This window comes from Photobacterium sp. AWH4_225, assembly GCF_056158405.1.
This window is the reverse complement of sequence record NZ_JBSWTF010000001.1, coordinates 2,363,091-2,420,761: the sequence shown is the minus strand read 5'-3', so window position 1 is coordinate 2,420,761 and position 57,671 is coordinate 2,363,091. Positions and strand designations below refer to the sequence as shown.

The following is a 57,671-nucleotide window of genomic DNA, read 5'->3' as shown; positions in this document are numbered from 1 at the left end:
CAGTACTTGGGCCATAAGTGCAATGTGCCAGCTGTGTTCAGCACTGTTTTCCTGGCGGTTGTTATCAGGCTTGACCATGGTTTTGCGGTATACCGCTTTCAGGCGATCCAGTTCATTGATAAAGGCCAGCTGTTTTTCGAGATTAAGCATACATTCCTCTTATTGCTTTTTATTTTTGAGCGACGGACAAGCGACGTACTAGGGTAGGGACAAACATCCGGGTACATGTCTTGTTCTCATCACCTTTGGCGAGAGAGAGCGAAAGGTTCGCCGCTTGCTCTGCCATGATGTTGATCGGGTAGCGCACCGTGGTCAATTTCGGGCTCAAATACTTGGCGATGATACCATCATCAAAACCGATCAGAGAGATATCTTGTGGTGGAGTAATACCATTTTCTTCTAGTACAGATAAGCAACCAGCAGCCATGTTGTCGTTGTAGGCGGCAATGGCAGTAATTGGTAAGTTTTTTGATAACAGGTTCATCATCGCATGCTCGCCACCGGCTTCATCTGGCGAACTGTATTCGATGTAGTTGTCATCGGCTGGCAGGTTATAAGCGCGCAGCGCATCGAGGTATCCGGCTCGGCGCTGTTCGGTATCTTCAATGTCGTGGTTCGAGCACACATAACCGATATGCTGGTGGCCGTTTTTGATCAGGTACTCTGTAGCCAGGTAGGAGCCCTTGTGGTTATCGAGTGCAATACAGCGATGGGCTATTTCAGGAATGTAGCGGTTAATGACCACCATTCCCGGAACTTCATTGGCAAAATCAATCAGCTCTTGGTTACTCAACCCTTTACTGTGGATGATTAAAGATTCACAGCGGCTGTTAATCAATAGCTCTATGGCTTCTTTTTCCGTAACAGCATTGTGATAGCCATTGCCGATAAGAATCTGTTTGCCATTCTGTCTAGCGATCTGATCTATCGCTTTGAGCATTGAACCAAAGAAAGGGTCAGAAACATCGCCGACAACGACGCCGATAGTGTTGGTTGATTGACTAACCAGTGCTCTGGCATTCGCGTTGGGGCGGTAGCCAAGCTCTTTCATCGCCTGCGTGACAGACGAAATCGATGCTTTACTGGCTTTAGGGGATTTGTTGATTACACGTGATACCGTCGCAACGGAAACACCGGCCAGTTTGGCCACATCCTTAATCGTAGCCATGGCTACACATCCTAGCTCAAATCATACTTGGCGCTTATTAAACACTGCCTGTGTAACAGGTGCAATAATAATGCCGTAAAAATATCTGAGCGATTGCACATAATCAATAAAATCAATAGGAAAGGGAAGTGTAACCGTTACCAAAGAACATGAGGTATTTGTCCGGCTTTACTTACATTTTTTGTCATGATTGGAAGGCAGTAATTATCAGCCTTGAGGCAAGTTTATGCTAAGGGGATTCTATACTTACTATCAGTCTGCCAAGAGCCAACAAAACAATAATATGGCTTGCTGTATGGCTATAAGTTCAAACGATGGAAATATATCCAGGGAAAAGAGTTGGTTATAGGTAACTCTATGAGAAGTCTTAACTTGCTTTCTTTAGCAATTGGATTGTCCCTAGCAGTCACAGGGTGTGGTGGTGACTCAAGTTCATCAGATGGTGGCAGTGATATTGTCCAAAGCTCACCATTAGCACGAACAATAGGTACGGTAGATTCGGTTTCATATCCAGATGAGACCTTCACGATTAATAAGCATCAACTTGATGGCTCACAGGCAGTTATTAGCTACGATGACAGCAGCTACAGCTTTGATGAGCTTGAGCAAGGGATGCAGGTTGAAGTGGAATATCAGGATAACCAAGCCCAACTAGTGTACTTGCAACCTGCAGCAACTGGGCAGGTAACTGCCGTTTCCGACAGCAGCCTCTCGATAAATGGTATTAGTTATGACTACCCTGGTACTGGTTTTAATATTGGCGACTGGGTGATGTTGTATGGTTTGGTCGAACCCGATGATAGCTGGAAAGTGACCGTTGTTACTGTGGTTGATCCACAAACAACGGCGGAAATTGAAGGAGCAATATCAGGGCTCGATTCTTCGCAAAGTGTGTTTACGATAGCCACTGTTCAGGTTGATTACTCCAATGCGGCTGTCGAAGATAGCAGGACGTTAGCTGATGGACTATGGGTTGAAGTTTACGGCCAGTTTGACGGCAGTCAGTTTGTCGCTTCAATCATTGATATCCGGGATAACGATGATGTGCGTAACACTGAACTTGAAGGGATTATCACGTGGGTAAGCCCAGATCTCACGAGCTTCGATATCGGTGGGAATGTTCGTGTCCATACCAATGGCAATACATCCTTTGATGACGGAACTCGGTCAAACCTGGAAATTGGTGCAATTGTCGAAGTTGATTTGATTGAACTGGAGAACAAGCTTTTTGCTACTCGGGTTGATTTCCAAGATCAGGTGAGTGTACCGGATAATTTGGAGTTCAATGTTGAGGGCGAGGCGAGCTATGACGGTGCGACATTGAGTATTAACGGCATTGTCTTCATTGTTGATGTGAATACAGAATATGATGATGGTATCAACCTATCAAACGTCAACGGCCAGTGGGTGGAACTCGACGGTAAAGCCAATAACGGTAATTATGTGAAACGGGTTAGGCCTGAGAGGAAAGACAATGAAATCAGCCTAGAAGGCCCGGTTGAGAACGGTATTATGTGGGGGTATTCTGCCACAGACAGTTCGCTTCAGCAGTTCAATGGCCAATGGGTTGATATTGAGTGTCAGCGTGCATCTGATAACGCACTTTCGCTTTGCCGATTAGATCCAAATTGATTTCCCATTCTCGCTACATTTAAAGCCCTGAACAATGCTAACGGCATCAAGTTCAGGGCTTTCATAGATTTCAAAATTAACAGTGAAGATGGTGAAGACTTAACGCCAGTATTATTGCTGCAAAGGAAAACTCAAATTAATGGATAAACAATCAGCTGACTAATTAATGATGAGGCGAGATATCGCATTGGTGGGAAAAGGATTAGTAATAGTGATTTAGAAGCGTTGTTTTCATGAGCGAAATTCAATCAACTTCATAGGTTAAAGGAGGAGTGAGAAGACCGTGATATTAGTATTGAGGAGTTGATGGGTGAAAAGAACTCCAAAATTTAACAGCGTTCAAATTGGTGCGATCTAGTAATTAAAATAAATTACCAGTTTAAGTGTCTGATAAGTATGAAATTTAATTAATATTCCAAAAAGTTATATAGGTCTGCATAAAAAGCAAAAAATCGCATTACTCATTACACCTCATATGGTATATCATTCTGTTTGATTTTATAGCGTACCAAGTACTAAAAGTGATTGGTACGCTGTAAGCTTTATTAAATAATTGAAATCGAATAGGTAAAATCATGAAGAAGTTAGCTATCGCGGCTCTAGCAGCACTAGCTATGTCTGGATGTAGCCAGCGGGTTGCTGATTTGACAGTGGCATCAACCTTAAATGTAGACATGAACTCACAGGGCTTTGTTGAAGGGAAGCGTGTTGAGGGTAGTGATACAAAAATTGCAGTTATTTTCCCTCTCGGTATTCCAAATGTTGAAACTGCAGTTGATGATGCAATTAAAGATGATAAGTGTGTTGTCGGTCTTGCTGATGCAGTTGTTGAGCATTCATGGTTCTATTTATATCTTGGGTTCTTCTCTTATGATGTAGAGGGAACGCAGATTATTGACACAGAAAAACCTGGTTGTGAAAATCGTGTGTAACACATTATTTGATATTTCTTAAGGAGCCATCGGCTCCTTTTTTCTTTGAAATTAATATCCAGCTTTTATGGTTGCTCTACTCAATACCAGCTACTTAGCTTGTTTAGTTCCGCTATTAAAAAGTCCTCTTTGAATCTAAACTTTTTGGCGATAGATAAAGTTAGTCTTTTGAAAATTGAGCAGTACAGTGTAATTAGTATTCTGTAAAGGCCTTCATATGAGTATTGACGGATAGAGTTTTAACTAGGATGTTAAATTTTAATATTCTGATAATTGTAAAAAGGGGAGTTGCCATAAGCAACTCCCCTTTGTTTATTTCTGCTAGTGAGAATTAACTCACTTCAATCGGACCACCGAATGACGTTACTGGCGGTACCGTGCCAGTGAACTTTTCGAACTCAACCAGGCAGGTGTTGGCACTGGTTGCCTGAGCCAGTTCAGAAGACGGAATATCCTGAGTCAGGGTGTTTGGATCGCCGTAGGTATCCATCGCGCCTTCTTTCTCGCTTAGAGGACCATACCAAGCACCTTCTTCGATACGAACCACGCCCGGTGCGTAGCTGTCAGTCAGCACAGCGCCAGCCAGTAGTTGGCCACGGTCGTTGTAAACACGAACCAAATCACCGTTCTGGATGCCCTTGGCAGCAGCATCTTTCGGGTTGATATAGATCGGCTCACGGCCTTGTACTGCATAGGTGGCACGGAAATCTTCCGATTCACACATTTGCGAGTGCAGGCGTTTGTCTGGGTGGCAAGACTGCAGCCAGTATGGGTGCCTGTCTGAGCCTGGGCCACCATGCGAACGTTCACTCTTCTCGAACCACATTGGGTGGCCCTGACAGTGCTCGTAGCCAAAGCGATCAATCTTGCGACTGGTGATTTCGATAAAGCCTGATGGCGTACCCAATGGGTTGATCTCAGGATCTTCACGGAAGTCGGCATGGCGAACCCAAGGCTTACCTGTACCGGCATCGAAATAACCCTGTGCCCAGAACTCATCGAACTCTGGCATATCGAATTTGGCTTTGTTGGCATCACGGCATTCGCTGTAAAGCTGGCGAACCCATTCCATCTCGTCCATACCACGGGTGTATTCTTTGTGGCGACCGAAACGACGAGCCACTTCTGTCATGATTTCGAAGTCTGTTTTTGACTGGAAAAGTGGGTCAACCAGCTTTTGCATCGCAATCAGGCCACGGCCACTGTAAGAGCCGTAAACATCGATATCATTACGTTCCCACTGGGTACATGCCGGTAGCACGATATCCGAGAAGCGACAGCTCGCTGTCCAGGCAAAATCAATGGTGACAACCGTTTGAAGCGCCTTGAAGGCTTTCTTCATCTTGTTGCGATCTTGGTGGTGGTGCCAAGGGTTACAGCCACTGATCACCATCATCTTGTAATCAGGCAGGGTCACTTTAGAGCCGTTATAGCGGATCTGCTTGCCTGGCTCGAGCAGGCAGTCAATCCAGCGCGCGACCGGAATAGTACTACTGTAGCCGTTGAAATCTTTGTTATCCCATTTTGGCTTTTGGCCTTCATCTGGGTTACGCGGGAAGCCGCCCGGCGCCGCAAAGCCCGTTGAAGGTACACCGATTGAGCTGTAGTGGTGACCGTATGAGATACCACCGCCTGGCAGGCCAATTTGACCTACCATCGCAGCGATAACCGCCCCCATCCAGTACGGCTGCTCACCGTGCTCCTGACGCTGGATACACCAGCCAAATAGCATCTGGGTACGACCGTTAACCAGCATGCGGGCAAACTCGCGGATCTTATCGGCAGACACGCCACAGATCTCTGCTGCCCATTCTGGATTTTTCTCGATCTTGTCTTTGGTTTCACCCATCACATACTGGATGAAGTCATCAAAGCCCAAACAGTACATCTTGATGAAGTCTTTGTCGTAAAGCTCTTCGGTGTAAAGGGTATGCGCGACACCCAACATGAACGCCACATCTGTTTGTGGGTTGATGTACATATGATCGTTGTTGAGGTAACGCTGAGTTTTGTTCTTCACCGGGTCAACGGAAAGCACATTGATTTCGCCGTTGGCGACTTTTTCTTTCAGCTTTTCGAGGTATGCGAAGGACTCGTGGGTTTCACAGTTCCAGCCAACCTGCAGGTTTTTCACCGGATCGTTAGCCCAAAGAACGATGTTGTCACTGTTCTCTAAGATTTCAGACCAAGAGGTACCCTGAGCATACACCTCAGTGGAACCTAATACGTATGGCAAGATAGTCTGGCCGGCACCGGTCGAGTAGTCACCGACTTTCTTGATGTAGTTACCGTGCATACCGACAACACGCTGCATGTGGTTACCACAGCTGTGGAACTGGCCGGTTTGACGCCAACCGGTTTGCCCGGCGTGTAGCGCCCAAGGACCGTAATCTTTCTGGATACGCTCTAATTCGCGGTAGAACAGGTCAATCGCTTCATCCCAGGTAACGCGGACAAAACGGTTGTTACCGCGGGTCTCGGCACTGTATTTGTGCTTCTTCAGCCAGTCGAGGCGAACCATCGGGTAGCGTACACGCGATGGGCTGTAAAGAATCCCCTTGATGCCGTTAAGCATCTCGGTTGGGTGTTTATCCAGCTCTAGCGGTTTGATTTCTTGTAGTTTGCCGCCGTAGATATGGGCGCGGAATGCCCCCCAGTGAGAGCCGGATACTTTCCAGGTGCCTACCGTTTCAGCAGCCATGGCCTTTGTACCCAGTAGGCTAGGGCCAATCACTGATGCGGCGCTGGTTGCTACCATACCTTGTAGGAAACGTCTTCTGCTTACAGACATAGTCAATTACTCCATCAATCGCTTAGTGGTGGCCATCTGCAAAGTCAGATGAGTGTTTCTGTAGGTACTTCAGCACCAAGGCTTTACTATCGGTATCGAAGTTAACGAATGCCATCATGCCGTTGAACATGCCTGGCCAAGTGTTGGCATCGAAGTGTGCTTCATCCGGTTGGGTGTGACACACAGAACAGTTGGTGTTGTAAGACTGTTTGGCTTTCTCCCAGATAGGCTGAACGTCGGCCATCAAGGCTTCTTTTTTCATCCACACTTTGGCAGTCACACGCTGCCAAGGCAGGCCGGTGAGGTCATCTTCTTTGCGCTCGAACTTCTCAACAACCTGATCATTGGTTGCAGACTCTTTCAGCAGGGAAGCCACGGCGATGTTCATGCCGAAATCTTCCTGGATAACACGGCCAAAGCCTTTGTCTTTGCGCCAGCCAGAGACTTCGACTTCGATGGCATCTGCAGTTTGGTCGATGACTTTAACTGATGATGCTGGGTTCAGCAGGCCAGCTTCTGTGGTTAGGTCTTTTTCTTCATACAGCGGCAGATGGCGTACGCTGACATATTCTTGGCCTGTTTCGAACTTGGTGCTTGAAGCTAGCTGCTCAAGTTCACCGATCATGCCACCAGAGCTGTCCATGTTTTTCGGCAGGTTGTGGGCAATACCTTTGTGGCAATCTACACAGCTTTGGTCACGCTCAGCCGCTTGCTTCATTTGGATGCGAGCTGTTGGGCGCATGTTGTCGAAATCCATGCTGTCGTAGTTGTGGCAGTTTTTACATTCCAACGACTTATTGGCAGAGAATCGATCCCATTCGTGCTGGGCTAGGGCAACGCGGCGTTCTTCGAATTTTTCTTTGGTGTCTAAATCACCGAATACTTGGGCGAACACTTCTTTGCTGGCTTGCATTTTACGGGCGATCTTGTCCGTCCAATTGTGCGGAACGTGACAGTCAGGGCAGGTTGCACGAACACCGGATGTGTTTTTCCAGTGCACGGTTTCTTGTAGTTCTTGGTATACGTTGTTTTCCATGGTGTGGCAGCCAATACAGAATTCTTCGGTATTGGTCACCTCCAGCGCGGTGTTGAAACCACCCCAGAAAATAACCCCTGCGATAAAGCCGCCAAGGGTTAAAACCCCGAGGCTGATATGGACACTTGGCCGAGAGAAAGTCTGCCAAGCTTTAATTAGAAATGCTTTCATGTTGTGTACTCAATGTGTGGTTATTAATTGTTGTTATGCCGGCGTTATCCCATGTGGCCTGGAGGCCCCAAGAAGAAGACCTGCATCATCCAAACGAAAAAGCCGTAGCCACCGACGGCGGCAACACTGAGGATGGGAAAGAGAAAAACTGTGATGAAAAAGAAAGCACGCCACTCACGCTGCTTTTCATCCTTAGCAGCTGTGCTGATTCCATTATTCATATATCTACCCGTTCTACTTTGTTAATTGAGCTAAAAGAAAAAGTGTTAACAAATGTTTTAAAGGGATCTTAAGATATATTTTCGTAGTGATTCAATTGGGCAAAAGCTATTGGTTTTACCTTATTAATTCTTTTTTGATCTGTAACGGAAAGATGAATGGGATGCGATTTTATATAACTATTTATGGGTAGTTGTGAAAGATTGTTAATGGCGGTTCGTGTTTCTATTTTGTTAAATTGGTTTCTTGTTGGTTTGTTTTTTGATCTTGATAATGCGGGGAAAAGGCGTTTTTGCTTGATTTGCTGATATGTTGATCGAATAAAAATGTGATCGAGATCTATATGAATATTAACCATGTAAACCAAAGGGTAATTCTGTACACATCCAATAGTTAGATTTATGGTGATAAAACACATATCAAAACTGTTTCAGTGCGGATTTGATTTGAAATGAATTATTACAGATATGAGTTTTGAGGAATGAAAAAGCTGGTGTTAGCCAGCTTTTTAAGTATCAAGTTGTGGTGAGTATGAGCGACTTATCTTATCTAGCCATCTCGAATGCGAGTGCTTTTTTCTCAACTTGACGGAATATCAAGGTCAGCACACCATTAACAGTTAGGTAGAAAGCCCCCGCAACACTGAAGACCATTAAGGTATCGTAAGTTTGGGCGTTGATCCGTTGTGCGTAGCCCATGATATCCATAATGGTGATGGTACTGGCCAGCGAGGTGCCCTTGAAAACCAAAATCACTTCGTTGGAATAGGCTGGGATCGCCCGGCGGATCGCATACGGAAGTAATACACCCAAGGTCGTTTTGGTATTCATTCCCAAGGCTTTGCATGCATGCCATTGGCCCGAAGGGATGGCATTGAATGCGCCCTTGAACAGCTGGGTGCTGTATGCCGCGGTATTGAGTGCCAGGGCAAGCATGGCACAAAACCAAGGTTGGCTTAGCCAGTTCCATAAAATACTTTCCCGTACCCACTCAAATTGCCCCGGTCCGTAGTAAATCAAAAAGATCTGTACTAACAAGGGTGTACCGGTAAACAAAGTGATGAGGCCGCGGCTTAGCCAGTGCAGGCCCGGTGTTTTTAGAATCAGCGTCAATGTCATCAATAACGCCAAGGTACAGCCAACCAATAAGGAGACCGCGGTCAGTTCAAGGCTAACAACTAAGCCATCGAGAAGTTGCCAAACGTGTTGCTCATTCATGCGCTAGCTCCTTCCAATGCATTTGCTTTAGTCACTTTTGCTTTAGCTGATTTGCCCGATGTTGAGTGGCCATCCTGCAAGCTGTATTTTTTGTCCAGCTGCTTGACGACCCGCTGGGTGATCAAGGTGATGACCAAATACACAGCCGCCGCGCAGGCATACCAGGTAAAGCTTTCGTGGGTGGCTGCTGCGGTTAGCTGAGCTTGCTTGAGCAAGTCCGTCACTCCAATCAAGGACACTAAAGCGGTATCTTTCAGCAGCACCAGCCATTGGTTAGTTAGGCCGGGTAGCGCGTGGCGCACTGCTTGTGGTAGAACAATCTTGAAGAATGCCCGCGACTTGCTGATCCCCAATGCACTTGCTGCCTCCCGCTGTCCGTTGGGTACGGCTTTGAGGGCGCCTCGTAGGGTTTGTGAGGCGTAAGCAGCAAAGATAAGAGACAGGGCAATTACCCCTGACAAAAACGGGCTGACTTCAATGAAATCTCCGGTTAACAAGAACAGTACTTGCGTAGAGCCGAAGAAAATAAACAGTACAACCAATATTTCAGGTAAGCCCCGAAGCACGGTGACCAGCGCCGTTGTCGGCCAAGCAAGGGCACGAAAGCGCGACATCTCACCACTGGCAAAGAGAACTGCCAAGACCAATCCTACAGAGACGCTGGCCAGGCTTAGCTGGATGGTGACCCAGCTAGCCTCAAGTAGCGTCAGAGCATAACCTGATAACGCCATAAATTACTCACCGAAGTACTTGTTGAAGATTTCGTCGTACTGGCCGTTCGCTTTAACCGTTTTCAGTGCAGTGTTTAGCTTATCCAGTAGCTCTTGGTTGTCTTTGTTGATGGCGATACCAAAACCGTTACCGAAGTATTTGGCATTGGTCACCTGCTCACCAACATAAACAAGGTTATCGTTCTTTTTGAACCACTCTGCAACTACGGCAGTATCACCGAATACCGAATCAATACGGCCATTTTGCATATCGATGAACGCATCTTGGTAGCTGGCGTATGGTACAGCGGTCACACCGTCAAGTTGCTCGGTTAGGTAGCTTTGGTGGGTTGAACCGTTCTGAACACCAACACGCTTGCCTTTAAGCGCAGCTTGATCTGCCACTTTACCATCCAGGGCAACGAAAGCGGCTGAGTTGTCGTAGTATGCGTCGGTAAAGTTGACCACTTGCTGGCGCTGTTCAGTAATATCAATACCCGAGATAGCTGCATCGTAACGACGGAATTTCAACGCAGGGATCAGGCTATCAAAAGGCTGGTTGTGAAAAGAACACTTGGCTTCAATCACGTCACAAAGTGCATTGGCGAGATCAACATCAAAGCCCTGAATTTCGTTATTCTCATCAACGTATTCGAATGGGGCGTAAGTTGCTTCCATCGCAAACTTAATTTCTTCCTGAGCGGCAGCATTTGCTGAAGCCAAACCAATCAATGTTGCCAATACAATCTTTTTCATCGCGATACTCCGTGCGTCGTTAACTGCAGCATCACGAGAGGCATGATGCTGAAAAATGGTGTCTATACCTAAGTTTGAATAGGTAATTAAATTAGTGCGTGAGGTACTCAGCAAACTCCGGGGTGGCCGGGGTTGTGAAGGCCTCTTTGGTGCCGTGCTCCACCATGCGGCCTTTTTCAAGGTACAGCACGTGGCTGGCGATTTTCTTAGCAAAGTCCACTTCGTGGGTGACCACAACTTGTGTAATGCCGGTTTCACTCAGGTCATTAATAATTTTGACAACCTGATTGGTAATTTCAGGGTCGAGTGCCGCCGTTGGCTCGTCAAACAGCAGCACTTCAGGTTTCATCATCAGTGCGCGGGCAATGGCAACACGTTGCTGCTGGCCGCCAGAGAGTTGCAGCGGCCAAGCCTCAGCTTTGTCTGCTAGTTGCAAGCGAGTGAGAAGAGCCATGGCTTCGTCAGTGGCTTGCTGTTTAGAGACACCAGCAACTTTAATTGGTGCTTCAATCAGGTTTTCCATTACCGTGAGGTGAGGCCATAGGTTGTATTGCTGGAAAACCATACCGACTTTGCGTCTTAGTTTCAGCGCCTCTTTTTCGCAGATAGTTTTTGCGAAGTCATAGGCTTCGCTGGCAACCTGAAGCTGACCGCTGCTAGCGTTCTCCAGCAAGTTAAGCACCCTTAGCAAAGAGCTTTTACCAGCGCCACTTGGGCCAAGCAATACCAAGGTTTCCCCTTTACCACAGGTGAATTCAACATCATGAAGAACCTGGGTATCACCGTAGAATTTATTAACACTCTTTACTTGAATACTCATGCTGACTTGCTGCATTAATCGTCATTTGAGGTTTATATTACCCAGAGTGAGATCTTATGCAAGAAAAATGTATAAAAAATTCCAAAGGTTGCATTTTTGTTTGATTTTTGTTCTAAGATTTGCCTTTTAATCCATTTAAACCACTGTATTTATGTGATTTGAGCGATAGATGTGAAAATGGCAAAAAAATGCGTATTTGTGGTGTGGAATATTTAAGCGTTTTTGAGGGGCGAGATTGATATGACCCCCGTAAAGTAGATGCGGGAGGGCTCTGATAATGAAAAAGGCCACTTCGAGAGTGACCTTTTGGATGCTTTAAACTTTAGCGCAGTATGGAATTATGCTGTCTGGGCAAGTGCCGCTGTTTCTTCGCGACGAGCTTTAACCACAAACGCGTAACCGATGAGTGCGACAAAACCTGTGATGAACATTGCTGTTGTTACAGTCATCAAGCCGTGCATTGCAAAGGCTGATACCAAACCACTTGCTGCGAAACATACCATTGTTTGCAGGAAGTTAAGTAGGCCAGCAGCTGTTGCACTACAGTTTTTAAAATCTTCCAACGCTTTGCTGATAATAAGCGGGTAGATAGCACCGTTCGCCACCGCTAAGAAGCAGAATGGTACTAGGATCGGCCAGATAGTGGTTGGTTCAGTCTGTAAAGAGATCATGAACATCACAGTAACGCTGGCAAAGAACAACTTTAGGATCCAAGGAAGTAGTTGCTGGCTGTCGTATTTGTTTAGCAAGGTACGGCAACCGTAACCACCAATAATGAAAGCAACAGTCTGTGGTGCATAGCTCAGGCCGATATCTGCACCAGAGTAACCCATTGCTGCCATCACAAATGGTGAACCCGTAAGGTATGCGAAGAACGCAGCTGAACAGGCAGCAAAGATAATCATGTTACCAATGAATTTTTTTGAACTAAGGATCTGGGCATAATCTCGGCGCAATTGCACAGAGACTTTTTCTTGTTTTTTGTCCAAATTGGCACTTTCAGTTTCTTTTAGTGTCATGATGGACAAAACAGCACCAAAACCGACTAGGGCAACAAAGATACTGCGCCAGCCGAACTGGTGCTCAAGCATTGCGCCAGCCAGTGGAGCCAAAGCCGGGGACAAGGCAACTAACGGCATAATGGTAGCAAAAACGCGCTCTGAGACTTTGCCTTCGTAACGGTCAACCACAACTGCCTGCCAGATAACCGTTGCACTACATGCGCCCAGCGCCTGTGCAAAACGGGCAACTAGCATCAATTCAACGTTTGGTGCAAAGGCACAGAAAACAGAAGCGATACTGAATAGTGTCATACCACCCATTAGCACTTTGATACGGCCAATACGATCAGACAGCGGACCATAAATTAGCTGGCCAAGTGCCATACCTAACAAGAAGATACTCAGTGTTAGACCGATAAGTGATTGTGATGTATCAAAATCCTCTCGAATAACTTCGAAAGCAGGGAGGTACATGTCTGTTGCCAGGAAGCCAAGCATACTTAAACATGCAAACCACAGGATGGTCATTTTTGAAGGTTGATTTGTCATAGCTTTTATTTCTTTAACTGTTTTGTACTTTGCGGCAAGTCTATACATGGTTTTTCATGCTGTGAAACGGTAAAATTTAAACATTGCTTTCAAAAAATTTGATTTGATTGATTTCTCACCACTATCATGGCTTTATCTGCAGTGCACTGTGTGAGGTTGAATATCATTCACATGGTGTGAATTAAGAGCAACTTGTTGCAATATTGCTGTGAAAACCAGCTGTTTGAGCTGGGATAGGCGCTAGCCTTAAACGGTCAAAAGGAAGAGCCTTATGTTTTCTTTTAATGATTTACAAGTGATAGATGTGGTTGCAAGGCGAGGAAGTTTTTCTGCAGCTGCTGAAGAATTGCACAAAGTACCCAGTGCAATTAGCTATACCGTTAGGGTGATCGAAGAGCGCTTGGCGGTTGATTTGTTTGTTAGGCTCCATCGCCAGGTACAACTTACCCCTGCTGGAGAGTTCTTTGTTGAAGAGGCTAGAGCGTTACTTAAGCAAATGGAGTTGCTAAAAATGCAAACCCAGCGAGTTGCCAATGGCTGGTCACAGAGTGTATCGGTGGCATTGGATACGGTTGTACGTGAGAGCAGGGTAAATACCTTAGTGCGTGACTTCTATCGTCAGTTTCCTGATATGGAACTGCATTTGACGATGGAAGTGTTCAACGGGGTATGGGATGCCTTGTCTGATGGCCGAGCTGATATTGCCATCGGGGCAACGGCGGCCGTGCCTGTCAGTGGCCACTTTGATTATCGTGACATGGGTGTATTGGAATGGCGTTTTGTTGTTAGCCCCGATCATCCTCTCGCTGCGATTGATTATCCGCTGGAGGCGGAAGAGCTTATTGAATATCCGGCCATTTGCCTTGAAGATACGTCACGGGTGCTGCCCAAGCGGGTGACGTGGCTGATGGATAACCAACGACGGATTATGGTACCGAACTGGCACAGTGCGATGTCTTGTTTGAAGTCGGGACTGGGGATTTGTGTTGTGCCAGAGCATAAGGCGTTACCGCTTATCGAAAGCGGCGAACTGGTAGAAAAGCAGCTAGCGGTTAAACCGCCGGTGAGCCCGTGTTGCTTAGCGTGGAATAAAGAGAGCCAGAATCCGGCGATTGAATGGCTGCTCGATTATCTGGGTGATAGCGAGCAGCTCCATCGCGAATGGATGCGGTGAGCATATTGTCGATGGTAAGGGATTATTCTGCCGATTTAGTGGCTTCAGTGCTGTCAGCTGTTTTCACATCTTGTGCTTGTTCAGCTTGCGTTGATTGCTCAGCCTGCTGAGCTTCAGCTTCCATCTTGGCACGCTCAGCTTTGGAGATGTAGCGTGGCTTGTTGCTACGGTGCAACTTGGCGTTTGCTTTTTTCTGCTTTTTCTTCAGCGCTTCGTTAATTTTCTTCTTGCGGTTCATGTTTACATACCAAATCGAAATTGGCTGGCAATTCTAGGGGGAATCGCAGGAGAAGTGAAGGGGTAGTGGTTTTATATTTTGACAATAGTGAAGTGCCGGGAGGCCCCGGCACAAAAGTGAAGAGTTGAAGTAATGGATTTATTCCTCTTCTTCCGGCTCAACTGGTTCTACGGGGCATCCTTCTGGTGCGATGCCGGTTGGTACTGGTTCTTCTTCAGAGAAAAAACCCACGCCAACTTTTGCTGTTTGAGCTTTCTTCAAGCTTATTACAACTCTATCGCCAGGCTGTACATCGGGAACAAACTCATTGTTATCAGTTCGTAGAACGATACCTGTCCCACCGCACAAATTGGCTTCAGGATCATCAATCGACTCTTCCCAAGCTACGTCTTCTGCGGTGAATTTAAACATTTGTCCTTCTGCGAATACTTTAATGATAAAAGGGGTATTTAAAGCACATGAAGTTATATTGACCCCTTCATCATCAAAAGTTTCACAAGTCGTTTGATCAACCAGATCAGTTAAATCTCCATTTGGTTTGCTGTTGTACTGGTCGTTAATGTTTATCCCTCCTATTTCAATGATCAGACGCTTATCGCCGTCGTCATCATGTCTAATAAGAGCTTCGAAGTCCCACCACAAATTTGCTTCTGTAGCGTAATTTTTCGGGGTTACATCTGCAAAATATCTAGTGTCGCCTGCCGTTGCTGTGAATGAAAGAGTTGATAGTAGTACCGCGGTCGTTGCTGCCAACTTGAAGTTAGAAGACATAGTTTTCTCCATGAAATGTAGTTTCTTTTATTGATTGGCAACTAAAGACTAATTCGGCCTGTACTGGCGTATTTCTGACTATTGAGAAAAAGTGATGTGGTTAAATGCGTACATAAAAGTATGGCTTTTGTGTGAATTTTCGCAGCTTGTTACTTATTGAGACGGTCTCAAGATACGCTTGTGGAAAAGTGCAAAATAGTGCTAGTGAGAATAAATAAGTTACAACAAATTTCTAATTTGATGTTAATTACAGTTTTTTGCATGTACTTGATGGCCGACTTTTTTAGACATCAAGTCCCATAAGGGAAGTTGGTTTTGCTATATCATTAGGTGGGTGGTTTTAGGCATTATTGAGGCGTGAAAAAGCCAAACATTTTTGTCTGGCTCTTATTGTTAGGATGCTTGTTTTGTCGATTAGATAAGGTTACAGCGGTGCGACACCTACTGATAAACGACGCACCAATGTGGGGTTATACAATCTTGCCTGATTGGTATTTTTATTTTCGCTTGCCAGTTGCAAAGAGAGCTTTGCTGCTTGTTCTGCCATCACTTGGATCGGATAGCGTATCGTAGTGAGCTTTGGATGAACGTATCGAGCAATGTCGCCATCATCAAAACCGATAACTGAAATATCCTCAGGAATACGCAAATTATTCTCATGCAGAACGGACAAGCAACCTGCAGCCATGTAGTCGTTATAAGTAGCTACAGCCGTGACAGGTAGGTTCTTCGACAACAGGTTTGTCATGGCGTATTCACCGCCAAGCTCATCCGGCTCACCGTATTCGATATATTCTTCGTTAGCTTCCAAACCATGGTCTTTCAATGCTTCGAGGTAGCCGGCCTTACGATCTCTGGCATCTTCTATATCATGGCTTGAGCACAAGTAGCCGATGTGTTTATGTCCATGTCGGATCAGGTACTCTGTAGCTAGGTAGGAGCCTTTGCGGTTGTCGAGTGAAATACAACGCGAGGCGATTTCCGGTACGATGCGGTTGATAACCACAAGCCCCGGGATTTCGTTGGCTAAATCGATGAGTTCCTGATCGTCCAGTCCTTTACTGTGAATGACCAAAGATTCACAGCGGCTGTTGATCAGAAGGTTGATGGCATTTCGCTCTTTTACCGGATCATGGTAGCCACTGCCGATAAGAAGCTGCTTTTCATTTTGATTGGCGATGGTATCGATGGCTTTGACCATGGTACCGAAGAAGGGGGCAGATACATCATTGACCAAAACGCCAATGGTGTTGGTCGATTTGCTCACGAGTGCCCTTGCATTAGCATTTGGCCGATAGCCGAGTTTTGCCATTGCGGCCTTCACGGCTTTGATTGCCGTTTCACTGGTGTGTGGTGCGTTATTAATCACCCGTGAAGTCGTGGCGACGGAAACGCCCGCTTCTTTCGCGACATCCTTGATGGTAGCCATAGAGCCCTCTTTCTTTACTGCTGGCTCATTAAACAATGGTTGGAGGGATAAAACAAACCCCGTCAGTGTTTTTTCAAGGGATGAATTAATTATTGCAACCTGAATCACCCTACTCAGCTGTGAGCAGGGTGAAAAGTAAACGACGGGCCTTTATTTACTGATTCAATGGCAGCTTTCACTTAATTAGCTTCCATCTTGGAATTTAGCTGGCTTTGTCACTGAAGCTAAGAGTCAGTATTATTTTACGCTGTATTTAGCGTTGGTGCGGATGTACAGTGTCACCTCCTTATCGCCAATATTTGAAAAACTGTGGGTAAACTTATCTATAGATTCGATATAGCTACCAGCTCCTAAAACCATGGCAGTATCTAGGTCTTTCGAGTTGTAGCTAATCTCTCCTCCAATCACAACTGCACGGAACTCACTGGCCTCTGTCGATATGTTGCCTTCAAAACCAGGTGGTAGTTTTACCATTGAACCACCCATTGCAGAGGTACTTCCCCATACATAGGTAGACAAGACACCATCTGCCTCAATCTCGTGTAGGTCGTTATTGGTTAACCATACAATGTTATCTCTGTGTAGGTTCAAAGGGCGTTCGCCATTGTCGAACTTCTCTTTTGATGGCTTTACTAGGTAAGGACCGGCATCAATCTCAAGATAGATAAGGTTGGTCTCGCCATTAGCGGCAGTTGTGTGGTCTTCACCTGCAGGTTGCGTCCAGAATGAGCCAGCTGGCATCCACATTTTTTCAGCCGTTGGGTCATCATTGTGCATCAGGCCATCAATTACCACGCCACGGTAGGTAATGTTGTGGATATGCGGTGGTGACTCAAACCCTTTCCGAAAGCGCACCAACATACCGGTAGCAGTATTTTTTGTTCGATCACCCCATAGGTCTGCCGCTCCTGGGCTTAAAGCGCCGCGCAATGGGTTTAGATATCCCCATTCAATGTCATCGGCGGCAACAACTGTAGACGTGGGTTCGGCGGCGTAAGCCTGTAAAGAGAGTAACGCTGCTGCCGTGGTAATAGCAGACTTTTTAAAATCTAACTTCATAACTTATCCAGTTATCATCGTATTGTTTTGATTAGATAAACTATAACAATGCCTAGTAAATGGTATTAGAAGCCATACTGTGAAAACAGTATTAACAAGAAACACTATAATCAGATTCTATATTTTAGCAGGGATTGGAATAACCCAGGATTGCTCCTATGACACCAGTAAAACTCAATAAATATCAAGCAGTGATGAATCAACAATTAGTAAAAGCGATACCTTTGCTAAAACGGGAACTGGCCAGTTGTTAGGGGAATGTTTTTGTGTGGGAGAGGAGATTAGTGGCAGTGGACGAACTGTTCTGGAATCTATCAATAAATCAAGTCGCTCTTGATGAGCAATCCCCCTCCAAATGGAGGGGGAATTTATTGTAACTTAAGCTGATTTTTTACGAGATGCCTTAGTTTGGTCAATCTCGGTAAATAGGCCTCGCATCAAGCTCACACAGCCTAGGATCAGAATGAACGTAAAGGGTAGTGCCGCAATAATCGTAATCGATTGAAGGGCCTGAATAGAGTCAGTACCACCAATCCACAGCATCACCATCGCAATGGTTGCAGAGATAACCGCCCAAATAACTTTTTGTCTGATCGGAAGCTCCAACTTGCCACCTGCCGTCATGCTATCAACAACAATCGAGCCTGAATCAAGGGTTGTTACAAAGAAGACAATGATTAGTGCAACGGCTATTAGAGAAAGGATATTGCCGATTGAATACGCATCTAGCATGTAGAACAAGCTGAGCGATACGTCGGTGATGCCTTGCTCTGCGCCGAGTAGGCCGACTTTATCAATGATCTGTTCAATAGCTATGCCGCCAAAGAAAGACATCCATGCTGTTGTAACCAGTGTCGGGACAACCAGCACACAGACCAAAAATTCGCGGATTGTCCGGCCTTTTGAAATACGGGCAACAAACATACCAAAGAAAGGCGCGTAGGCGACCCACCAAGCCCAGTAAAATACGGTCCAACCGTGTAGCCAGGTTGTATCTTCACGGCCAGAGCTTTGGCTTAGTGGAATAATGTTTTTCACATAACCGGTGACAGCGGTAAACAGCGAGTCGAATGTTGTGGTGAAATTTAAAACAACGAGAAAGCCCATGAACAGGAAGGCGATAATCATATTGAGGTTACTCAACACCTTCACCCCAGCATCCATGCCTCGGACTACAGAAACAATAGCCAGTCCCATTATGACTAAGATAATCAATAATTGGAGGAATAGGCTATTTTCAAGGCCGAATACGTGGCTGATGCCACTTGCTGCTTGGGAGCCTCCCAGCCCCAATGAGGTTGCGAGGCCGAACAAAATAACTAATACGGCCATTACGTCAATCACGTCACCAATTCTTCCCCACACTCTGTCGCCAAGTAGTGGGTAAAAAACGGAGCGCATCGAAAGTGGCAACCCTTTGTTGTATACAAAGTACGCTAATGAGAGTGCAGTCATGCCATAAATGGCCCAGGCGTGGAAGCCCCAGTGGAAGACCGCAGAGCCCAGTGCCAGTTCTCTTGCTTCGGCAGTATATGGCTCGACATTTAGTGGTGTGCCAAACCAATTAGTGAAAAATGCTGTTGGTTCTGCGACCCCCCAGAAAATAAGCCCGATGCCCATACCTGCAGCAAAAAGCATGGAGATCCATGACAGGGTCGAAAAGTCAGTTGTGGCGTCATCGCCACCCAGGCGGATTTTGCCTAAAGGTGAGAAAGCAATAACAATGGCAAACAGTAGCAGTATGTTTGCACCCCACATGAAGATGAAGTCGAACTTCGAGAGGGCGGCTGCCTTGACGGCATCAATCGCTGCTTTGGAATCTGCTGGTGAAAGAATTAAGAGTGTAACAATAAAAAGAATGGATAAGCCCGCTGATGCGGTAAAAACGGTGTTGTGGACATCCATACCCCATTTGGTTACGTTGTCCTGACCTACTTGGTAATCTGTTGAATCTATACTGTATTTATTTGATTTAAAACCCATAATTAAGAGGCTTGTACATTCGAACCCCGAATGTAATGACCAACTCCATGTCTATTAATCGACTGATTAGTATGCAAATATTCTTCGAGTGGCGGGTCTTTTCCATGACCTTTTCTGGGCCCTCTTCGATGTATCTACACCTAATCCCAAGCCAACTAACATAACACACAATGAGGGACTTTTGTGATTTAGCGCTCCTTTTTGTATTTCAAAATAATTGAAAAACCTATCAAAGTGCAATTAATACAAAGACTTAGGAGGGGTAAGCGACCATTGAGCATTTCACCGCAGAGGTATTACCTCATCGATCCGTGGCGGGTGAGAAATGGGAAAACATGCAAATCGATGTGAAGACGAGAATATATTTACTTAAGTGCTATCTGCCCCTTAGCGAAAAACGACATGCTGCACTTTGTTTACTTCATGAGTGACAGTAATAATACCCGATTGCTTTAGAGGGACTGATACCCAGCTGGTGATATTGTTAGGAGTGGATATGATACTTTGCCCAAGAAGAAGGTTAAATATTAACGAAGTTTATATTTTAGAAGTTGGTGTTACTTATTTGCTTGTAACTTTACCTTCTTATTATTTAGCACTTTATAGATTTATTTGTATCAAGTTTCGACAAATTTAAATTAATAATCGTGACAGGGGGCAAGCGAGAAATTTTGCAGTGTTGTTTTGTCAGTTGATATTCTTGCTTATCATAGTTCCACACTCAAAGTATAAATAATGCGAAGTATAGGTAATGCAGGTTTCTTTATGAAAAAAATATTGTGTTTAATTTCGAGTGCTACTTTGTTAGTAGGGTGTGTTAATGCTGATGCTGTGCGGTCTATTACCGTTGATGATGCTAAAGATAGTGAAATTATAAATGGAGCGACTGTTAGTTGCTCCGGTTTAGGGATTACCCGCGATTGTAACCTTACTCAAGGAGCTACAAGAGTTATTTCTGTTGAAGGCAGAAGTATGCGTGTTGCATCTAATGATTCTGGCACAGCTATACTGATGATGTTTGATAATGAGGTGTGTGGCATAACACAAACTGAATGCATGACAAAAGAAAGTAATAGTAATTATCTGTCTTTGAAAGATTTCTATGTCAATAGAAGTATAAATATTGAGTCTGTTCAACCTGTCGCTGCAAGCGATTTTATTGCTGGCTATTATTTTAGCCTAAGCCAAGATGGTTACTCATATTTCTAATGATTAAAATTTTAACTACTAATTATTTTAAAATATCGTTCAAATTTTTATAAATTAGCCTTTGATTTGATCACCTTTTGAACTGGGATAACATATAAGCTACCAGCCTTACCAAGGTAAGGCTGGTTTTGATGGTTAGGCCTCTACAGACTTAATTACCAAGCTGTAGGTATATTGCTTGTCTGTCAGTTTGAACTCTTCATGGACACTCGGGCTCCATGAATCATCACCGCCAACCCCCATATGCTGGTGGTCTACCCGCAGGTAGATTTGCTGCTCGGCTTCAAGCTCGTTGGTGTGTTTCGCTGCCGCCAATTGCTGCTGGCTGTAACGGCTGGTGCTGAACTGGAACTCACCTGAGATATTCAAGCTACCGATAGACAGCGAGTTACAGCCACAACGCAGACCATTATCTGTAGGGAAGATGTATGGGGTGTGCATGCCGCTCAGTGTTTCGGTGTACTGGCCAAAGCGTGCACCCGACAGCCTGTCTGGGTAGTTTTCGAATGGACCCAGTCCGCGCCATTCGATGTGCTGCTGCTCTTGCTGTAGCGGTAAGGCTAGCTCTAGGCCAATGCGAGGCATAGGTGGTAGCTCATCAGCCAGTTTAACCGAGATATCTACCTTGGTTTGGCCTTGGCTGTCCAAGGTGTAAGTCCAAACGGTGATCGCTTGTACATTACCATTGAAGGTATACACAAACGTTGAAGTAATAGCGACGTGGTGGCTAAGGGTATTCACCTGGCAATCTACGCACTCGCGATTCCATTTGCCGATACCTGCGGCATCCCAGCGGCATACCCAGGCATTCGGGTCAACGAAATCGACTTCACTCACACCTATGTCGTTATCCAGCGGGGCACGGAAGAAGTTATCTGCTGGTGAAGCTATAAGCTGTGGCTTGCCTTCGACTGTCCATTGCTCCAGCAGGCCGCTGCCTTTGTTCCAGCACCAATTATGCTTGCCGTCGTCACTGCTGACCAAAATGTTTTGATCGTTTTCAGTCGCAACAGGGGCTTGGCTGCGGCTGAAGGCAGGGTAGGCCAGGGAGTTGCGGTTAGTGACTGCAAACTGTTCGCTGGCAACAATGTGGCCAGCTTCTGCCCACTGTGTTGTTTCGCGTAGCTCGATATCGGTATTGAGGTGGTAAACCGCACCGGCACGGGGCTTGAAGTCAATATCGATGCAGAGGGTCTTCTGGCTATCTGCCGGAATATCCAGTGGCTGCTCGCCAGTTGCAATAATACGGCCATCTTCAAGCAGAGACCATTTCATGCGCTCGTTGTCGGTAGCACGGAACAAGTTCTCGTTGGTCACCGTCAGGGTATATGCGACACAGTTGGCCAATAGCTCTTCGCTATCGAGCTGGACGGTGATCATGCGCTGGCAGTGTTTGGCTTCTTCCAGAGTCGGGTGCGGGGTTCTGTCTGGGAAAACCAGCCCGTTAATGCAGAATTGGCGGTCATTGATGGTATCGCCAAAGTCACCGCCGTAGGCCCAGAACTGATCGCCTTTGTCATCAAACTTGCTGATCCCTTGGTCAACCCAATCCCAGATAAAGCCACCTTGCAGGCGAGGGTAGTCTCGGAAAGCGTCCCAGTATTCATTGAAGCTGCCTAGGCTGTTACCCATGGCATGGGCATATTCACACAAGATCAATGGGCGGTTCTCATTAGGTAAAGACACCCACTTCTTGATTGACCATTTTGGTACGGCTTCATCTGCAATCGTGGTGTTAACACGGGCATACATAGGGGCAATGATATCAGTTGCGGTCGTATCGGAGCCGCCGCCCTCATACTGTACCGGGCGAGATGGGTCGAAGTTCTTCGACCAAGCATACATGGCGTTGTGGTTGCTACCATGACCGGATTCATTGCCCAATGACCAAATGATAATCGAAGGGTGGTTCTTGTCACGCTGAACCATTTGGGTATAGCGGCTCATGTAAGCGTGTGCCCACATCGGGTCGGCAGACAGGCGGTTCATCGGCTCCATGCCGTGGGTTTCGATGTTGGCTTCGTCACACACATACAAACCGTATTCGTCACACAGTTCGTACCAACGAGGGTGGTTAGGGTAGTGGGCAGTACGCACCGCATTGAAGTTATATTGCTTCATCAGGCAGATATCTTTGATCATATCTGCTTCTGTCATAACATGACCAAGGTCTGGGTGGTGCTCGTGGCGGTTGACGCCCCGGATCAGCAGAGGCTTGCCGTTGAGGCAAAGCTGACCGCCGATGGTTTCGACTTTACGGAAACCAACTTGATAAGCTTCACTTTCGATATGGTTGCCATCGGCATCAAGCAAAGAGACCACACAGCGGTATAGATTTGGTGTTTCGGCACTCCACTTGTTCGGCTCACGTACCGACAGCGTTTGGAATACTACATCGTTGTAGCTACCGCGCTCGTCGATACGACGGTTGTTCGGGCGGTCAATAACTGGCTCGGTGATTGCCTGCTCACCATCAAACAGTTGGATCTGTACCTGATGTTCAGCAGTGGCATTGATATGGGTAACAACAGACAAGCTGCCATCACGGTAGCAAGCATCAAGATCTGGTGTGATAAAGACATCTTCAATGCACTGTGAAGGTTTGGCCAGTAGGGTAACATCACGGAAGATGCCGCTTAGCCACCACATATCCTGATCTTCTAGGTAGCTGCCGTCACTCCAGCGGATCACCATCACTGCAAGGGTATTTTCACCAGCCACAAGGTATTGTGAAAGATCGAATTCTGCCGGCAGGCGGCTATCTTGGCTGTAACCGACCCAATGGCCGTTACACCACAAATGAAAAGCAGAGTTAACACCATCGAAGATAATACGACGGGTTTCTGGTAGCTGGCTTTCTTCTACCGTAAAGCTGGTACGGTAACAGCCTGTTGGGTTGTCTTTCGGGACGAAAGGCGGGTTTACTTCAAACGGGTATTTGACGTTGGCATAGATTGGCTTGTCATAGCCTTGCAACTGCCAGTTAGACGGTACCGGAATACTGTCCCACGCCTGATCATTGAAGCTAGGAGTCACGAACTCGCCGTTTACTTGCTCCGGGGCATCGAAAAGCTTGAATTTCCATTCGCCGTTCAATGACTGGCGCTGGGCATTTTTTGCATCCCGTGCACTTTCAATGTCACGGAAGCTGGCCAGTGGGCTGTGCGCAGACAAACAATGGATGTTCACTGACTGAGGATTCTCCCAGTCTCGGCGCTGAATAATGTTAGAAAATGCCGTCATCGTTATCCTACTTATATTGATCTTACGTAATTTTGAAAATTTTAGTCGCTGTGCCGCACGGTGATCGTTTGCTGCCATACGGCTATATATTCTGGGGTATCTGTTATTGGGCCAAGGTATCCAACAGGTAATCTTTGGCCTGTTCATGGCCTGCTGACTCGGCTTTGTTTGCCCAGTCAACGGCTTGTTTGAGCTTTCCGCGGCTCATGGCTTCATCAATTTGTTGTTTGAAATAGTGCCAGTCCTGTGTGTCAACGGATGCAGTCTGTTTAGGTGTTGTTGATATAGGTTCTGATACAGTAGCCGGTGCAGTATTTGATACGGCTGCAGTCGAGGCCTCTTTCGCCGTTAGGCTTGAAAGTAGGTCTACCACAGGATTTCCGAAGTGCTGCTGTGTGGTCATTTCAACAACGCCGACAGGCGACAATGTCGCAAGAAGTGGAAGACGTTTATTGCCGATAATGTTCTGTGACTCGGCAAATTCCTGTTCTGGGTGTATACGTTCCAGCTGGTTGCCAATTTGCTCAGGATCGTGCTGGATCACCAGGTAAGCCATGTTGTTAAGCTGAGTGCTAAGGATAAATTTACCTTCAATGCGCTCGAGACCGCCTAGGCTACTGGTAAAGTAATGGAAATCTTCTGTGGTGTACTGCTCGACCAAGTGCCATTGATTGTCATAAATGGCTATAGCCGGGGCGATGACTTGGTTGTTTTTAATCGGCGCACTGACTGTCAGCATGAAAGGAGAGGCCGTTTTCGGCAAACTATAAGCTTTGGCAGGTGTGCGTTTTGGACCCTCATTGCCAACATGGGCGAGAGGGAGAGTCTGACCATTTCCATCGAGAATCACATACTGTTGGCTATCTAATGCCAACGGTTGGATTGATAGCGCAGCAATAGATTCACAGCATGCCGATTGGTTAAGATCGGCATTGAGTGCCGTGTCTGGAATACTGCTGCAAGCGGTTAGGCTCAGGCCAAGCAAAATGATCGCCAACTGATTCTTCTTCATGCTTTTTCCTTAGGGTACAGGCCCTAAAAGGCCCGTACCATTTTTAGTCAAGTTTGTGCGAACGGGTGATTACCACCAAGTCTCGACGTTGAAACCGAAGGTCACTTCGTCAACGCTGTCCTTGCCGCTGGCGTTACGCATAGCTGTGCCGTAGGTATCGCCACCACGGTTCCACTCGTCGTTCTTCTCGGAGTAGGTTGCGAAAATACGCAGCGAAGGGCGAGCCCATACGCCTTTACCGGCCTGGAACATCTGGGCAACAGTAACCTTGTACATGTCATTGGTACCTACGCCGTTTTGTGCTTCGACAGTTTCATAGCCGACTTCCAAAGCTGTTGCCATGTAATCTGTCCAGCTGTACTGAGGGCGGGCACCGACACTGAACCACTTCTCACCATCGTTGTTATCTAGGTTTTTATCCTGATAGGCGATGGAGTACATAACTTGGAAATCTTCGTTGACGTTCAGATCGCCAGAGTTAAAGATTCGCCAGCTATAACCGTCATGTTCAACACCTGTGCTGTACTTGCGGTTAGAGCCGCCTTCAGCACTCATCAAACCACCGGCAAGGGCATCGGTACCATATTGAAGGGCTAGGGTATTCGAACCGTAATCCCAAGCTTGGCGGTAAAGGGCTGATAGCATGGCGCCAGATGTGGTGATATCTGAATCTTCGTAGCTAGAGTTTTGGGTGAAAATGTAGTTCAAGCCAAAGGTCAGGTCAGCAGTGTCGCTGATAGCAATGTCACTGATACGGGCATCGATGTTATGCAGGCTGCGGCCATCAGCACTGGAGTTCGGGGCCATCCAGGCAATGTGGCCGTTACCAAAACCTAGATCCCAATCTTCGATACCAATACCTGTGCTTGATGTATCCCAGTACTTAATATCAATCATGTGGACTTCGTGGCGGCGGTAGAAGCGCTCACCAGCCCACACTTTGGCATTTGGCTGTGAGGCAAACAGGCCATGACCGGCTGACCACATCTGGATGATACTGACATCACCCCAACTCTCGCCGCTACCTAGGTAGAGGGTCGTATCGAAGTAAGCATCGCCGTTTTGCCACACATCGGCTTTTAGGCCTGCTTCCCACCAGTTCAGCTCGTTACCCAAACGGTAGTTACCATAACCTTCGCTGGCGCGGATCACGTCGTTACGCTCACCTTTGCCATCATTGTGGTCATCATTGTCAGTGTAGATATTTCCCCATTTGGCATAGCCAAAATATTGAATATTCTCTACGGCTGCTTGGCTGGCTAGTGGGGCCATTATCAGTGCTATGCCGACTGCTTTTGCTAGCATCTTCTGTTTCATGAAACGTCTCCATCATTTTGTTTTTTTATGTATGGGTCCTAACTCAAGAGCGATCCTAGCATTGCTCTGGAAACGTTTACAGTGAGGCGTGGCGTGTTTTATTGAATAAAGGCAAAACAATTAATGAAATTGTAATTTAGCTCACATTAACGGCGTATTTTGACTGTTTTTGATGAGAAAATGCACAGTGTGTGGTTTTTAAGGTCCGGAAACGATTACATGGGAGGGGTGCGTATAAGAGTAGGGAAATAAAAAGCCCAACAAAACAATGGGTTGGGCTTTCTTGATCAATGGAAACAAACTTCTCTCCCAAGCAGTACTGATTGCTCGGTAAGCCAAGTAAAGAAGCTATCTATGAGTGTTTTGAGTTAGGAACCCAAGGATAACGTTTCACTTTGAATCACAATAGTCACAGAATACGTCAGCTAATAGTGTGAATTCAAGTAATATGTGAAACTCCTTGAATGGAATCAAAACCCAAAACACCGCATTTTTACTGGAGTGGTATCGATTTCACTACTATCAGTTACTTGTCGAAAGTACGAGCACGGGTTCGCTCTAAGCGCTTGAGGATTCGGTCCAGGCGGTCAGGATGAACCATGAACTCCTGGAATGCTTTCATTCCTTCCTGTGCCATCGCCGGATCAGTATCGCGGTCGTAGAACTGTGACGTACCGGATGCGCTGTTTAGCATGGCAATCCCTTTGTTGAGGAACACATCGTCAGTGACCGTAGACTTATTATTGGTCGGGATCTGCAGCAGTGCCTCGTTCATCTTGGTTTGGTTCTCAGCGCGTGCAATGAATGCTAGGAACTTTCGAGCGTTGTCTTTGTTTTTCGCCTTGCTTGGGATGTGGATAGTATCAATCGGAGCTTCTTCGGCCATCGCAATCTCAGGATCAATGGCTGGGAATTGCATAAAGCCCATTTTACCTTCTAGCTCCTCAGGGAAGTTAGGGGTGATGAAATTACCAATCAAGTACATGGCTGCTTCGCCGCGGTACAAGAACGGCTGGGCTTCCTGCCAAGAGTAACCTGCATGGTTTTCCAGGAAGTAGCCTTTGTCGATCAGCTCTCGCCAAGTATTAAAGGTATTGCGAACCCGCTTATCGGTGTAAGGGATTTTGCCATCCATCAGATCGAGGTGGAAGTCCAGCCCATTGACGCGCAGGTTGATATAGTCAAACCAGCCAGCCGCCGTCCAGAGGTATTTTGTCCCGATGGCGATAGGGGCGATGTTGTTTTGTTTCAGCGTTTCCGACGCGGCTAGGAACTCTTCCCAGGTTTTAGGTTCGCTGATGTCGTATTTGTCGAAGATATCTTTTCGGTAGTAAATGCCCCACTGGTAGTAGGTAAACGGTACGCCCCATTGCTTATCATCAACTGTCATAGCAGGGATGGTACTGGTGAAATCTTCATACATGTTGTTAGCTTGCCACACGTCACTGACATCTTCCAGCAAACCGCGGTCGACAAAAGTCTTCATCCGGTTACCAGCATGCCAGAATACGACATCGGGTGGAGAGGTGACCAACCAGTTACGCAGTGTTGTCTTATAGGCTTCTTTGTCATACAGGTTGTATTTAACGGTAATATCCGGATTTTCCTGCTTGAACTGGGCAACCATATTGTCAAAGACGGCCTTTGGTGCCGGATCGGCTTGATCTGAGTTGATAATCAGCTCCGAGGCGAAAGCAGTCGATGCTATGCTCATCGCCAGCGTGGTAGCGGTGATGATTTTATGTAGTTTTTTCATCATTTATCCTTATTAGTAGGGTAGTTGTATTTCCGTTTAACCTTTGGTCGCGCCTAGGGTTAACCCAGCAATGAAGTGTTTCTGCATCGCAAAGAACAAAGCGACAGGCGGAAGCGCAGCCAGTACGGCGCCAGCGGAGATCAGGTTCCAAGACGCCAGCCATTGGCCACGCAATGCGCTGATCCCTGCGGTAACAGGGCGTACCTCTTCGCTTTGTACCAATACCAGTGCCCAGAAGTAGTCGTTCCAGATGAAGGTAAAGACCAGTACCGATAGCGCTGCCAAGGCAGGTCGGACTAATGGCAAGATGATGTACCAGAAAATCTTGAACTCGCTGACGCCTTCAACGCGCGCTGCCTCAAGTAATTCATTGGGAAGGCTGACGATGAAGTTGCGCATAAACAAGGTGCAGAAACCCGTCTGGAAAGCGACATGGAAAATAATTAACCCAAGGTGGGTGTCATATAAGCCTGCACTGATAGTGAGATCGCGAACAGGGATCATCAATATTTGAAACGGGACAAAGTTACCGGCAATAAAGATGGCAAGTAACCAAATATTGCCTTTGAATTTGTATTTTGCCAATGCAAAACCAGCAAGCGTCGAAAGGGCAACGGCACCGGCTACAGCTGGCAGTGTAATAATCAACGAGCTAAGAAGATATTGCCCCATGTCGGTAGTTTGGAAAACCATTTGATAGTTTTCGATTAAATTAAAGCTGGTGGGCCAGCCCCAATAGTTTCCTTGGTTGATATCTTCTATAGAGCGTACCGAAGTTAGCAATATAGCCAGAAGTGGTAGTAGCCATAAAATAATTGAAAAAGGCAATGCTACCCGATAGGCAATATTGATCGTCCGGGATGATTTATTAATAGGTGTCGGAAACATTATTTCTCACTCCTTAACATGCGAGTTAAGAAAAAGGCGATATAGATAGCCATGATCAGGAAGAGCACAACAGCAATAGCGGCTCCGTAACCCATTCGGTAGTTGAAAATTGACTGCTCGTACATCATGTAAGCCAGCACTGTTGAGCTTCCCCAAGGACCGCCTGCTGTCATGGTGGCAACCAAGTCGAATGAGCGCAGGGCGCCAATTACCGTCACGACTACAGCGATGAATGTCGCAGGTGAAAGCTGGGGCAAAATAATGTGTCTGAGGAGCTTGAAACCTTTAGCGTTATCGAGTCGTGCAGCTTCAATCAGTTCAGGGTTAAGGTTGTTGAGCCCGGTGAGGTAGAGAATCATGCAATAGGCAATTTGCGGCCATAGCCCCGCAGCAATAATGCCATAGGTGACGTATTGATCGCTCGATAACAGCGCAATAGGCTCTGCACCGAAAAAAGCCAGAATACTATTTAACAGGCCCAAACTAGGGTCATAAAACCAAGTAAAGACTAAGCCGACAATGACTTGCGATATAACAAACGGGAAGAAGAACAGCGCTTTAATCAAGCGTATTCCTTTCACTTCTTGATTCAAAAATAATGCGATAGCTAGACCAATTGGCGGGGCAAGCATAAACATAACCAGCCACAACAAGTTATTGGTCAGTGCGGTATAGAAGGTTTCTGAATCAAATAACTCTATGTAGTTTTCAAAACCCACCCAGACTTTTTCGCCCATACCATCCCACTGGTACAAACTGAGGTTGAAACTATTAATAATGGGGTAAAGGACATAAATAGAAAATAGCACCAATGCCGGGGCGAGAAAGACCCAAGGTACTAAAGAAATAGGAATAATCCGCTTCCTTTTTTGTTTAGCATCACTGCTTCTATTCAATGTCGCTTCTGCTGAAGAAGAATGAATCATACTAGGCTCCGATTCCATGTATGCAGAGATCTCGGTTCATTGGCAAGCGTACTTACCAACTTGTTTTGTATGTTCTAGGTGTTGTTTTGATAGCTGTTTGATGACGCAAAGTGATTTGCGTGGTTACGATATCGATAATGGTGTTAATAAAACGTGATCAAGGAAACGTTTCCATAAATGGTGGTGATATTACTCACAATGTGTGACATGGATCTGGATGATATAGGCGATTTAAAGCTAGGCATATCTCTCGCCTATAAGGCTAAAACATAGATATTTCAATCTAATACATTGTTTGTATTGAGTGAATTGTGTTATCAATCACTATTATTCGATGCGAAGGCTACAAGGTGTACTCAGCTCACACTATGTTAAAAAGATGAGGGTTATTGCTCTGGAAACGTTTACTGCAGCATTACAATCGGGTAGCGTAAATAACGTTCTAGTTGTTTGATAAGTAGCCTTGCTGACGTCCCGTAATCTCAGAGGATGAAATTATATGGCTGGTATATCCCTAAATCGCGCAGTGAAACGATTTGGAAAAGTACAAACTATTCACGGTATTGATCTGACTATCGAAGATGGCGAGTTCACTGTTTTCGTTGGTCCGTCGGGTTGTGGTAAATCTACCCTTCTCAGGCTCATTGCTGGCTTGGAAGACATTACTGAAGGCGATATCTGCATTGGCGGGGTCAACATGAATGACGTTGAGCCCTCAGAGCGTGGTGTCGCAATGGTGTTTCAGTCGTATGCGTTATATCCACATATGACAGTGGAAGAAAACATGGGCTTTGGTCTCAAGATGGTGGGAGATAAACCGGAGGTGATCAAGCAGCGGGTGAAACATGCCAGCGATATTCTCCAGCTAGAAGCATTGCTCAAGCGCAAGCCGAAGGAGTTATCGGGCGGGCAAAGGCAGCGTGTAGCTATTGGTCGTGCGATTGTTCGCGATCCGGAAGTTTTCTTGTTCGATGAGCCTCTGTCCAACTTGGACGCAGAGCTGCGGGTTGAAATGCGAATCCAAATTGCGAGGCTGCACAAACAGCTGGGAAATACCATGGTGTATGTCACCCATGATCAGGTCGAGGCCATGACACTAGCCGACAAGATAGTGGTATTGCGCGATGGCAGGGTAGAGCAGGTAGGTTCACCTTTGCAGCTGTATTATCAGCCAGCCAATGAGTTTGTTGCCGGTTTTATCGGCTCGCCGAAAATGAATTTTATCCCGGCTATGATAGCGAAAAAAGAGCCACAATCATTGACGCTTACCTTGCCCGATGGCCAGTCTGTCTCTATAGCAGCCCATACAGACGGTGTTGAAATTGGCCAGGCGGTTAAGGTGGGGATCCGTCCTGAACACATCTTCCTCAAACCACAAAGTAGTGAGGAAAATACTATTGGTATTACGTTCCAATCTGATGTGGTTGAAAGGTTGGGTAACAGTACCTATTTGTTTGGCCAATATGCAGGTGTTGATGGCTTCAAGATTCATCTACCGACCGATGAACCGGTCGTTACCGGCAATAAGGTAAAGGTGTATATGGATAACCACAACCTGCATCTGTTCAACGAAAATGGCCTTTCTATCCGTCAGTACAGTGATGCTGACGTACCTACTCAAATTTGTGCGTAGAACACTTACCTAAGTCCCCTACAATTACCGTTCCCGCATAATAAAAAAGCCGCTCAAATGAGCGGCTTGTACTAGACGAAAAACCTTAGTTTGTTTCTGGGGGTAATAGGAACACACCGTTTGGGTTAATCGTTAGGTACGCATGGTCGGTAAAGCTGGTATCAAATTGTGCGGAGTTTAACTGCAACAGAAGCTCATGCCCTTGCCACTCCACCACGACTTCATACATAGAGCCCATATATGCAGCACTGATGACTTGGCATTGCTGACAAGGCTCCCCATGTTCGGCCAGTAAAATGGCTTCAGGACGGACGCCAATCTGGTAGTCACCTGGGCCAATACCTGAAACATTGCCCCTAGCTGCTGGCAGGCGGTAGCCGTGAATGTCTATGGTTTCTCCGTTAAAGTGACCCTCGAACATGTTGGCTTCACCCATGAAATTCGCCATAAACATAGAAGCTGGGTGTTTGTACAAATCTGTCGGGCTACCTTGCTGCATGATGTCGCCATCTTTCATGACGATAACGGTATCAGAAACCGCAAAGGCTTCGGATTGGTCATGGGTAACGTACAGCGACGTGATATTGAAGCGTTGCTGCAAATCGCGAATGGTCTCACGCATATTTCTGCGTAAATTCGCATCGAGGTTACTCAACGGCTCATCAAACAGCAGTACCTTGGGCTTAAGCACGAGTGCCCGCGCCAGTGCAACGCGCTGTTGCTGCCCGCCGGAGATTTGGTCGACGAAGCGCTCGCCAAAACCTTCTAGATCAACAAGTTTGAGCGCATCATCGACCCGCTTTTTGATTTCAGCTTTATCAAGTCCGAGCATCTTCAAGCCATATCCGACGTTTTCGTGCAGGGACATATGGGGAAACAGGGCATAAGACTGGAATACCATACAGATATCACGATGCTGGATAGAGGTATTGGTGACATCCTCGCCGTCAATGAAAATCTGGCCGCTGCTGGGTTTTTCCAGCCCTGCGACAAGGCGGAGCACTGTGGTTTTGCCGCAGCCCGATGGGCCTAGCAAGGTGACAAGGCTGCCTTTTTTGATCTCTAAATTGAGGTTGCCGATAACGGTTTTGTCGCCAAAGCGCTTACAGACGTTTTTGAGCACTACAAAGTTTTCAGTTGCCATGAATTTATTCTCCAGTTAGGACGCGTCGTTTTTGGCTTTGGAACGCGAAATGCGCGCTTCACCGACAAGGAAATCAAAAATAAGGATGATGCTGAGCATCACAACAATCAGGATGGAGCCGTAGGCAATAGCGATACCGTATTCACCGTCCTCTACTCGGTTGAGGATGTAAGAGGTTGCCACCCGGGTTTCTGGGGTTACCAGGAAGATAATGGCGCTCACTGTGGTCATTGCACGCACGAAGCTGTATACCAGCGTAGATAGAATCGCTGGACGCAGTAGTGGTAGTAAAATATGGGTGATGGTTTTCAGCGAGTTGGCTCGCAGGCTCAACGAGGCTTCGTCCAATGATTTGTCCAACTGGCCGAGACCTGCGACTCCGGAGCGGATCCCTACCGGAACGTTTCGCATCACCATGGAAATAACTACGATGGCGGCAGTACCGGTTAGGTACACAGGTGCATCGTTAAACGCAAGGATATAGGAGACACCGGCAACGGTTCCCGGTACCGCGAAGCACAGCATAGTGGCAAATTCGATCACCTTTTTGCCGTGGAACTGCTGGCGCACGACGATGTAAGCAATCAATAGTCCGAATAGCGCTGTTAGCGGTGCGGCAATACCGGCATACGTCATGGTGGTGATAAGTGATGGCCAGGCCCCTTCGCTCATACCCATACCAAACAAGTTGATGTAGTTGGCGAAGGTCAGGCTGTAATCAACCCCCCAGTTGACTGTAAAGCTGCCGTAGATAATGCTGCCGTAGAGCAAAATGTTGAATGCCATCCAGAAGTACAACAGGCCAGAAACGCTGTGCTTCAATGTCGCAGGCAGTGGCTGGACATCACCCCGGTAAGACTTACCGGAGATGGTGACGTAAGAGCGTTTTCCTATCCAAATATACTGCACGACGAAAATAGCCAGTGAGAATAGAAGCAATACTGCGCCAAGGGTACTGGCAGAGGCGTAATCTAGCTGAGCGCCAGCAATGTAGAAGTAGATCTGGGTGGCCAGTACGTCAAAGCTGCCACCGAGCACCAGTGGGTTACTGAAGTCTGCCAGAGACTGGACGAAGATGATCAAAAAACTGTTCGCCAATGCCGGTTTGAGCAGCGGCATAACAATTTTAAAGAAGGTCTGGTAGCGATTGGCCCGCAAGGTGAAAGACGCTTCTTCCAGTGATGGATGCAGTGATTTCATCGCGCCATCAAGGATCATGAATGACATCGGCGCGAATGCCAGTACCTGTGCCATCCATATGCCGGTAAAGCCATACAGCCAGTTGGTTTGGGTAAGGCCAAACCAATCCACCATCAATTCAGTGAGATAGCCAGAGCGCCCCAGCATCAGTGTGACACCTAAGCCGACTACAAATGGCGGGGTGACGATAGGTAAAATAGAGAAGATTCGGGCAATAAAAGCACTGCGCTTGGCGATACGGGTGGTGTAGATAGCAAAGACCAAACCGAAGAAGGTTGCGCCGATGCCGACAGATGTACCCAGCATAACGGAGTTCATGATGATCTGGATGATTTGGGCACGGCCAAGAATATCTAGGAACTGCCAGGCGACAAAATTTCCCATGTCATCTTTGAACATTGGAACAAAGATGGCGATGCTCGGGAAAATAATAAAGGTGGTGATCAGCAACACGATTGCGATGAGCGAGCCAATAACAAAGGTATCGCCGCCAAGGTATTCAAGCCTCGAGAAAGCCAAGGTCATGACTGCGCCAAGGACAATAAACAGGGCGATGGTTGCGTAACCCATTCCTTGCGCGGTATACCAAGAAGAGAACACTACAAACAACATGCAGAAAGCACTGTAGCCGATGTCGAAGTAGTGTCGGTTTTTGGCGTATTTATCCTGCACTTGGGCAGGGCGGAACAATAAAACAGCAGGGAGGGCGAACCATAGCCATGAAATATTCATGCTACTCCAGCCCATCGCTGCTCTGAATTCTTCTGGGGTGGATTCAAAAAGGCCCCAATCGAGAGCAAAGACTGGCAGCAAAATAAAAGCTGCCAGCAGGCTTAAAACCCAATAAAAGACAGGGTCGCGCTTTATGGCACTTGGCGTGATTTGTGCGGCAAGTTCGTTCATTGTCTGTACCTGAAATGTAGAGCGGTGTTGGTCTTATCAGATGGTGTGGAATAAGGGGCTGCCAAGCAGCCCCGCAGGGATTACTGTCCCATCTTGACGACATTGACCCACTTGTTGATCAGACGTTTACGTTCATCAGACGAACCATATTTGTCCATGTCATAGCTGATCAGTGTGAGATCTTCAGGATTCAAGGCGTTTGGCGATTGCTCGGCCTTGATGTTGGTTAAGATCTGGAATGATTGGCCTTTCTGCCACGCTGTTTCCTGGCCTTCTTTTGAAAGCACAAAATCAACGAATTTCTTCGCGTTATCAAGGTTACGGGCACCTTTGATCACACTGACACCGCCGATTTCATACCCGGTTCCCTCACAAGGCGAGATCAACTCAAGCGGTGCACCTTTCGATTGCTCCAATGAGTAGTCATGCAGGAAGCCGATGCCGATAGCAATCTCGCCACGTGCTGCATTTCGAGATGGGGTAACACCAGATTTGGTGTACTGAGAAACGTTCTTGTTCAGAGCCTTAAAGTAGTTGAAGGCTTTGTCTTCGTCCCAAAGTTGGATGAAGGTTGCCAGGGCGGTGTAGGCGGTGCCTGAACTTTGAGGATCAGCAATCTGGATCTCACCAGTGTATTCCGGCTTGGTTAGATCATTCCAGCAACGTGGGATTGGCAGGCCTTTTTCGGCAAGGCGCTCCGTGTTGACGCCAAAACCAAGAATACCCATATACACGGCAGATGAGTAGTTACCTTTGCGTTTGGCGGGATCTCGGAAGTCCGGCATGATGTTTTCAAGCTGTGGGGAAGGGTAGGCTTGCAGCAGGTTCATTTCACCAGCTTGAGATTGCGGATCAAGGGTACCGCCGTACCAAACGTCAGCACGAGGGTTTTTCTTTTCGGCTTCGATTTTGGCCAGTGTGCTGCCAGAACCGTTGCGAACAAAAGACGTTTTTACGTTGTATTTTTCAGAGAAAGCTTTTGTCTCCGCTTCACACATCGCGTTGGTTGCACTGCAATATACGACTAATCGGCCGTCAGCCATAACTTGTGGAGCCGCAAACATTGAACCCAGAATACAGGCAGCGAGTAGCGAGCGTTTAGTTCTAACTTTCATTATTATTTCCTCTTGTTGTTTCCAACGTGTAGGGTTGGGTAAGTGACAACGAGAGGAATCATAATTTTAGTTAACGGCGATCCCTGCCCGTTGCTGTGCTTTGACGAAAGGTAAAATCAGCAGTCCTATCGACGCTGCACACAGCGTGATGACACCGAAGAAACCTTCCCAGCTAAAATTCTCTATAAGCAGTGCCAGCGGATATCCGGCCAGCGCGGCTCCTAAGTAGGCGAACAGTCCGACAAACCCTGTTGCGGTGCCGGCTGCGTTTTTGTGCGAACACTCTGCCGCGGCCATGCCTATCATCATTTGCGGTCCAAAGACGAAAAAGCCGATGGAGAAGAAGCAACCCGATAACACCAATACGTTATCAAGCGGGGTCAGCCACAGCGCCGCGACAGAGATGAAAATCCCCAAAGCAAAAATCAAGTTCATGGGCGCTCGATTGCCACGGAAGAATTTGTCTGATCCCCATCCGCCAAACAGTGAACCGAGAAAGCCACCCACTTCAAACATGGATACGGTGGTGTTGGCCGTGATTAATGAGTAACCGTGTCGTTCGGTCAGGTACAAATTTCCCCAGTCATTGATAGCAATACGTACCACGTAGACCAGTAGATAAGAGCTGCACAGTAGCCAGATATACTTGTTGCCCAAGACATAGGTTTTCAGTATCTGCTTGAATGACAGCCCTTTACCTTCAGCTTCGTGCTGTTGTTCCAACTCGTCATCACGCCACTCGCCAACACTTGGTAAACCAAGGGCTTGTGGCTTGTCCCTTAGCCGAAAGCACAGTACCGTGCCTACGATGATGGCGAGCAGACCAGGCAAGATGAAGCCGTAACGCCACCCCCAACTCATTGCGATTATCCCAATCGAGACAGGGATAAGCGCACCGCTTAAGTTGTGGCAAGTGTTCCAAATCGACCACCAAAAGCCGCGCTCAGATCGTGAATACCAGCTGGTCAGCAATTTTGCACAAGGCGGCCAACCCCAGCCTTGAAATAAAGCGTTGAGTGTCCATAGCATCACGAAGGCAGAAAGTGATGAACTGAGCCCGAACAGTATGTTGATGACACCGGTTGCGATGAGGCCGAGCCCCATGAAATAGTTCGGTTTCGTCTGATCACTGACCATGCCGGACAGAAATTTCGATGCGCCATAAGTGATGTAGAACAAGGTGCCAAGTACGCCAAAATCAGCAGTGCTTAGTCCGAGATCCGACAGCATTGCAGGCATGGCAAAACTTAGGCTTTTACGGGTGAAATAGAATACCCCGTAGCCGATATACATCGCGGCCATCAAATGAAGACGCCAGTAGCGGTAGCTTTCGTTAACCTGGATAGGGTTAGTTGCGACTGCGAACGTCATCACTTCTCCTTAAGTGCTGAAGTTGATGTTATTGACAAAGTGAATGAAAAGAATGAGACAGTTTCATAAATGACTAGGAAAATTTCCTAGTTATGATTAGGTGGTGTCGGATTTTGTGGGTAAGTTAACAGTTATACGGCAGCCGAGGTCATTGCTTCGAATTGTCATTTGGCCGCCTAGGGCTTGAACTCGCTCTTCAATGCCTCTCAGTCCATGCCCTCGGTTTCGCCAGCCTTCAGGCAGGCCAACGCCATTGTCCCGCAGCTCAAGGCTAAATTGACTGCCGGGCATCAAAGAGAGTTGAACTTCTGTCGCTTGGGCATGTTTGCAGATATTGTTCAGTAACTCTTGAACGATTCGATATAGGGTAACGGCGGTGACTTCGTCTAACCGGTCTGCCAATATGCCAAAATTGAGCTTGAAATCGACATGTCGCTCTTTGAAACGCATTTCTGTCGCTAGCTGGCGTATTGCTGCCTCGAGGCCCATTTCATCCAGTGCCTGTGGGCGTAGCTGCTTGAGTAATTGACGGGTAGATGTATGGATCCGCATTGCCAGTTCATGGGTGGTGTCGGCAATTTTTTCTGCTTGTTCACTGTCTGCAAGCCTTTTGGCCAGCATAGATTGAATTTGTATCGCGGTAATATTTTGGCCTATTTCATCGTGAAGCTCTCGGGCAACAGATTTGCGAATATCTTCCTCAACGTGAACAAGCTGTTTTGCTAACTGTTTCTTATTGTGCAGCTCGGTCTGGAGATCTTCGTTGGCTTTTTTCAGTTGCTGGGACAAGAGGTATTGGCGGCTGATAGCAATACCCAAACCTAATCCAATTAGTGCCTGAGTCGCAATGAAGCTTTGAAGTTCAAGATCGGACTCGAATGAACCAGAAATCTGCCGCGCGGTGGCGAGTAAAATACTATTCATTACACTGGCGAGTACCCCGCCTTGCCAACCGTAACGATAGGCCATAAAGATGTTCGGTAGAAGAAAAAGCAGCAGCGAAAGGGACTTCATCTCTTCGAGAAAGGTCAACTCTGCCACGAGGCCAATACTGAAAAAGACTAGGCACCAAACCAGCGCAGAACTGCGTAACGTTATTTCCTGATGGACGAGAGTAGGGCTTAGTGGTTGCCATATTTGACGATGAAGGTAGTCATAAAGCAAAAAGAAAAATGGCATTAAGAGAATACCGCCTGTCAATGCCGAGACAGTTCCTTCCAGCGCGTAGTCGATGGTCATTCCCATCGGTTTGAAAACCATCAACAGGGCGATGCCACAGAGGTTGGCATAAGCGAATGCAAAACCGCACAGTGCCAGCAATTGCTTCCAGTACACATCTAGTGTTCGCCAATAGGGCTGAAAAACGATGGCCAAGCCATGGCTGAAAATGGAGAACAGCATGAGCAGATAGAGTGCACTGTCATTACTGATGACTGGCAGCATGAGGGCAATCAGCCCTATCTCTCCCAAGGTAAACAAGGGCCAGAGACGGCGAGGGCTTAGCGCATAGACGGCCAGTTTTAACCCTGTTGGGAGGAACAGACCTGCTAACAGTAGGTCGGGTACTAGGTAGCGGCTAATATTCCACAGGCAAAACCAGCTGATGGTATACAGAACTAAGCTGAAAGCGTACGTAAATGCGTGAGTTAGGATAAGTCTAGGCAGGTGCTGCCGCCGCGTGATGTCATTCATACCGGCTCTTCATCGAGCAATTTGTGGTGTAGGGCGAAACGAATTAAGTCGACATTATTGGAGAGCCCGAGTTTGCTAAGAATATTGGCACGGTGAACATGTATTGTCTTATGGCTGATAAATAGTTCACTGCCGATTTCTCTGACATCCTTTCCTAGAATCAAATGATCGAAAACTTCTCGTTCTCGCTTGGTGAGTTCATGTAGTACATCGGGCCCAGCAGACGCATTACTTAGATTAACCAGCGCATCAGCACAAAGGTATCGGTCACCACTAGCGACGGTTCGTATCGCTTTGACAAGTTCGCTCGGGCCACAGCGTTTGGATAGATAGCCATAAGCGCCCGCATCTATCGCCTTGCTGACAAAAGAGGCGGAGTCGTAAATGCTGAGAATAATCGCTTTGAAATCAGGGTGCTTTTTGCGAAGCTTTTCTAGTAATACCAGCCCGCTTTCATCTGGCATTGAGATATCAATGACTGCCACATCGACCACAGCCTCTGAAAGTCCGCGGAATGCATCTTTCGCATTGCTATATTCACTATGCACTTGAATATCAGGCTCTATGGAGAGTAATTGAGCAAACCCCGAACGAACCACAATATGGTCATCAACTAAAGTGACAGAAATCATTTTTGGAACCTACTTCATTGTCAGCAGGTTAGAAAATATCAATGTCATAGCATTAATGCACACTCGAACAGCGAAGGTGTGATAACTGTCGCTAAAGCCTTGAGAGTTCTCTATTTCGGACAATAAAGATTATTTTCAAAACTCATTGTAATAAATACTCGCTACGTCGTTTCTTCTATCTCTAAAGAGGAGAAGCGCTATGCATAACTCAGTAGTACTGTTGGTTACAGCTTTTGGGGCTTTGGTGTCATCTGCAGCGGCCTATTCACAAGAATTCTTTCAACCTCAGGATAAATACATGCACTACACGTTCTTGGGGGCTGGGGCTGCAGTAGGGGAGTCGGTTTTTGCCAGCGATGGCAGCGAGTTCAGTGTTAAGCCCTATATTTTCCATCAGAGTGACTATGGCTTTATTGATGGCAGCCTAGCCAACTTGGCTCTGACGCCTTGGCTTGGCCTTTCCGGGAACATACGCCTGTCAGAAGTGTCTGATGACTTCACCGATATTCCAAGCGGCATAGATAACAGGGACAGCAGCGGGGAGCTAGGGATCACTTTAGGCACAGTAGGTGCGCGGCTGACCTATTTGCATGATGTCACTGATAAGCACAATGGCTATGAGCTTCAACTGCATTTAGGCAGGGCATTTGATACTCCCTTGGACAGGCTGACAGTCGCCCCTTACCTCGAGCTAAATTACCGCGATGACAAGCTGTCAGACCATATCTACAGTGTTTCTGCCAGGGAAGCCAGCGCCTCAGGCCTATCGGCATTTAGTGCCGATGATACATGGGTTTATAAGGGCGGGTTTACTGCGCTTTATGATATCAGCCGCCATGTGCTTGGCGTGTCCAAGCTAGAGCTGGAATACCATGATAGTAATAGCTCACTGGTACAAAACGATCTTGGGTGGAAGTTCAGTGTCGGGGCGGCTTATCGGTTTTAACTCTTCTATCCTTATAAGTGCCTTTTTATATTAGTAGGATTGAACATGAAAAAGCTCATTGGTTTGCTAGGTATCATGTTGTTTAGTGTTTCTGTACAGGCTGGGGGAAGTTCAGGCGGCATTCCCAGCCCCCCTTGTGTGATTGACGGCAAACTCATTCACAAGCATGTCTTGATAACAGAGTGCAATGCAATGAAGAAGGAAGCAGCCGACAAGAAGGCTTCCTCAACCTATTAGGTCTGGTTATAGATTTTGTTACGGGGTCACGCGTGATCCCGTTTCATTCTCACCTTGTTCAATAATTGCCACTATTAATGCGCCTTTCCTTTTGAAAGCACTATCTTACATAAAACAACTTTAATGCATCATACTTTTAATCAATACAATGGAAACGTTTCCAGTGTGAGGGTTTGCTCACAGTATCTGATGGGTATTTCATTATGATCAGGTGAAATTTCATGCTTAATAGGAAACCATGACAATGGATAAGCAAATCATTCGTCTAAAAGGCCGGCAGTCTGAATTGATCGTTGCGATCGGAGAGGTTGCTGAAGTGATCTACTGGGGTGAATCATTAACTGCGCTACCCCAAGGGGCAGATGTTGCCTTGAAACGCCCAGTGCCTTATGGCCGATTAGATAATGATGTGCCTGTGTCATTGCATCCTGAACTTGCACGAGGCCTGTTCGGTAGCCCTGCCCTTGAAGGCCACCGCAACGGCCAGCATTGGTCACCAGCCTTTACGATTTGCTCGGTTAAAAATGAGGGTGGAAGCCTAGATATAGAAAGTAAAGATCCAATTGCTGGCCTGATATTAACCGTGAGCCTGGAAGTCGATAGCAACGATGTTATCCAACTCAAGCAGACTCTGACCAATATTGGTGAAGGAGAGTATCAGGTGAACCGCTTGGCCAATACGCTTCCTTTGCCAGAGCGCGTAAATGAGCTTCTGACCTATTATGGCCGCTGGGTTAAAGAGTTCCAGCAGGTACGCCAGCCTTTGTTGCAAGGGGGCTACCAGCAAGAAAACCGCCGTGGCCGCACATCACATGAACATTACCCGGCCTTCATTGCAGGTACCAAAGGTTTTGGCGAGTGTGACGGTGATGTCTGGGGCTTCCATTTGGCCTGGAGCGGCAACCACCGGATGCGTGTTGATGTGAAAGCTGACGGGCGACGGGTTGTCCAGGCAGAGGCGTTGTACCTACCGGGTGAGGTGTCGCTACAACCGGGAGAGAGCCTAACCACGCCGGTGCTGTATGCAACGCACAGTGCAAATGGCTTGAATCAGATGAGCCAGCAGTTCCACGGCCATGTGCGAGAATCTATTCTAGCTCCGCAAATCATTGAGAAAGCCCGTCTAATCCACCTAAATACGTGGGAGGGGATCTATTTCGATCATGATCCTGATTACATCAAAGAGATGGCGACAGAGTCAGCAAAAATGGGCGTTGAACGCTTTATTATTGATGATGGTTGGTTCAAAGGGCGTAATGGTGACAAGGCTGCACTGGGTGATTGGTATCTGGATGAAACCAAGTATCCCGAGGGGCTGGAAGGTATCGTTAACCATGTGAACGAGCTGGGCATGGAGTTCGGTTTGTGGTTTGAACCGGAGATGATCAACAAGGACTCGGATCTTTATCGCAATCACCCTGAATGGCTGCTTGCCGTTGAGGGCTATGACCAGCCAACTGGTCGCAACCAGTATGCGATAAACCTGCAAAATGATGAGGCTTTTGCATATTTACTGGCAAGGCTCGATCATTTTCTGTCGACCCTCAATATCGCTTATATCAAGTGGGACATGAACCGCGAGATTGTCCAACCGGGCCACCAGGGGCGGGCAGCAGGTAACAATCAGGTCAAGCGTTACTATGAATTAGTTGAGAAAATCCGCGAGCGCCATCCTGAGGTAGAAATCGAGTCCTGTGCCGCAGGTGGTGGCCGGATTGATTACGAGGTGCTTAAACGCACCCACCGTTTCTGGACGTCAGACAATAACGATGCGTTGGAACGCCAGCAGATCCAGCGTGGCTTTAGTTACTTCTTCCCACCAGAGGTGATGGGAAGCCATATCGGTGCGCGCCACTGTCACAGCACCCGCCGTACCCATGATATTCGTTTTCGTGGTTTGACAGCATTATTTGGCCATATGGGTATCGAGCTTGACCCAGTGAAAGAGGGGACAGAAGAAAAGGCTGGCTTTGAGCGCTATATCAAATTACATAAGGAGTATCGTAGTTTGCTCCATAGCGGTAAATCAGTGCGCATCCCGGTTGATGACAATGAAAGTCAGCTAGCCAAGGCGGTGATCAGCCAAGATGGCAACGAGGCACTAGTCATGGTGGCTCAGCTGGCAATGCCGACAAACTCCCTCAGTGGTGTCTTGAGGATCCCTGAGCTGGATGCCAGCAAAGTCTATAAGATATCCGTGCTTGATCACCCAGTTAACTTCCATGAGGGCTTGGTGAACCAACAGCCGGCATGGACGAAGCAGCCGGTGTCATTGAGCGGGGAATGGTGTCAGAAGGCCGGGTTAGCCATGCCTATCCTTGATGCCGAGACTGCGATTTTAATTAGGCTGGTTGCTGAGTAATCTTTGTCAGAAAGACCTTACTGGAATAATGGGACCTTATGGGTCCCATTATTTTTATCCTTTTGCAGTATGTCATGTTGCTAATATTTGCTGCTACAGTGCGTTAAGTGATCGAAATCGCACTTTGGCATTCTATTCATGGAACTCATGGAAACGTTTCCATGGGTGGGGTTTAGATCACAGTTATCCTTCTGTAGATCCTTAATATACCTTTTGAGCCCAGAGCTTGATGAATACAAAAAATTAAATAAATGCTGTACGCACCCTTTTAGTTAGGGAAGGGGTGTGGAACAGACTGAAGGATAAAACATGTCTGACAAAATCACACTACAAACCAAGTTATCATATGGCCTCGGCGCACTCGGCAAAGATTTCGCGTGTGCACCAATCTATATTTTCTTGATGTTCTACTTCACGGATGTAGCCGGCCTGTCTGCTGCCTTTGTGGGTACAATCTTCCTTGCTGCCCGAATTATAGATGCGATTACTGATCCAATGATGGGTGTAATTGTTGATAACACCCGCTCTAAGTTTGGTAAATTCCGCCCATGGATTGTCATCGGTACGCTGCTTAACGCTATCGTATTGGTTGGCTTGTTCAGTACCCATATGTTCGAAGGTCCAGCCCTTTACCTTTACGCAGCTGCTGCATACATCCTTTGGGGTTTGACATACACCATTATGGATATCCCGTACTGGTCAATGATCCCTGCGCTTTCCAGCGAGCGTCAAGAGCGTGAAAAACTGGTGGTGTGGCCGCGTCTTTTTGCTAGCCTGGCATGGTTTATCACCGGTACTTACGGTCTGCACATTGTTGGTGTGTTGGGTGAAGGCAACCAAGGTGACGGTTTCTTCAACGTGGCAATGCTAATCGCAGTGCTGTTTGTTATGAGTGCATTCCTGATTGCCCGTAACGTTAAAGAAAAAGCGGCACCAGCTAATGCGAAACCAGCAGAGAAATTTAGCTTTAAAGATGTTCTGATTATTATCGGTAAGAACGACCAGCTCAAAGCACTGATCGGTACCGTGCTGTCATTCCAGATTGCTAACCTTCTTGTCGGTGGCTTTGCAATCTACTACTTCTCTTACGCACTGGGTAACCCTGAGCTGTTCCCAGTTTACATGATGGTGGCAGGTGCGGCGGAAGTGGCAGGTGTGTTCTTGTTCCCTCGTATCGCGGCTAAACTGCCTCGTAAGCATCTATGGAAAATGGCGTGTGGCTTTCCAATTTTGTCTTGCATTGTCCTACTTGTAATGGCCGTAATGTTCCCAGGCAACGCTTTCCTTATCGGCCTAGCGGGTGCAGCAATCAAGTTCGGTGTGGGTATTGCCAACGCATTGCAGACTGTAATGCTTGCTGATGTCGTTGACTACGGTGAGTACAAAACAGGTCGCCGCAGCGAGAGTGTTATCTTCTCGGTTCAAACTATGCTAGTTAAGTTTGCCGGTGCGGCTGGTGGCTTCATTGTCGGTGTTGGTTTGTCAGTGGTGGGTTATGTGCCAAACGTTGAACAGACCGCAGATACGATTATGGGTCTTCACTTTATGATGGTAGGTCTGCCAGCAATCTTGATGGCAGTGAGTGGCTTTGTCTACCAGCGTTACTACCGCCTACATGATGGCTTCAATAAGGATGAAGTGGAAGCAGCAGCAGTGAATGCCCAACCTGTAGAAGCATAATTGCTGACCTAAAAGACTAAAATCTATTATAGGTCTAATAAACAAACAGCTACCTCTGGGTAGCTGTTTTTGTTTGACTTCTGTTTGGTTTAGCTTGGATTGGCTTAAACCAAGCAGTTAAGCCTCTTTCAGGGTTTGATAGCCCGCCCAGATACGTGTCGTTGTGGTGATCCAGCATAGCGTGCCAAATACCCAAGCAATGGTAGCAAAGTGGGCAGGGAACAGGCAGAACAGCACGAAACAGGCAATGGTTTCAGTCCCTTCAGTCAAGCCGCCAATATAGTAAAGCGACTTCTGTTTGTATACCGGGCTTTCGATGTTACGTTTGCCAGCCATGATGGCGAAGCTAAGGAAGCTCGAACCGGTGCCGATAAAGGAGAAAATAAGGAAAGCACCTGCCACCGCGTTGGCATCTGGGTTGGCCAGTACAAAACCGAACGGCACCATGGAATAGAAAAGAAAATCCAAAGTGATATCGAGAAAGCCACCACAGTCAGTGATCCCTTGGCGGCGAGCGATCGCGCCATCGAGACCATCAAAAATCCGGTTGATGATAATAAAGCCCAACGCCCAATGGTAAGCTTCCATTGCCAAGGCTGGCAGGGCAAACAATCCAATGACAAAACCCGCTAATGTCACCTGGTTGGCAGTAATGCCGAGTTTATCCGGCAGCGCCGAGAAGGTCGTGAGTGGCCAGCGGATCACCTTGATCGCATATCTATCTAGCATGTTGGTTGTTCCTGAACTGCGGTTGTCCATGGCCAGTCCAAGACCCGGCCTTGTGGAGGTATATCATCATGATCATGGGTAACCATGATCGCGGGGATCTGGCGACTTTGGATTTGATCGAATACAAACTGGCGAAATTCATTGCGCAAGGCTTTATCCAGTTTGCTAAATGGTTCGTCTAGTAGTACTGCCTTGGGCTCTGACAGCAACATCCTCATCAAGCTGATCCTTGCACGTTGTCCGCCGGATATCTCGTTAGGCTGTTTGCCGGCCAGTTGAGATAAGCCAATTGCTGCCAAAGTCGTCTCAGCACGTTCTATACGCTCTTGACCTCTGTAGCGGCGCGGAATACCAAACATGAGGTTTTCCAACACGCTGAGGTGGGGGAAGAGCAGATCATCTTGAAACAGCAGGCCAATTTTTCGTTGATCGGGCGCCAAATCCATCACACTTGTGCCGCTGAGGGTCACATCACCGGAAAAAGAGAAGTCAGTAACGAGATGTCCGGCAATCGCACTTAATAAAGTTGATTTTCCACAACCGCTTGGGCCCATCAAGGTGAAAACTTCACCAGGGCTAACATCAAAGCTAACCGGTGAGAAGAGGGCCTTGTCACCGTGCTGGATGGCTAGGTTTTTCACAGATAAAGTCATCCGTGAGTGTACTCCTTTGATTTATTGGATATATGAGTATTTTGTAGCGAGTACTGGCGATAGTGTCGCCAGCGACAGCTCAGGCGGTTTGCTACTATCGCCAGAGTAAAGAAAACGAAAGGCAGTATGCCTTGCAGCAAGCCATATATCGCCATAACCCTGCGGTCCTGGCCACTGGCAAGGGCAACAGCCTCGGTGGTGACAGTACTGATCCGTCCTGCACCAAGCATTTGTGTAGGTAGATATTGTGCAAGACTTACGCTGATCCCAATAGCCAGCCCGAAAATGATGGCAGGTTGAACCTGGGGGCGTTTTACTCGCCACCAGGTCTGCCATGCGTTCAGGCCTAAGCTCCGGCTGCATTGATCGAGGCGAACGTCATAGCTTCGCCATGCACCGTCCAAGGCGAGATACATATAAGGGAAGACAAATAGTAAATGGCTCCAGCTTACCCAAAGCCAGTAGTGCTGGCCGGGGATCATGTATGTCACGATCTGGATCCCGAATAGCAAAGAAAGCTGAGGCGTCACCAGAGGTATCGCGATAAGCCAGACTGGAATGGCGCGTTGGTATTTTTGGCGATATTCCAAGCATGCAATCACTAACAGCAGAGCGACCGTGCTGGAGACGATCGCCAGCGATAAGCTGGTGCCCATGAGATCGGCTAAGGTTGGCAGTTCTTGTTGCCAGAATCGATCGCTATAGCGGCTAGGTAATAAGTCGGGAAAGCGCCAACGTTGGGCAAACGACCAGATTATCAATAGCGGAACGATCATAACGGGAATAGCGATAAATGGGCTGTATAACGCTAGGTGTCGCTTGGGTTTTTGCTTGGTGTTTCTTATTGTTTTGGCACCTTTGGTTATCCAACCTCGATGTTGCTTGAAGCTAAACCACTCGACAAATTTGATAAGACCTAGGCTGGCAGCGGTAATGATAAGTAATAGGCATGCACCTGCAGCTGCACGAGGAAGCTGCTGAAGATCGGGATCATTAAACCATTGCCATACCAGAACAGACAGGGTGGAAGGGCGTGTTGGGCCCAAAATCAGTGCAACATCCACGACCGATAAGCCATAAGCAGCAACCGCAAACAGGGATAGGCGCAATTTGGGAAGCCATTGCGGCAGAATCACTTTCCGCCATGTTTCAAAATGGCTGTAACCCAAGCTGGCAGACACTTTACCGAGTTGCTTCACGTTAAGCTGTTTGAGGATAGGAATGCTCATGATCAGCAGAAAGGGCGTTTCCTTAATCGCCAGAGCCAGCATCAGGCCGAACCCGTAATTATCTTGAATAAGGTTGTTTTGGATAATGGCTATTCCCGCCAAATCCGATATTCCAAATGCGTCGATGAGCCTGAAAAACCAGCCGGTAGGAGAAAATAGCAAAGCAAAACCAATCGCAAAGGCAACATGTGGCATGGCCAGCATGGGGGAGAGTGTGCGTTCAAGTTTTTGCCAACGCGCAGTATCCCAATAACGTTTCAGGATTGAATAGGTAAAAAACAACGCGAGAACGGTGCTGCCTAGGCCTGTGAACAGGCTTAAGCCGATAGATGCGGTAAGGTTAGGCCATGTAGCCACGTCATTAAACGCCGAGATGGAGACATTGTTAAAGCCTAATGTCGGGATCCAAGAAAGCGAAGGTAGTAATAGCCCGATAATGCCTGGCAAGAGGGGCAAAAAACAAAGAATAAGGGCGAAAATAAAAAATAGATGAATCATAAATTACTCATTGGGTGGGAGCTAACTCCCACCCGTTAGGCTTAGCCTTTTTAATTTTAGCTGCCGTAGCGCTTTTGCCACTCCAGCTCAATGGCGGTCAGCCAGCTTGGATGTGGTTCAGGGATCGATTTGAACAATGAAAAGCCTTGCGCGCCACTGTTAGCCAAAGACTCTGGCTTCAAAACAGATGGGTCTCCCCAGATTTTGGCATCAGCTTTACGTGCTTGTGCGTCAGGGCTCATCAAGAAGTTGATGGCTACCAGAGCGCCTGCTTTCGCTTGGGCATTCCACGGAATCGCCAAAAAGTGGATATTGGATAAGGCACCTTGTTCAAAGGCATAGGTTTGCGCCGTATCAACCAAGTTGCCATTTTCAATGGCGGCATTGGCAGCATTAGGATTGAACGTAATGGCCAGCAGTAATTGCTGATCATCAAGTAGCTGGATTGTCTCGCTGGTTCCTGATGGGAAGCGCTTGCCTTGTTGCCAAGCTACTGGGTGGAGCTGATCAAGGTATTGCCACAAGGGTGCAGTCACCTGCTCAAATCGCTGGCGTTCCTTTTGGCTATCAATTGCAGAGTAGAGTGAGTCCGGTTCATTGGTTAGTTCCAGCAAAGCGGCTTTCAAGAAACTGCTGCCGTGAAACTCTGGTGGTTGCGGGTAACTCACCTTACCCGGGAAGGCTTTTGCCAAGCTCAGCAGCTCGGCGAAATTCTTCGGCGGGTTGTTGAGGGTTTCTTTGTCATGGATAAAGACCAACTGGCCCACACCCCATGGGGCTTCTAGACCAACTGTTGGCTCGGTGAAGTCTTCATCGATTGGTAGGCGAGTGTCCACATATTGCCAGTTAGGCAGTTGCTGGGTAAATGGACCGTGCAGCAGGTTGCTTTGCTTCATCGAGCGGAAGTTTTCACCATTGATCCAAACCAGGTCAACACTGCCGCCTTCGTTTTTACCTGCGGCTTTTTCTGCCAGAAGGCGCTGAGTGGTCTCGGCGATGTCGGCGACTTTGACATGTTTTAGGCTGACACCATACTGGGCTTGCAGTTGGCGACCTGCCCAGCGTAGATAGTCATTGATTTCTTGGCTGCCACCCCAAGCATTAAAATAGACAGTTTGCCCTTCAGCCTGTTTAACGATGTCATCCCAGCTTTGTTCTGGTGCGGGAGCCGCTTGTGCCGTGCTAAGGCCAGAGGCCAGCGCAAGCGCCAGCCCCAGGAGTGTTTTTTTCATGATCCTTTTCTCATCCCTATTTTTCGCTTAGCGCACCTTCATTGCTGCGCTTTGGTGTTGTTTCAACGCTGTCTGCTTCTACGCTGCCTTTTTCAATAGATAAAACTGATTCAGCTTCACGCTCACTAGCAGCAGCTTGCTCGTCTTTGCGCATCCAGTCATGGTATTTTTCAACCAGTGTCAGCAGACCTTGTGGAGCATTAGCTTGTTTCCATACCCCGGCCGTGTATTTTGCGGCTTCACTCATTGTTGGGTAAGGGTGGACGGTACCCAATATCTTGTTCAGGCCTAGGCCGTGGCGCATTGCAAGGGTAAATTCGGCAAGTAATTCGCCAGCATTATGGCCAACAATGGTTGCTCCAAGGATTTTGTCCTTGCCTTTTGGCGTGATCACCTTGATAAAGCCATGATCCTCACCATCTGTAATCGCACGGTCTAAGTCATCAATTCCGTAGGTAACAATATCAAAATCAATACCTTGTTGCTTGGCTTCTTTTTCATTAATACCGACACGGGCCACTTCTGGTGAAGTATAGGTCGCTGCTGGTAGTACCGAGTAATCCGCTTTGAATTTCTTGAACTGACCAAATAATCCATTTACTGCGGCGTACCATGCCTGGTGAGCGGCAGCATGGGTCAACTGGAACGGACCGGCAACATCGCCTACGGCAAAGATGTTCGGGTACTTGGTTTGAAGGTATTCATTAACCTCGACTGTGCCACGTTCAGAGGTGGTAATGCCAAGTTTCTCAAGGCCGAAACCTTGTACATTGGCAACACGCCCCAGTGCCAGCATCACGGCGTCAAATTCAATGGTTAGTGACTCACCGTTAGCGGTTTCCAGCAGCACACGTTGCTGCTCGTTACCGTGCTCATCGGTAACACGTTCGAATTTAACCGCTTTATGGCCAGTTTTAATGTCTACACCGTCTTGCTCAAGGCTGGATTTGACCAAAGCGGCGGCATCACTATCTTCACGAATGAGCAGCTGATCGGCCATTTCGACCAAGGTGACATCGCTGCCGAGGCGCTGGAAGCTTTGTGCCAGCTCACAACCGATTGGGCCACCACCCAATACCAGTAGGCGCTGAGGTTGTTCAGTCAAAGACCAAATGGAATCTGAAGTTAGGTAGTTAACTTTATCCAAACCAGGGATACCCGGTACCAACGGGCGAGCACCAGTGGCAATCACGATATTACGGGTCGTGATACGTTCACCGTTCACTTCGACTTCCCAAGGCGAGAGAATAGTCGCTTCACCAGAGATACAGTTTACGCCTAGTTTGCTGTAACGCTCTACGCTGTCATGGGGTTCGATTTTACCAATTACGTTGTGAACACGTTGCATCACCTTGGAAAAATCCACTTTGGCTTCGCCGGTCTCGATACCAAAATCCTTGGCACGGGTAATTTCAGCCATGGTGTGGGCTGCGCGGATAATGGCTTTGGATGGAACGCAACCGGTATTGAGGCAGTCCCCCCCCATTTTATGGCGCTCAATAAGAGTCACCTTGGCTTTTACCGCCGCCGCGATATACGCGCTAACCAAACCACCTGCGCCTGCACCAATGACGACCATGTTCTGGTCAAAATGATTTGGCTTGTCCCATTCAGCGTAAACACGGCGCTTGTTGAGAATTTGCATGACGGATTTGGCGATCAGCGGGAAGATACCCAGTAGTGCCAACGATACCAATACTGGCGCAGAGATTATGCCGCTTAGGCTGTCTATCTGGCCTAACTGGGTACCGGCGTTAATGTAGACCGCAGTACCGGCTAGCATACCCAGCTGACTGACTAGATAGAACATGCGGGTAGAAATTGGCGTCAAACCCATCAGTAAGTTAACGATGAAAAACGGGAATACCGGGATCAAACGCAGCGTGAAGAGGTAAAACGGGCCGTCTTTCTCAATACCTCGGTTAATCGCAGATAGGCGGTGACCAAATTTCGCTTGCACCCAGTCACGCAGGATGAAACGGCTAAATAGGAAGGCGAGGGTAGCACCAATAGTGCTGGCAAAGGAAACCAGCAACAGGCTCCACCAAAATCCGAACAAGGCTGCACCAAGTAAGGTCATAATCGCAGCACCTGGCAATGACAGTGCTGTGACAACAACGTAAAGAACAAAGTAGACCATGCTTGATAAGAATGGCTTAGCATGGATGGTGTCAGTCAGTGCGATTTGCTGTGCCTTGGCTTGTTCAAGGGTAAAGTACTGGCCAAGATCAAATGCAAACCAAACAGCAATCAGGGATACAACAATACTGACAACCAGCAGTTTTTTTCTGTCCATAATTTGCTCCTTTATTTGTCCGTATGAGTAGGGGCATCTGTTGATTGCTGTTCACCAGGTTGGATCGGGAGTGAACAGAAACCTTGCTCAGGTACATCTAGTGCAGTGTTAAATTTTGCCGACAGGTTTTGAAACGCAACCAGCGCGGTTAAATCAACAATAGCATCTTCATCAAACCATTGTTTTAAATCTGAAAGCATTTCATCGGTAACGCGCTGGCCGGTAATGGTCATCGCTTCAACATAGCCTAGGACGGCTTGCTCCTGTTGGTCGAATAGTTCACTGTGCTGCCAGTTGGCAAGTGCTTTGATTTTCTCGACAGAATCGCAACGCTCGGCAAGCTTCATGCCGTTTGCATCGACACAGAATGCGCAGTCATTTAGCTGGGAAACCCTGACGCAGACCAACGAGCGAAGCACCGGACTTAACGGCGATGAGCGGCGATCCAAATAGCCAAAGAATCCGGCGACAAGCCAAAATAGCGTCGGGCGACGACCCCACAGCTTGGCGGGATTGAGAACTTTGCCATAATGGCGTTTTTGCAGCCATAGTAGTGGCTTGATAAATAGTGAGTAGTTTTCTTTGGCGGAAATGCGCACGGTGACCCCTTGTCTCTATATTATGCTACTGTGAGCTTATCAGGATAGCGGCGGTAATTATTACCGAAATTATCAGATAGTTATGAGACAAAGACCTTACTAGGAAGCAAATTATTTCATTGGTAGATGGAAAAAAGTGTTTAGTTGACTGAGATTTGTACAACTTGAGGTTTGTTCTGGGTGATCACCTTCTCAGAAGAGAGCTCAGTGAGCACAATATAGCCGCATGCCATCAAAGGGATAAAAGCGAGCAGCATGGTTTTTCCAATATGGTAATTGCGGTACCAATACTTGCGGGCCCTGATTTTTAGCAGCAGGCCCCAGAACAGCAACAGTGCATTTAAGCTAGCGATAGACACCAGTAAGTTGTGAAGTGACTCATACGTGGTGATGTTATTCTGTACAAGTATAAAAGCGACGAGAGGAGGAAGCAGGCTGAACAAAACAAGCAGGCGCATAATTCGCGGCCACTTGCCAAACTTATCCTTGAACATTTGATCGCTCTGTCCTGGAAAAGGTTTGGAACAGTTCATAATTACCCCCTGGTGCTATTTTGAAACATATTTTACAAGCGTGAGTTTGCAATAAAAGGGTGTTGAGCGATTTATAAACAGCGTTGTGAGATAATTCAATATTTAACGAAAATTGACAAAAAGTTGTCAATGGAATGATTGATTATTGACACGTATCATTGACGAAAATAATACAAAAAAAGAGACCTTGATGGTCTCTTTATATATGCAATTTGTTTTTGCTAGCTTAATTTCGCTAGTAATTCCGAGCGGCGATCCTTAGGAATAACTGACCAGTGCTGGCCACTAATTGCTCCCTCTAGCGCCCAGAGCAAGTCAATGCTCACGGTGCCTTGGTGAGTATCCTGTAATGCTTTAAAGGCATTGATTGAACCTGCTTCCATCAATTCGTCCACGGTACAAATACCTGCTTTTTTCAGCATTCTTTCATTTGCCAGGCGAAGGTTTGGTAAGTCTTTTATTCGATCTGGTGATGCTTTTTCTTTTGTTTCTTTATCAACTTTCGCTGCATCTAGAGAACGAGTCGCCTGCTCAACAATCTTTCCGGTGTCATTCCACCATTCATCGGGGATAGCGTAATGTTTTGTTACAACCGGAAAGCCACGTTTTTTATATATGTACGGTTTAAGCCCTGCCTTTTTATATTCTTGTTCGTTTTTTGCGTTTGCGCGAAGATGAAGTTTGTCATTTACTACGAGTGCAAACATTGTTTCACCCGCAAAAATACCAAAGCCGCCAAACATTGAACGCGATTTAACGTTATTGAAACAACTAAATAGGCGTAAAGATTCTTTTAAAATTGGTTTGTCCATGCTTCTTCTCGGTGAAAATTTCTTGGGTCACCTAACAACAGAGCGAGGATTCAAGAATAGCAAATATCAAGACATTACACTGTCAGAAAAAAGTAAGACTTTCTTGACACAGTTGCTATATCCATCGGCAACCCCGCTACCATAAGTTGACTGAGTTAATAAAACCCGACGACTCTTAGGCCGGAAGCTTTGCGTCCCTACCTTTCGATAGGTTTGCCTTGTTCGTGACAATTTAAGAATATCTCAGATGATATTTTTGAACTTGATCGCAACTTTGGAAATGTGATGTTGATTCCAGAAATTGCCGTGAATTTCTGCTCGTTAATGAATACTTTTGCCCCAAAACATAAGTTGATAGCAATAAAAAACGGAGGCATGAGCCTCCGTTTGGATTCTAAAAAAGTAAACGCTGGCGGTTACTTAGTTCAATTTCTTAACCGAATTACGGATCACTAGCTCAGGCACCATTTCGAATACCTGTGTTGCGTGCTCTTTGTCTTTCACTCGGTGCATCAAGATTTCAACCGCGCTCTTGCCCAGACGACGTTTAGGCTGGTGAATAGTGGTTAGTGGTGGCGAGAAGTAAGGTGCCAGATCGATATTGTCGTAGCCGATGATAGAGATATCTTCCGGCACGTTGATACCAGCTTGCTGGAAGGTACTGATCATCGCCATAGCCATGATGTCGTTGAAACAGAATATTGCGCTAGGGCGCTCTTTCATCGCAATGATCTGTTTGGCAGCAGTGACTGCTGACTCACACTCGAAGTCACCTTCAAGAATCCAGTCTTCATTGACGTCGAGGCCGGCTTCACTCATGGCTTTACGGAAGCCTTTCAGGCGCTCACGACATGCCGTTTTCTCGCTATGGCCGGTTAAGCAGCCAACGGCTTTGTGACCATGCTCGATGAAAAATTTGGTCGCGACATATCCGCCAAGTTCGGCGTTATCTTGGATTTTATCTGTGTGCGGGCTCTCTGGACCCCAGTCCATGATCACCATAGGTGTTTCTTTCTGACGTTCCAGTAACCCCAGCAACTGCTCATCTAGGTCTGAACACATAACAAGAAGACCATCCACGCGCTTCTCGGCTAGCATACGAAGGTAATCACGTTGCTTTGACAGGTTACCTTCGGTATTGCATAGGATCAGGGTATAACCTGCGCCGTAGCAGAATTCTTCAACGCCGTGGACAACTTCAGCAAAGAAAGGGTTGGTCGATTTGGTCACCAACATGCCAATGGTTCTTGTTGTGTTGCATTTTAGGCTTCGCGCAACCGCACTAGGTGCGTAATTCAACTCATCGACCGCAGCCAGCACTTTCTTTTGGGTTGCTTCTGCGACGAAGCGAGTTTTGTTAATCACGTGAGAGACTGTGGTTGTAGATACACCAGCCATACGTGCAACATCTTTAATCGTTGCCATAGTTATTCTTCTAATAATAAAGGTCAGAGAACCTTATAAATTAATCATTTACTCAACAGAAAAATGAACTAGTTCACCGTCTTCTATTCGAGTAGCTCATTGTTCTGTTGGGTACGAAAAAGCAGAAACGGCAAAAGGCCGCATCTCAAATGGGCGGCTCTGTACTGACATTTTTGCAGCATGCGTGATGTGCATATCGCACATGTTGCATGGTTTAATCGCTTGCGTTCACATTTTACTGAGTGTGGCCCAGAGTGCAATGCTTGTTATCTCAATTTGCAATTTTCGTGGCTTACATTCGATTTTTTGCTTGAGAGAAAGACAACAGGGCCAAAAATTGGCCCTGTTGATAATTCTTTCTATGCAATTGGGTTAAGCTAACTAGGCCGCTGCCGGCAAGACAATAGGGTAGCCATCGACGGGGTGCTGGGTTATACAGACTGGCCAGCCATAGACAGACTCTATGGTTTCAGCCGTCAGTGCCTGCTGCGGTGTACCATCGGCCTGTATCTTGCCATGGTTAATGATAACCAGCCGGTCTGCATACTGGGCTGCTAGGTTCAGATCATGAATCACGATAATCACGGCGGCTCCTGCTTGCGCCATTTGTTTAGCGACAATCAGCGAATTGTGCTGGTGAGCTAGATCTAGCGCTGAGGTAGGCTCATCCAGCATTAAGATGCAGTTTTCACCTGCTTGGCTTAGCTGGGTGAGGACCCTGGCAAAGTGCACACGTTGTTTCTCACCACCAGACATGGTTGGGTAAAGGCGGGGACCAAGATCGGTCACACCGACCATATCCATTTTTTCATGCGCAATTTGCTTTGTTTGGGCATTCGGCAGTTCGAGTGGTAGCGCACCGAGCTCAACGACCTCCTGCGCCGTAAAAGCAAACGTCAATGAGCTGTGCTGGGGTAGGACACCAAGATGTTTCGCCAATTGAGCGGGTGGCCAATCTTGTCGAGGGTAGCCGAATAGGTCGACATCACCATCGGCTTCTACTTCGCCACACATTACCTTTAACAAGGTACTTTTTCCTGCTCCATTTGGCCCTAGCAGAGCGGTCAATTGACCACGTTTGATTTGCAGCGAGAAATCATGCAGCAGTGTTTTACCACCTAGGCTGAGTGACAAGTTGCGTGCTTCAATGGCAATGTCATTGTTAGGGCCTTGTTGATGCGCCGAGTTGGTTTGCTGGCTCATGACAGTCTGCCTCTTTGCTTGATCAATAAGTAAATGAAGAATGGTGCACCAAGTAATGCAGTAATGATCCCCACTGGCAGCTCTGCTGGCGCAGCTACAACACGGGCAAGCATGTCTGCAACCAATAAGATCAATGCGCCAAGCAAGGCGGATAGAGGTAGCAAGGTTTTATGGTTTGGCCCGGAAATCATACGGCCAATGTGCGGTACGATAAGCCCAACAAAACCAATCACCCCAGTTAGCGATACGGCAATACCGACACCTGCAGCACAAAGTAAAATCAGCATGCGCTTCAAGCGCTGAACATTCACGCCAAGGTGTTTGGCTTCTGCCTCCCCCAATAGAAATGCATTAAGAGCATTTGCATTGCGATCAAAAGAGAACAGTAGGGCGAACAAGGTTATGTAGGCAAGGCTAATTCCTGGCCAGGTAGCTCCAGCCAGAGAGCCCATTGTCCATAACGACAAATCACGAAGAGCTTGGTCATCCGCATAATAGTTCATTAGACCCAGTGCAGCGCCTGATAGGGCGCCGATGGCGACACCGGCTAGTAACATAATGGTCACGGATGTGCCGTTTTTATCTGTGCCGAGCTGGTAGACCAAAAAGGTACTGACGGCACCGCCAATGAAGGCGAAAACAGGTACTGTCCCCAGTGTTAGTAATAGCGGAAAGCTTGCAGCCAAAGGTGCGAAGATCACAATGGACAGCGCTGCTCCAAGGCTAGCACCGCCAGAAACACCGATGATACCAGGATCAGCGAGGGGGTTGCGGAATAGCCCCTGCATTACAGCACCACATAGTGCCAAAATGGCACCGATGGCCATGCCCAGTAAAGTCCGCGGGAGGCGTATTTGGTGAATAACGATCTCAATATGAGCTGGTAAATCCAGCTGAATAGGTAGTAGCGCTTTGAAGCTGTCAGCAAAACTGATATTCATTGGCCCCACCGCAATCGATGAGGTGACAGCCAATACCAGTAATGTCAGGCCAACAGGAAAAACGATGCTGGCAGGGGTTCGTTGTAACTGCATCATAAATATACTGCTTTGATGAACGGCTAACGGTTATTTGTTGTAAAACACTTGGTTCAGGCGTTCTGCTTCACTCAGGCTTTTCAGGCCAAGTCCACCAATAAGCGCTGTACCATCAATGGTTACAACGGCTTGGTTCTGGCCTGCAGGCGTTGCAGCAAGCAAAGGCATCTTCTTCAACAAATCATCTGCAGAGCCAATTTGGCTGAGTGTGCGAGAGCTTAGCAAGATGATATCAGGCTGCATTTCAACCATGGACTCGAGTGATATTGGTTTGTAAGACTCGACGGCGCCTGCGGCTGGGTTAATGGCTCCGGCTAGGCGAATCACGCTGTCAGCGGTGGTATTACGTCCAGCGACATTCGCTGGGCGACCTTCGTGGATCATCAGGAACAAGACTTTTTTCTTGTCGGTGTGGTTTGCTAGGTTTTGATTGATTGAATCAACCTTATCCTGCACTTGCGCCTGCAGAGCTAGTGCTTCTTGCTCCGTGTCGGTGAGTTCGC

General features: G+C 47.2%; 48 protein-coding genes and 1 riboswitch (2 of these 49 cut by a window edge). Of the genes, 9 read left to right on the top strand and 39 right to left on the bottom strand.

All coding sequences use genetic code 11. The features are described 5' to 3' along the window. Both ACXAD4_RS11385 and ACXAD4_RS11380 read right to left on the bottom strand, forming a co-directional pair. Window positions 1-150: the 5' portion of an HD domain-containing protein gene (locus ACXAD4_RS11385; protein ID WP_475241434.1), read on the bottom strand. 444 nt of this gene lie to the left of the window's left edge; only the first 150 of its 594 coding nucleotides appear in the window; its start codon is at window positions 148-150; its stop codon lies beyond the left edge, outside the window. A gap of 19 nt (window positions 151-169) precedes the next feature. Further along, a complete protein-coding gene (locus tag ACXAD4_RS11380) occupies window positions 170-1,168 on the bottom strand; it encodes a substrate-binding domain-containing protein (protein WP_475241432.1) in 999 nt (332 codons plus the stop codon). Window positions 1,169-1,525: 357 nt separating this feature from the next. Between ACXAD4_RS11380 and ACXAD4_RS11375 the strand changes: the two genes are divergently transcribed. Further along, the gene (locus ACXAD4_RS11375) at window positions 1,526-2,800 is read left to right on the top strand and encodes a DUF5666 domain-containing protein (protein WP_475241431.1); all 1,275 of its coding nucleotides are present in this window, start codon (window positions 1,526-1,528) and stop codon (window positions 2,798-2,800) included. A 575-nt stretch (window positions 2,801-3,375) separates the two neighbouring features. After that, complete coding sequence (locus ACXAD4_RS11370) at window positions 3,376-3,732, top strand: hypothetical protein (RefSeq protein WP_107300476.1); 357 nt, start codon at window positions 3,376-3,378, stop codon at window positions 3,730-3,732. Window positions 3,733-4,063: 331 nt separating this feature from the next. Here ACXAD4_RS11370 and torA read toward each other — a convergent pair whose 3' ends face one another. The 8 genes from torA to punC all read right to left on the bottom strand — a co-directional run bounded on the left by torA (window position 4,064) and on the right by punC (window position 13,002). Beyond that, window positions 4,064-6,523, bottom strand: a complete 2,460-nt coding sequence (gene torA / locus ACXAD4_RS11365; RefSeq protein WP_475241429.1) for a trimethylamine-N-oxide reductase TorA — start codon at window positions 6,521-6,523, stop codon at window positions 4,064-4,066. Window positions 6,524-6,545: 22 nt separating this feature from the next. After that, window positions 6,546-7,730 carry a pentaheme c-type cytochrome TorC gene (gene torC, locus ACXAD4_RS11360; RefSeq protein WP_475241427.1) on the bottom strand — a complete coding sequence of 395 codons (1,185 nt, stop codon included), beginning with the start codon at window positions 7,728-7,730 and terminating at the stop codon, window positions 6,546-6,548. Between the two features lie 44 nt (window positions 7,731-7,774). After that, window positions 7,775-7,951: a trimethylamine N-oxide reductase system protein TorE gene (gene torE / locus ACXAD4_RS11355; RefSeq protein ID WP_475241425.1), complete on the bottom strand. Its 177-nt coding sequence runs from the start codon at window positions 7,949-7,951 to the stop codon at window positions 7,775-7,777. 543 nt (window positions 7,952-8,494) lie between these two features. After that, the gene (gene artM, locus ACXAD4_RS11350) at window positions 8,495-9,166 is read right to left on the bottom strand and encodes an arginine ABC transporter permease ArtM (RefSeq protein ID WP_475241423.1); all 672 of its coding nucleotides are present in this window, start codon (window positions 9,164-9,166) and stop codon (window positions 8,495-8,497) included. Then, the gene (gene artQ / locus ACXAD4_RS11345; protein WP_475241422.1) at window positions 9,163-9,897 is read right to left on the bottom strand and encodes an arginine ABC transporter permease ArtQ; all 735 of its coding nucleotides are present in this window, start codon (window positions 9,895-9,897) and stop codon (window positions 9,163-9,165) included. Before artQ ends, artM begins: the two co-directional genes overlap by 4 nt. Before the next feature lie 3 nt (window positions 9,898-9,900). Beyond that, on the bottom strand, window positions 9,901-10,632 hold the full coding sequence (locus ACXAD4_RS11340) for a lysine/arginine/ornithine ABC transporter substrate-binding protein (protein WP_107300481.1): 732 nt from the start codon (window positions 10,630-10,632) through the stop codon (window positions 9,901-9,903). Between the two features lie 91 nt (window positions 10,633-10,723). Next, the gene (gene artP / locus ACXAD4_RS11335) at window positions 10,724-11,452 is read right to left on the bottom strand and encodes an arginine ABC transporter ATP-binding protein ArtP (RefSeq protein WP_475241420.1); all 729 of its coding nucleotides are present in this window, start codon (window positions 11,450-11,452) and stop codon (window positions 10,724-10,726) included. Between the two features lie 338 nt (window positions 11,453-11,790). Next, entirely contained in the window at window positions 11,791-13,002 is a 1,212-nt protein-coding gene (punC, locus tag ACXAD4_RS11330) for a purine nucleoside transporter PunC (RefSeq protein WP_475241419.1), read from the bottom strand. A 271-nt stretch (window positions 13,003-13,273) separates the two neighbouring features. Between punC and punR the strand changes: the two genes are divergently transcribed. Then, a complete protein-coding gene (gene punR / locus ACXAD4_RS11325; protein ID WP_475241417.1) occupies window positions 13,274-14,176 on the top strand; it encodes a DNA-binding transcriptional activator PunR in 903 nt (300 codons plus the stop codon). A 22-nt stretch (window positions 14,177-14,198) separates the two neighbouring features. On the opposite strand, the gene ACXAD4_RS11320 is transcribed toward punR, so the two are convergent. The 5 genes from ACXAD4_RS11320 to ACXAD4_RS11300 form a co-directional block, all read right to left on the bottom strand. Continuing rightward, the gene (locus ACXAD4_RS11320) at window positions 14,199-14,414 is read right to left on the bottom strand and encodes a DUF2986 domain-containing protein (RefSeq protein ID WP_475241415.1); all 216 of its coding nucleotides are present in this window, start codon (window positions 14,412-14,414) and stop codon (window positions 14,199-14,201) included. A 138-nt stretch (window positions 14,415-14,552) separates the two neighbouring features. Next, window positions 14,553-15,185 (bottom strand): hypothetical protein, encoded by a 633-nt coding sequence (locus ACXAD4_RS11315; protein ID WP_475241413.1) that lies wholly within the window; start codon window positions 15,183-15,185, stop codon window positions 14,553-14,555. A gap of 424 nt (window positions 15,186-15,609) precedes the next feature. After that, a complete protein-coding gene (locus ACXAD4_RS11310) occupies window positions 15,610-16,614 on the bottom strand; it encodes a substrate-binding domain-containing protein (RefSeq protein ID WP_475241411.1) in 1,005 nt (334 codons plus the stop codon). Between the two features lie 237 nt (window positions 16,615-16,851). Next, a complete protein-coding gene (locus ACXAD4_RS11305) occupies window positions 16,852-17,673 on the bottom strand; it encodes a DUF4437 domain-containing protein (RefSeq protein ID WP_475241410.1) in 822 nt (273 codons plus the stop codon). Between the two features lie 378 nt (window positions 17,674-18,051). Continuing rightward, window positions 18,052-19,656, bottom strand: a complete 1,605-nt coding sequence (locus ACXAD4_RS11300; protein WP_475241409.1) for a BCCT family transporter — start codon at window positions 19,654-19,656, stop codon at window positions 18,052-18,054. A gap of 765 nt (window positions 19,657-20,421) precedes the next feature. On the opposite strand from ACXAD4_RS11300, the gene ACXAD4_RS11295 reads away from it, so the two are divergent. Next, on the top strand, window positions 20,422-20,865 hold the full coding sequence (locus tag ACXAD4_RS11295) for a hypothetical protein (RefSeq protein ID WP_475241407.1): 444 nt from the start codon (window positions 20,422-20,424) through the stop codon (window positions 20,863-20,865). 135 nt (window positions 20,866-21,000) lie between these two features. On the opposite strand, the gene ACXAD4_RS11290 is transcribed toward ACXAD4_RS11295, so the two are convergent. From ACXAD4_RS11290 to ACXAD4_RS11265, 6 genes are all read right to left on the bottom strand, one after another. Continuing rightward, entirely contained in the window at window positions 21,001-24,108 is a 3,108-nt protein-coding gene (locus ACXAD4_RS11290; RefSeq protein ID WP_475241405.1) for a beta-galactosidase, read from the bottom strand. 103 nt (window positions 24,109-24,211) lie between these two features. Beyond that, the gene (locus ACXAD4_RS11285) at window positions 24,212-25,120 is read right to left on the bottom strand and encodes a MalM family protein (protein ID WP_475241404.1); all 909 of its coding nucleotides are present in this window, start codon (window positions 25,118-25,120) and stop codon (window positions 24,212-24,214) included. Between the two features lie 69 nt (window positions 25,121-25,189). Continuing rightward, on the bottom strand, window positions 25,190-26,437 hold the full coding sequence (locus ACXAD4_RS11280) for a carbohydrate porin (protein ID WP_475241402.1): 1,248 nt from the start codon (window positions 26,435-26,437) through the stop codon (window positions 25,190-25,192). A gap of 526 nt (window positions 26,438-26,963) precedes the next feature. Continuing rightward, window positions 26,964-28,193, bottom strand: coding sequence for an ABC transporter substrate-binding protein (locus tag ACXAD4_RS11275; RefSeq protein WP_475241400.1), 1,230 nt, complete (start codon window positions 28,191-28,193; stop codon window positions 26,964-26,966). Between the two features lie 36 nt (window positions 28,194-28,229). Next, window positions 28,230-29,081: a carbohydrate ABC transporter permease gene (locus ACXAD4_RS11270; protein WP_475241399.1), complete on the bottom strand. Its 852-nt coding sequence runs from the start codon at window positions 29,079-29,081 to the stop codon at window positions 28,230-28,232. Further along, window positions 29,081-30,007, bottom strand: coding sequence for a carbohydrate ABC transporter permease (locus tag ACXAD4_RS11265; RefSeq protein ID WP_475241397.1), 927 nt, complete (start codon window positions 30,005-30,007; stop codon window positions 29,081-29,083). Before ACXAD4_RS11265 ends, ACXAD4_RS11270 begins: the two co-directional genes overlap by 1 nt. 499 nt (window positions 30,008-30,506) lie before the next feature. Here ACXAD4_RS11265 and ACXAD4_RS11260 point away from each other — a divergent pair, with 499 nt between their 5' ends. Continuing rightward, window positions 30,507-31,640 carry an ABC transporter ATP-binding protein gene (locus tag ACXAD4_RS11260; RefSeq protein WP_475241395.1) on the top strand — a complete coding sequence of 378 codons (1,134 nt, stop codon included), beginning with the start codon at window positions 30,507-30,509 and terminating at the stop codon, window positions 31,638-31,640. Window positions 31,641-31,725: 85 nt separating this feature from the next. Here ACXAD4_RS11260 and fbpC read toward each other — a convergent pair whose 3' ends face one another. From fbpC to ACXAD4_RS11230, 6 genes are all read right to left on the bottom strand, one after another. After that, entirely contained in the window at window positions 31,726-32,784 is a 1,059-nt protein-coding gene (gene fbpC, locus ACXAD4_RS11255) for a ferric ABC transporter ATP-binding protein (RefSeq protein WP_475241394.1), read from the bottom strand. Between the two features lie 15 nt (window positions 32,785-32,799). Continuing rightward, the gene (locus ACXAD4_RS11250; protein ID WP_475241392.1) at window positions 32,800-34,887 is read right to left on the bottom strand and encodes an ABC transporter permease; all 2,088 of its coding nucleotides are present in this window, start codon (window positions 34,885-34,887) and stop codon (window positions 32,800-32,802) included. Between the two features lie 80 nt (window positions 34,888-34,967). Then, entirely contained in the window at window positions 34,968-36,002 is a 1,035-nt protein-coding gene (locus ACXAD4_RS11245) for an ABC transporter substrate-binding protein (protein ID WP_475241391.1), read from the bottom strand. A gap of 66 nt (window positions 36,003-36,068) precedes the next feature. Continuing rightward, window positions 36,069-37,373, bottom strand: a complete 1,305-nt coding sequence (gene uhpC / locus ACXAD4_RS11240; protein ID WP_475241390.1) for an MFS transporter family glucose-6-phosphate receptor UhpC — start codon at window positions 37,371-37,373, stop codon at window positions 36,069-36,071. A 96-nt stretch (window positions 37,374-37,469) separates the two neighbouring features. Then, window positions 37,470-39,065, bottom strand: a complete 1,596-nt coding sequence (gene uhpB / locus ACXAD4_RS11235) for a signal transduction histidine-protein kinase/phosphatase UhpB (RefSeq protein WP_475241388.1) — start codon at window positions 39,063-39,065, stop codon at window positions 37,470-37,472. After that, window positions 39,062-39,697: a response regulator gene (locus tag ACXAD4_RS11230; protein ID WP_475241387.1), complete on the bottom strand. Its 636-nt coding sequence runs from the start codon at window positions 39,695-39,697 to the stop codon at window positions 39,062-39,064. The genes uhpB and ACXAD4_RS11230 overlap by 4 nt, the downstream gene beginning before the upstream one ends. A 199-nt stretch (window positions 39,698-39,896) precedes the next feature. Here ACXAD4_RS11230 and ACXAD4_RS11225 point away from each other — a divergent pair, with 199 nt between their 5' ends. From ACXAD4_RS11225 to melB, 4 genes are all read left to right on the top strand, one after another. Continuing rightward, window positions 39,897-40,643 (top strand): MipA/OmpV family protein, encoded by a 747-nt coding sequence (locus ACXAD4_RS11225; protein ID WP_475241384.1) that lies wholly within the window; start codon window positions 39,897-39,899, stop codon window positions 40,641-40,643. Between the two features lie 45 nt (window positions 40,644-40,688). After that, a complete protein-coding gene (locus ACXAD4_RS11220) occupies window positions 40,689-40,880 on the top strand; it encodes a hypothetical protein (RefSeq protein WP_475241382.1) in 192 nt (63 codons plus the stop codon). A gap of 238 nt (window positions 40,881-41,118) precedes the next feature. Continuing rightward, on the top strand, window positions 41,119-43,242 hold the full coding sequence (locus ACXAD4_RS11215) for an alpha-galactosidase (RefSeq protein ID WP_475241381.1): 2,124 nt from the start codon (window positions 41,119-41,121) through the stop codon (window positions 43,240-43,242). Between the two features lie 309 nt (window positions 43,243-43,551). Next, window positions 43,552-44,922, top strand: coding sequence for a melibiose:sodium transporter MelB (melB, locus tag ACXAD4_RS11210; RefSeq protein ID WP_475241380.1), 1,371 nt, complete (start codon window positions 43,552-43,554; stop codon window positions 44,920-44,922). A gap of 117 nt (window positions 44,923-45,039) precedes the next feature. On the opposite strand, the gene ACXAD4_RS11205 is transcribed toward melB, so the two are convergent. The 12 genes from ACXAD4_RS11205 to ACXAD4_RS11150 form a co-directional block, all read right to left on the bottom strand. Further along, window positions 45,040-45,651: a CDP-alcohol phosphatidyltransferase family protein gene (locus ACXAD4_RS11205; protein WP_475241378.1), complete on the bottom strand. Its 612-nt coding sequence runs from the start codon at window positions 45,649-45,651 to the stop codon at window positions 45,040-45,042. Continuing rightward, on the bottom strand, window positions 45,645-46,304 hold the full coding sequence (locus ACXAD4_RS11200; protein WP_475241377.1) for an ATP-binding cassette domain-containing protein: 660 nt from the start codon (window positions 46,302-46,304) through the stop codon (window positions 45,645-45,647). The genes ACXAD4_RS11205 and ACXAD4_RS11200 overlap by 7 nt, the downstream gene beginning before the upstream one ends. Continuing rightward, entirely contained in the window at window positions 46,301-48,031 is a 1,731-nt protein-coding gene (locus tag ACXAD4_RS11195; protein WP_475241376.1) for an ABC transporter permease, read from the bottom strand. Before ACXAD4_RS11195 ends, ACXAD4_RS11200 begins: the two co-directional genes overlap by 4 nt. Before the next feature lie 56 nt (window positions 48,032-48,087). Beyond that, window positions 48,088-49,263, bottom strand: coding sequence for an ABC transporter substrate-binding protein (locus tag ACXAD4_RS11190; protein WP_475241374.1), 1,176 nt, complete (start codon window positions 49,261-49,263; stop codon window positions 48,088-48,090). Between the two features lie 16 nt (window positions 49,264-49,279). Continuing rightward, on the bottom strand, window positions 49,280-51,559 hold the full coding sequence (gene lpdA / locus ACXAD4_RS11185; RefSeq protein ID WP_475241373.1) for a dihydrolipoyl dehydrogenase: 2,280 nt from the start codon (window positions 51,557-51,559) through the stop codon (window positions 49,280-49,282). Between the two features lie 11 nt (window positions 51,560-51,570). Further along, window positions 51,571-52,158 carry a carboxymuconolactone decarboxylase family protein gene (locus ACXAD4_RS11180; protein ID WP_107298416.1) on the bottom strand — a complete coding sequence of 196 codons (588 nt, stop codon included), beginning with the start codon at window positions 52,156-52,158 and terminating at the stop codon, window positions 51,571-51,573. A 140-nt stretch (window positions 52,159-52,298) separates the two neighbouring features. Continuing rightward, window positions 52,299-52,691 carry a hypothetical protein gene (locus ACXAD4_RS11175; RefSeq protein WP_475241371.1) on the bottom strand — a complete coding sequence of 131 codons (393 nt, stop codon included), beginning with the start codon at window positions 52,689-52,691 and terminating at the stop codon, window positions 52,299-52,301. 221 nt (window positions 52,692-52,912) lie between these two features. Next, window positions 52,913-53,503, bottom strand: coding sequence for a TfoX/Sxy family DNA transformation protein (locus ACXAD4_RS11170; protein WP_475241369.1), 591 nt, complete (start codon window positions 53,501-53,503; stop codon window positions 52,913-52,915). Window positions 53,504-53,626: 123 nt separating this feature from the next. Beyond that, window positions 53,627-53,731, bottom strand: a riboswitch (cyclic di-GMP riboswitch). Between the two features lie 192 nt (window positions 53,732-53,923). Then, a complete protein-coding gene (locus tag ACXAD4_RS11165; RefSeq protein ID WP_475241367.1) occupies window positions 53,924-54,928 on the bottom strand; it encodes a substrate-binding domain-containing protein in 1,005 nt (334 codons plus the stop codon). A gap of 381 nt (window positions 54,929-55,309) precedes the next feature. After that, window positions 55,310-56,131, bottom strand: coding sequence for a heme ABC transporter ATP-binding protein (locus tag ACXAD4_RS11160; protein ID WP_475241366.1), 822 nt, complete (start codon window positions 56,129-56,131; stop codon window positions 55,310-55,312). Next, window positions 56,128-57,165, bottom strand: a complete 1,038-nt coding sequence (locus ACXAD4_RS11155) for a FecCD family ABC transporter permease (RefSeq protein WP_475242762.1) — start codon at window positions 57,163-57,165, stop codon at window positions 56,128-56,130. Before ACXAD4_RS11155 ends, ACXAD4_RS11160 begins: the two co-directional genes overlap by 4 nt. Before the next feature lie 33 nt (window positions 57,166-57,198). Continuing rightward, window positions 57,199-57,671, bottom strand: partial view of a heme/hemin ABC transporter substrate-binding protein gene (locus tag ACXAD4_RS11150; RefSeq protein ID WP_475241365.1) — the 3' portion only. It continues 364 nt past the right edge of the window; 473 of the gene's 837 nt are visible here — the last part of the coding sequence; the start codon falls outside the window, past its right edge; the stop codon is at window positions 57,199-57,201.

Bases quoted from the DNA above. Each gene is read 5' to 3' on its own strand.
- ACXAD4_RS11380 (WP_475241432.1), bottom strand. From the start codon at position 1,168: ATGGCTACGATTAAGGATGTGGCCAAACTGGCCGGTGTTTCCGTTGCG.
- ACXAD4_RS11375 (WP_475241431.1), top strand. From the start codon at position 1,526: ATGAGAAGTCTTAACTTGCTTTCTTTAGCAATTGGATTGTCCCTAGCA.
- ACXAD4_RS11370 (WP_107300476.1), top strand. From the start codon at position 3,376: ATGAAGAAGTTAGCTATCGCGGCTCTAGCAGCACTAGCTATGTCTGGA.
- torA (WP_475241429.1), bottom strand. From the start codon at position 6,523: ATGTCTGTAAGCAGAAGACGTTTCCTACAAGGTATGGTAGCAACCAGC.
- torC (WP_475241427.1), bottom strand. From the start codon at position 7,730: ATGAAAGCATTTCTAATTAAAGCTTGGCAGACTTTCTCTCGGCCAAGT.
- torE (WP_475241425.1), bottom strand. From the start codon at position 7,951: ATGAATAATGGAATCAGCACAGCTGCTAAGGATGAAAAGCAGCGTGAG.
- artM (WP_475241423.1), bottom strand. From the start codon at position 9,166: ATGAATGAGCAACACGTTTGGCAACTTCTCGATGGCTTAGTTGTTAGC.
- artQ (WP_475241422.1), bottom strand. From the start codon at position 9,897: ATGGCGTTATCAGGTTATGCTCTGACGCTACTTGAGGCTAGCTGGGTC.
- ACXAD4_RS11340 (WP_107300481.1), bottom strand. From the start codon at position 10,632: ATGAAAAAGATTGTATTGGCAACATTGATTGGTTTGGCTTCAGCAAAT.
- artP (WP_475241420.1), bottom strand. From the start codon at position 11,452: ATGAGTATTCAAGTAAAGAGTGTTAATAAATTCTACGGTGATACCCAG.
- punC (WP_475241419.1), bottom strand. From the start codon at position 13,002: ATGACAAATCAACCTTCAAAAATGACCATCCTGTGGTTTGCATGTTTA.
- punR (WP_475241417.1), top strand. From the start codon at position 13,274: ATGTTTTCTTTTAATGATTTACAAGTGATAGATGTGGTTGCAAGGCGA.
- ACXAD4_RS11320 (WP_475241415.1), bottom strand. From the start codon at position 14,414: ATGAACCGCAAGAAGAAAATTAACGAAGCGCTGAAGAAAAAGCAGAAA.
- ACXAD4_RS11315 (WP_475241413.1), bottom strand. From the start codon at position 15,185: ATGTCTTCTAACTTCAAGTTGGCAGCAACGACCGCGGTACTACTATCA.
- ACXAD4_RS11310 (WP_475241411.1), bottom strand. From the start codon at position 16,614: ATGGCTACCATCAAGGATGTCGCGAAAGAAGCGGGCGTTTCCGTCGCC.
- ACXAD4_RS11305 (WP_475241410.1), bottom strand. From the start codon at position 17,673: ATGAAGTTAGATTTTAAAAAGTCTGCTATTACCACGGCAGCAGCGTTA.
- ACXAD4_RS11300 (WP_475241409.1), bottom strand. From the start codon at position 19,656: ATGGGTTTTAAATCAAATAAATACAGTATAGATTCAACAGATTACCAA.
- ACXAD4_RS11295 (WP_475241407.1), top strand. From the start codon at position 20,422: ATGAAAAAAATATTGTGTTTAATTTCGAGTGCTACTTTGTTAGTAGGG.
- ACXAD4_RS11290 (WP_475241405.1), bottom strand. From the start codon at position 24,108: ATGACGGCATTTTCTAACATTATTCAGCGCCGAGACTGGGAGAATCCT.
- ACXAD4_RS11285 (WP_475241404.1), bottom strand. From the start codon at position 25,120: ATGAAGAAGAATCAGTTGGCGATCATTTTGCTTGGCCTGAGCCTAACC.
- ACXAD4_RS11280 (WP_475241402.1), bottom strand. From the start codon at position 26,437: ATGAAACAGAAGATGCTAGCAAAAGCAGTCGGCATAGCACTGATAATG.
- ACXAD4_RS11275 (WP_475241400.1), bottom strand. From the start codon at position 28,193: ATGAAAAAACTACATAAAATCATCACCGCTACCACGCTGGCGATGAGC.
- ACXAD4_RS11270 (WP_475241399.1), bottom strand. From the start codon at position 29,081: ATGTTTCCGACACCTATTAATAAATCATCCCGGACGATCAATATTGCC.
- ACXAD4_RS11265 (WP_475241397.1), bottom strand. From the start codon at position 30,007: ATGATTCATTCTTCTTCAGCAGAAGCGACATTGAATAGAAGCAGTGAT.
- ACXAD4_RS11260 (WP_475241395.1), top strand. From the start codon at position 30,507: ATGGCTGGTATATCCCTAAATCGCGCAGTGAAACGATTTGGAAAAGTA.
- fbpC (WP_475241394.1), bottom strand. From the start codon at position 32,784: ATGGCAACTGAAAACTTTGTAGTGCTCAAAAACGTCTGTAAGCGCTTT.
- ACXAD4_RS11250 (WP_475241392.1), bottom strand. From the start codon at position 34,887: ATGAACGAACTTGCCGCACAAATCACGCCAAGTGCCATAAAGCGCGAC.
- ACXAD4_RS11245 (WP_475241391.1), bottom strand. From the start codon at position 36,002: ATGAAAGTTAGAACTAAACGCTCGCTACTCGCTGCCTGTATTCTGGGT.
- uhpC (WP_475241390.1), bottom strand. From the start codon at position 37,373: ATGACGTTCGCAGTCGCAACTAACCCTATCCAGGTTAACGAAAGCTAC.
- uhpB (WP_475241388.1), bottom strand. From the start codon at position 39,065: ATGAATGACATCACGCGGCGGCAGCACCTGCCTAGACTTATCCTAACT.
- ACXAD4_RS11230 (WP_475241387.1), bottom strand. From the start codon at position 39,697: ATGATTTCTGTCACTTTAGTTGATGACCATATTGTGGTTCGTTCGGGG.
- ACXAD4_RS11225 (WP_475241384.1), top strand. From the start codon at position 39,897: ATGCATAACTCAGTAGTACTGTTGGTTACAGCTTTTGGGGCTTTGGTG.
- ACXAD4_RS11220 (WP_475241382.1), top strand. From the start codon at position 40,689: ATGAAAAAGCTCATTGGTTTGCTAGGTATCATGTTGTTTAGTGTTTCT.
- ACXAD4_RS11215 (WP_475241381.1), top strand. From the start codon at position 41,119: ATGACAATGGATAAGCAAATCATTCGTCTAAAAGGCCGGCAGTCTGAA.
- melB (WP_475241380.1), top strand. From the start codon at position 43,552: ATGTCTGACAAAATCACACTACAAACCAAGTTATCATATGGCCTCGGC.
- ACXAD4_RS11205 (WP_475241378.1), bottom strand. From the start codon at position 45,651: ATGCTAGATAGATATGCGATCAAGGTGATCCGCTGGCCACTCACGACC.
- ACXAD4_RS11200 (WP_475241377.1), bottom strand. From the start codon at position 46,304: ATGACTTTATCTGTGAAAAACCTAGCCATCCAGCACGGTGACAAGGCC.
- ACXAD4_RS11195 (WP_475241376.1), bottom strand. From the start codon at position 48,031: ATGATTCATCTATTTTTTATTTTCGCCCTTATTCTTTGTTTTTTGCCC.
- ACXAD4_RS11190 (WP_475241374.1), bottom strand. From the start codon at position 49,263: ATGAAAAAAACACTCCTGGGGCTGGCGCTTGCGCTGGCCTCTGGCCTT.
- lpdA (WP_475241373.1), bottom strand. From the start codon at position 51,559: ATGGACAGAAAAAAACTGCTGGTTGTCAGTATTGTTGTATCCCTGATT.
- ACXAD4_RS11175 (WP_475241371.1), bottom strand. From the start codon at position 52,691: ATGAACTGTTCCAAACCTTTTCCAGGACAGAGCGATCAAATGTTCAAG.
- ACXAD4_RS11170 (WP_475241369.1), bottom strand. From the start codon at position 53,503: ATGGACAAACCAATTTTAAAAGAATCTTTACGCCTATTTAGTTGTTTC.
- ACXAD4_RS11165 (WP_475241367.1), bottom strand. From the start codon at position 54,928: ATGGCAACGATTAAAGATGTTGCACGTATGGCTGGTGTATCTACAACC.
- ACXAD4_RS11160 (WP_475241366.1), bottom strand. From the start codon at position 56,131: ATGAGCCAGCAAACCAACTCGGCGCATCAACAAGGCCCTAACAATGAC.
- ACXAD4_RS11155 (WP_475242762.1), bottom strand. From the start codon at position 57,165: ATGCAGTTACAACGAACCCCTGCCAGCATCGTTTTTCCTGTTGGCCTG.